Origin of the sequence: Rhizobium sp. WYCCWR 11128 (genome assembly GCF_013416305.1) — a bacterium.
In the GTDB taxonomy this organism is placed as follows: Bacteria; Pseudomonadota; Alphaproteobacteria; order Rhizobiales; family Rhizobiaceae; genus Rhizobium; species Rhizobium indicum.
This window is the reverse complement of record NZ_JACCEZ010000014.1, coordinates 55,222-112,018: the sequence shown is the minus strand read 5'-3', so window position 1 is coordinate 112,018 and position 56,797 is coordinate 55,222. Positions and strand designations below refer to the sequence as shown.

Genomic DNA, 56,797 nt, shown 5'->3' with positions numbered 1-56,797 from the left:
GCGCTCGCCCCGACCCTGACGATGGGCGCCATCGAGGCGGTCAGCGCCCATGGTAGTGCTGCGCTGAAAGACACATATCTGGAGAAGATGGTCTCCGGCGAATGGACCGGCACCATGAACCTGACGGAGCCGCATGCCGGCTCCGATCTCGGTGTGCTGAAAGCCCGCGCCGAGCGCCGCGATGACGGCAGCTACCGCCTGTTCGGCCAGAAGATCTTCATCACCTGGGGCGAACATGACGCCGCCGACAACATCATCCATCTGGTGCTGGCCCGTCTGCCGGATGCGCCGGCCGGCACACGCGGCATCTCGCTCTTCCTGGTGCCGAAATTCCTGGTGAACGACGATGGCTCGCTTGGGCCCCGCAACGATCTGTTCTGCCATTCGCTGGAGCACAAGCTCGGCATCCATGGTTCGCCGACCTGCACGATGATCTACGGCGACGGAAAATTCGGTGGTGAAAAGGGCGCCGTGGGATGGCTGGTCGGCGAGGAGAACAAGGGACTGGCCTGCATGTTCACGATGATGAACAATGCCCGCCTTGCCGTCGGCATGCAGGGCGTGGCGATCGCGGAAGCCGCCACCCAGAAGGCGCTCGCCTATGCCAGGGAACGCACGCAGGGCAGGGCGCCGGGCGCAAGCGGCGCCGGTATGAGCCCGATCGTCGAACATCCCGATGTCGCCCGCATGCTCCTCACCATGAAGGCGCTGACTCAAGGCGCGCGCGCCATCTCCTATGCCTGCGCCCATGCGATCGACATGTCGCACCGGGCAGGGGAGACCAGTCGCCACTGGCAGGAGCGCGCCGCTTTGCTGACGCCGATTGCCAAATCCTTTTCGACCGATGCCGGCGTCGACGTCGCCTCGCTCGGCATTCAGGTGCATGGCGGCATGGGTTTCATCGAGGAGACGGGTGCGGCGCGTTATCTTCGCGATGCCCGCATCGCCCCGATCTACGAGGGCACCAACGGCATCCAGGCGATCGACCTCGTCACCCGCAAACTGCCGCTCTCCGGCGGCGATCAGGTGAAAGGTTTCATCGCCGAGCTCAGAGAGATCGCCGACGACGTCCGCCGCTCCAATCTTAATGGTTTCGGCGAGACCGCTGTGAGGCTCGACGCTGGTATCGCCGATCTCGAGCAGGCGACCGCCTGGCTGATAAAGACGCTTGCCGATGACAAGACCGCCGAAGCGCTCTCCGGTGCCACCCCCTATCAGCGCCTGTTCGGGCTGGTGCTCACCGGCTGTTATCTTGCCAAGGGCGGTCTCGCCGAGAGTGCCGATGGTGTGGCCGAAAACCGCATCGCGCTCTGCCGCTTCACCGCCGAGAACCTGCTCGCCGAGACCGCAGCCCTGCGCGACCGGGTCGTCAATGGTGCGGCAAGCCTTGCCGCCGCCCGTATCCTGCTTGCCTGAGGAGACCTTATGACCGATCACATCATCGTCGAGCAGCCTTCCGCCCATCCCGGCGTCCAGTCTATCCGCTTCAATCGGCCGGAGAAGAAGAACGCCATCACCCGCGCCATGTATCGCACCATGGCCGATGCGCTGAATGCGGCCAACACAAATCCCGGCATCCGCGCCACCGCTTTGCTCGGCACCGAAGGCTGCTTCTCGGCCGGCAACGACCTGAACGATTTTCTGGCTGCCGCAATGGGCGGCCGCGGCCTGGAGCAGGAGATCCTCGATTTCCTCTATGCGCTGGTGAATGCCGAAAAACCCGTTGTCTCCGGCGTCGACGGTCTGGCGGTCGGCATCGGCACGACGATCCATCTCCATTGCGACCTGACCATCGCCTCTAGCCGCAGCCAGTTCCGCACACCCTTCGTCGATCTGGCGCTGGTCCCGGAGGCCGGCTCCAGCCTCGTCGCGCCGCGCCTGATGGGGCATCAGCGCGCCTTCGCCCTGCTGGCGGCCGGCGAAGCATTCTCGGCCGAGGAAGCGAGGGAAGCCGGTCTGGTCTGGAAGGTCGTCGAGCCAGGCGAGGTCGATTCACTGACGCTTGGCGTCGCGGCAAAGCTCGCGGCCAAGCCGCCGGAAGCGCTACGCATCGCCCGCGACCTCATTCGCGGCGATCGTGGCGAGATCATCGCCCGCATCGACGAGGAGGCCCGCTATTTCTCCGCGCGGCTGAAAAGTGCCGAGGCGCGGGCGGCCTTCGAAGCCTTCATGCGTCGCTGAGCGCCGCCTGGCATCGCTTCGCGGCGATCGACACCAACACCGGGAGCAAACGGATAGCGATTAGACAGCTGGCACATTAAATACCTCGCCGGCCCTGAGCGGCCGGAACCGTTCCGGGGGAATATCATGCTCGCTCATTGCGTCTTGCAACGCTCTTGCCGGCGCGTCGACCGCTTCATTTGTCAGTTGGAACGTGGCGAAGTGATGCCCGGCCACATAGGCCGCATTTGCCAACTTCATCCCGATCACCGCTTCCTGTGGATTCTGGTGCTGCCCTTTCATGAACCAGCGCGGCTCATAGGCGCCGAAGGGTAAAATGGCCAAGCGAAAGCCGCCATGCTTCTGCTGTGCCGCTTTGTAATTGATGCCGTTGTGAAAGCCCGTATCTCCGACGTGATAAATTTTTCCGGCTGGAGTCGACAAAACGAACGACGCCCAGAGCGCCATCCGGCGATCGGCGGTTCCGCGGGCGGACCAATGGTGTGCAGGCTCCGCATCAATGCTTATTCCGGCGTGCGAAATGTGCTGGCCCCAGTCCATCGATGTCGTCTGTATATCGGGCACGGCACGGCGAATGATCGTGTCATTGCCGAGTGGCGTCACGACACGCGGCCGATGCTTCGCACCCAACCGCCTGAGCGTTGCGATATCGAGATGATCATAATGATTGTGCGACACCAGCACGAGATCAATCGGGGGCAAATCATCGAACGCGATACCCGGTGGGACGACGCGCCTGGGTCCGGCAAAAGCGAGGGGACTCGCGCGCTCTGACCATACCGGGTCGGTGAGGATATTGAGCCCAGCGACCTGCACGAGCATTGTTGCATGACCAACCATGGTCACCCTCAGATCCTCGCCGTCGACGCATGGATCCGGCTTGGCCGCCGGGTATGGACTTGGGACCGACTGAGGCCAGCGCTCACGGCCACCGCCGAATTGCCACCGCAGCAGATCGCGGAAGCCAAGGGGCTCAATACCTTCGGGATTGAAGAAATGTGTGCCGTCGAAGTGATCGGACACTGGGCCGTTATAGTATGGGTTGCGTCTTTTCGTCTTTCCGACAGGCACGCCTATTTCTCCAGCGTCGCCACCACCTCGACATGCGAGGTCCAGAGGAACTGGTCGATCGGCGTCACTTGCGTGATCCGGTAGCCGCCCTCGACGAGGATCGCGAGATCCCGCGCCAGCGTCAGCGGATTGCAGCTAACGGCCACGATCTTCTTCACACCTGAGCGGGCAAGCTCCTGGCACTGGAACTCGGCACCGGCGCGCGGCGGATCGAAGACGACGACGTCATAGGGCTTGAACTCCTGCGTCATCAGCGGGCGGCGGAAGAGATCGCGCTTTTCGACGGTGACCGGTTTCAGCCCCTGTGTGTTGCGGGCGGCATGATCGAGAGCTGCGAGCGCCTTTGCTTCGGCTTCGACGGCGTGCACGCGGCCGATCCGCGCCAGCCGCAGCGAAAACGTGCCGGAGCCGGCAAAGAGATCGGCGATCCGCTTCGACTTGCCGGCATGAGCCGTGACCAGCTCCGCCATCGCCTCTTCCGCCGGCTTCGTCGCCTGGGTAAAGCCGCCCGGCGGTGGTGAAACCTGGACGCCGCCGAATTCGACCATCGGCTTAGACGGCTCGACGAGGATTTCGCCGTTCAGCGAAACACGGGCGATGCCGCGCAGGCTGAGCGCGGTCTCGATTGCCTTGCGCCGCTGCGGGTCGGAGAGTTTCTTCACGTCGTCGACGGAGATGTCGAGGCCGGAAAGCGTTTCGAGGACGGCGACGCGGAAGGGTTCGGCGCTGGTCGCCAGCGAAGCAGCAATCGCCCTGATCGCCGGCAGCCGGGCAATGATCCCTGCCGACGAGATCGGACATTCCTCGATGGCGACGATATGGTGGCTTTCGGCCTGGTTGAAACCGATCAGCATGTCCTTCTCGGTCTTGCGTGCCGCAAAGACGACACGCCGGCGTTCGCCCGGCCGGGCCGGAACGATCTCGCCGACCTCCGGCGTCAGCCCCTTGGATTTCAGCGCGTCGATGACCAGCTGGCGCTTGAAGGCGCGGTAGGGCGCATCTGCCATATGCTGCAGCGTGCAGCCGCCGCAGGTGCCGTTGACGCCATCCGGGCCGAAATGCCGGCAGGGCGGCTCCTGCCGGTCGGGCGAGGGTGTCGTGATCGACATGATCGTGCCCTGGCTCTTGACGCGGGCAATCGCCACGGTTTCGCCGGGCAGGGAAAAGGGCACATAGACAGGCCCGCCGGCGCTGCTGGCGATGCCGTCGCCCTGGGCGCCGAGCTTCTCGATCGTGACGGTTTCGGTGCTCACGGCTTCAATCCTGCCAGAAGGAATTCCTGATTGCCGTCGCCGCCGGAAATCGGGGAGGGGATGAGGCCAAGGCTTTTCCAGCCCATGTCCTCGACGAACCAGCGCGCCAGTTCTGCAGCAACGGCGGGAGCAGACGAGGGGTCCTTCAGCATCCCGCCCTTGCCGATCGCATCGCGCCCGGCCTCGAACTGCGGCTTGACCAGCAGCACGGCGACAGCGCCGGGTTCGGCGATCTCAAGGGCCGGCGCGAGCGCCAGCTTCAGCGTGATGAAGGAGACGTCGGAAACGATGAAGGTGGCGGGATGGTCGATATCGTCTGCCGTCAGGTTACGGGCGTTGAGGCCCTCCCTGTTGGTCACCCGCGGATCGCCTGATATGCGCGGATGCATCTGCCCATGGCCGACATCGATCGCAGTGACATGCGCGGCACCGCGCTGCAGCAGCACCTCGGTGAAGCCGCCGGTGGAAGCGCCGACATCAAGACAGTGATGGCCGGCGGGATCGAGCCGGAAATGCTCAAGTGCTGCGGCAAGCTTCAGCGCGGCGCGCGAGACATAGTCTTGCGCCGGATCGTCGATCTCGATTTCCGCGTCTGCGCCAAACAGCGCGCCGGCCTTCGTGACCACCTGGCCGCCGATCCTGACGGTGCCGCGCTGCACGGCGTCGCGGGCGCGTGAACGGCTGGCAAAGAGGCCGAGGGAGACGAGAAGCTGGTCGAGGCGTTGGGTGTTTTGATCTGACATCGGCTGTGCATGACCGGCAAAGCCGCCGGTTGCAAGCATTTTGTTCCCAAGACCGTCATTGACCCTCAAAAGCTTTCGGCGATAATCCTGCCGCGGCGATCGCGGGGCGTGCCGCAGACACGGGGGTGTTCTATGCTGAAGCTCTTCACTCTGATTGTCGCGGCAGTGATCGCGTCGCCCGCGCTCGCGAACGACACTATGGCCGAGGTCAAGACCGGCGGGCTGATCTTTGCCCAATCCGACGATGTCAGCATGGCGGAAGAGGATCTTTTCATCTCCGCTTCGGAAGTGCGTGTCGACTACGTCTTCGAGAACAGCTCCGACAAGGATGTCGAAAGCCTGGTCGCCTTTCCGATGCCTGACATATCAGGCCAGGTCGACAACAATTCCGCCATCTCCGATTATGACAGCGATAATTTCCTGCATTTCTCCACCGTGCAGGATGGAAGGCCGATCACCGCCAAGCTGCAGCAGCGCGTCGTCTCGCTCGGCATCGACGTGACCGACGAGTTCGCCAAGCAGGGCATTCCCGTCTTGCCCTACAGCCAGAAGACGACTGAGGCGCTCGCCAAACTTCCCGAAACCGTCCGCAAGGACTGGATCGCCCGCGGCCTCGTCTATCCCATGGGCGCCGGCGATGCCAAGGTCGATCTCGTGCCGCTCTGGACGCTGCGCTCGACCTATTGGTGGCGCACCACCTTCCCGGCGAAGAAAAAGGTCAGCGTCGAGCATCGTTACAAGCCGGCCGTCGGAGGCACCGTCGCCATCAGCTTTCTCGAAGGTGGTGAGCCGAAGGGTGAGCGCTTCGAGGAATATTCCCGCAAATACTGCCTCGACGGAGATTTCGTCAGGGTTGCCCAGCAGCGTGCGCGGGAAGCCGAGGCCGGAGGCGCCAACTATACCGAAAGCTGGATCTCCTATGTGCTGTCGACCGGCGCCAACTGGGCGGGACCGATCAAGCGCTTCCAGCTGACGATCGACAAGGGCAAGCCCGGCAGCCTCATCAGCTTCTGCGGCAGCAATGTTCAGAAGATCGGTCCTACGACCTTCCGGATGACGGCCGAGGATTTCGATCCTGCGAAGGATTTCGACATCCTGATCCTCAATCCTCCAGAAACGGCACAATAATCCTCAGGCTTGGCCGCTGTTGCGCCGCACAAATTTAAACAAATTTAAAGCCTGGCCGGATAGGTTCGGCGTGATTGTAGCGGTTCATCCAAGCCGCTCGGCGCCATGACGGCGCAAGCGTTTCCACGCCGATCATGTTCTCAGCTTCAAACATCCCGGCGGTTGCGTCTCGTGCGACCTGCCTCGCCGCGTCGACTGTCGTCAGGAGAAATCACCGATGTCCGCCAAAAACATATCCTTGAACGGTAAGCTTGCGGCCACGTTCGCAGCCCTCATTCTCATTTTCGTCGCCGTTTCCGCTTTCGTCTATTCCAAGGCGACGGCGTCTGCGGCCGCGTCTGCCGAGCAGGAAAAGTCCGAGCTGCTCGTCAACCAGATCGACGATGCGCTGCAGGCGATGCTCGAGCAGGCCGTCAACCTGCGCGGCTTCATCCTCTTCCGCAGCGACAGCACCTATGGCGATGTCTTCGCCAACCGCGAGCGCATGCTGAAGGCGATTGCCGCCGCCAAGCAGACGGCGGCCGGCGAGCCGCAGCTGGTCGAGATGATCGACGGCATGCAGAAGGCTGCCGATCTCTATTTCCATGAACTTGCCGAGCCGCAGACCAAGGCGCGCAAGGAAACCGACATGCCGATCGAAGAGGTCGTCAAGATCGGCGTCAACGCCACCAAGGGCCAGCTCGACGGGTTCCGCCAGGCCTCGGCCAAGATCAAGGCCACCGCGCGTGAAAAGTCGGAAGCGCTGGCCGCGATCCGCGCCGATGCCAACAGCCATCTGAAGACGACGCTGCTTGCCGGCGGCATCGTCGCCTCGCTTGCCGCCGCCATGCTTGCTTGGCTTATGTCGCGCACGATCGTCCGCCCGGTCGTCGGCATGACGAGCGCCATGGATCGCCTCGCCGGCGGTCAGAACGATATCGAGGTTCCGGCGACCGACCGCGGCGACGAAATCGGCCGCATGGCTCAGTCCGTCCTGGTCTTCAAGCAGGCGGCGATCGAGAAGCTGCGCCTTGCCGGCGAAACAGACCGCATGCGCGACGACGCCGAGCGCCAGCGCCGGGCAGGCGACGAGCAGAAGGCGCGCGAGGAAGGCGAGATCCGCTATGCCATCGACGCCTTGGCAGGCGGCCTTGCCGAGCTTGCCAACGGCGATATGGCCGGTCGTATCCAGACGCCGTTCGCCTCGCAATATGACAGCCTGCGCAACGACTTCAACCATGCCGTCGAAAAGCTGCAGGCGGCACTGCAATCGGTCGGCCGCAACGCCTCGGCGATCAATGCCGGCGCTGGCGAAATCCGCTCGGCCGCCGACGATCTTGCCCACCGCACCGAGCAGCAGGCTGCCGCCGTCGAACAGACCGCAGCAGCGCTTGAAGAAGTGACGACCACCGTCCGCGACAGCGCCAAGCGCGCCGAGGATGTCGGCAATCTCGTCGAGCGAGCTCGCCTCGGCGCCGAAAAGTCAGGCGAAGTCGTCCGCAAGGCCGTCTCCGCCATGCAGCAGATCGAGAAGTCCTCGGGTGAAATCTCCAACATCATCGGCGTCATCGACGACATCGCCTTCCAGACCAATCTCTTGGCTCTGAACGCCGGCGTCGAAGCCGCCCGCGCCGGCGATGCCGGCAAGGGCTTTGCGGTCGTCGCCCAGGAAGTGCGCGAGCTCGCCCAACGCTCGGCCAAGGCGGCCAAGGAGATCAAGGCGCTGATCACCACCTCGGGCGAACAAGTCGTTGCCGGCGTCGGCCTCGTCGGCGAGACCGGCAAGGCGCTGGAGGTCATCGTCTCCGAGGTGCAGGAGATCAACCACCACGTCAGCGCCATCGTCACCGCCACGCGCGAACAGTCGATCGGCCTGCAGGAGATCAACACCGCCGTCAACAACATGGACCAGGGCACGCAGCAGAACGCTGCCATGGTCGAGGAGCAGACCGCGGCCAGCCATGCGCTCGCCCAGGAGGCAAACGCCCTCGAAGAACTGCTGCGCCAGTTCAAGCTCGGCCAGGTGGCCCCGGCGCCGCGCGCAAGCGTTGCCGGCACCAACGCCCGCCCGGTCGCCTCCCCGGCCCACGCTTTGACCCGCACCGTCGCCAAGGCTTTCGGCGGAAGACAGGCGAGTGCTGCGGCGGTGAAGGAAGACTGGACGGAGTTCTGAGAGTACGCCTTTCCTAGGGAAGGGACGTTAAATGAAGAGGGCGGTGCAGTGATGCGCCGCCTTTTTTATTGAGAGGACCTGCCGGGCAGCCCCCTCATCCGCCTGCCGGCACCTTCTCCCCGGGGGGAGAAGAGATTTGCGGCGACGTTTCGATTCCCTCTTCTCCCCCTCGGGGAGAAGGTGCCCGTAGGGCGGATGAGGGGGCCACACGGCATGCCCTCACCCAAATCACTTATCCCGCAACCCCAACCGCAACACCACGTCCCAGCGCCCTGAACACCGTCGAGACGATGCCGGCGCGGTCGAGCCCGGCATGGGCGTTCATCGCTTCGGGTTTGGCTTGCTCCATCCAGATGTCGGGCATCACCAGCGAGCGCAGCTTCAGACCGTTGTCGAGCAGGCCTTCGCTGGCGAGGAAGTGCATCACATGGCTGCCGAAGCCGCCGATCGAGCCTTCCTCGACGGTGATCACGATCTCATGGTGGCGGGCAAGCTGGCGGATCAGGTCGCGGTCGAGCGGCTTGGCGAAACGCGCATCGGCGACTGTCGTCGAAAGCCCCGCGGCATCGAGATCCTCGGCGGCCAGCAGACAATCGGCAAGCCGGGTGCCGAACGAGAGCAGGGCAACCTTGGTGCCTTCCTTGACGATGCGGCCCTTGCCGATCTGCAGGATTTCGCCGCGCGCCGGCATGTCGACGCCGACACCTTCGCCGCGCGGATAGCGGAACGAGATCGGCCCGCCATCATAGGCGACAGCCGTGCGCACCATGTGCTTGAGTTCGGCCTCGTCGGCCGCCGCCATCACCACGAAGCCGGGCAGGGTGGTGAGGAAGGCCGTGTCGAAGGAGCCGGCATGCGTCGGCCCGTCGGCGCCGACGAAGCCGGCACGGTCGATCGGGAAACGCACCGGCAGTCCCTGGATCGCCACGTCGTGCACGACCTGGTCGTAGGCGCGCTGCAGGAAGGTGGAATAGAGGGCGGCGAACGGCTTGTAGCCTTCCGCTGCCAGGCCGGCGGCGAAGGTCACGGCATGCTGTTCGGCAATACCGACGTCGAAGCAGCGCGACGGAAAGGCTTCGGCGAGCTTGTCGAGGCCGGTACCATTCGGCATGGCGGCGGTGATGCCGACGATCTTGTCGTCGAGTGTGGCTTCCTGCACCAGCGCTTCGGCAAAGACGCTGGTATAGCTCGGCGCATTCGGCTTGACCCTTGCCTGGGCCCCGGTGATGACGTCGAACTTGTTGACGCCGTGATATTTGTCGGCTGCGGCTTCCGCCGGCGGATAGCCCTTGCCCTTCTGCGTGACGACATGGATCAGCACCGGACCGCGTCCATTGTCGCGCACGTTGCGCAACACGGGCAGCAGGTGGTCGAAGGAGTGCCCGTCGATCGGCCCGATATGATAGAAGCCCATCTCCTCGAACATCGTGCCGCCGGTGACATAGCCGCGCGCATGCTCGACGGCGCGAGTGATCGCCCGGTCGATGTTCTTGCCGAGATAGGCCGTCAGCTTCTTGCCGAAGTCACGGAAGCCCATATAGGTGCGACCCGAGGCAAGGCGCGCGAGATAGGCGCTCATGGCGCCCGTCGGCGGCGCGATCGACATATCGTTGTCGTTGAGGATGACGATGAGGCGCGCATCGAGTGCGCCGGCATTGTTCAGCGCCTCATAGGCCATGCCGGCCGACATCGCCCCGTCGCCGATGACGGCGATGACGCGGCGGTCTGATTTGTCGAGGTCGGCGGCAATCGCCATGCCGAGGCCGGCCGAGATCGAGGTCGAGGAATGCGCTGCACCAAAGGGATCGTATTCGCTCTCCGCCCGGCGGGTGAAGCCGGACAGCCCGTCTTCCTGGCGCAGCGTCCGGATGCGGTCGCGCCGGCCGGTGAGAATCTTGTGCGGATAACATTGATGGCCGACGTCGAAGATCAGCCGATCATCAGGTGTGTCGAAGACGCTGTGGATGGCGATCGTCAACTCGACGACGCCGAGACCGGCGCCGAGATGGCCGCCGGTGCGCGACACCGCATCGATCATTTCGTCCCGGACTTCGCGGGCAAGCTGCGGCAGGTCGCGATCCTCGAGCTTGCGCAGGTCGGCGGGATAGATGACCTGGTCGAGCAGGGGGGTCTTCGGCAGTTGTGTCACGGGCGGGCGCTCTTTCTTGCTTTTCCTTGTTCCGCTTTATTCGATTAGATTGCGGCAAAACAAGTGCATTTCAGGAACCGAAGGTTTTCACCTTAGAGCATGATGCCGAAAAGTGTGAGCGGTTTTCGGGCAACATCATGCTCCCACTATTAAAGCATGATGCCGAAAAGTGTGAGCGGTTTTCGGCGGATATCACCCTCTATTTCTTCAGTTTAGCCTTCCGGCAACGGCACGAATTCCTCTTCATCGCCCGGAACGATATCGAAGCGGCCGGTGCGCCATTCCTCCTTGGCCTGTTCGATCCGCTCCTTCGAGGAGGAGACGAAATTCCACCAGATATAACGTTTCGAATTGAGCGCCGCCCCTCCGAAGAGCATCAGGTGGCAGCCATCGCGGCCGGCTTCCAGCGTGATCGCATCGCCTGGCCGGAAGACCAGCAGCTGGTCGGCGGCAAAACGGTCGCCTGATATGACGACCTCGCCCGACAGCACATAGACGGCGCGCTCTTCATGGCCCGCGCCGAAGGGAAATTTGGCGCCCGCCTGCAGGTCGAGATCGACATAGAGCGTGTCAGAGAAAACACCGACCGGCGATGTCATGCCTTCGAACGAGCCGATGACCACCCGCCCGCGCACGCCGCTCGTCTCGATCAGCGGCATGGCGGATTTTTCCGTATGGGCGAAGGAAGGATCGATCTCCTCCTTGTCGTCAGGCAGCGCCAGCCAGGTTTGCAGCCCCGACATCAGCAGCGGATGGCCGCGCAGATTGTCGGGCGTGCGTTCGGAATGGACGATGCCGCGGCCGGCCGTCATCAGGTTGATATCGCCGGGACGGATGACCTTTTCGGTGCCGAGGCTGTCGCGATGGCGGATCTCGCCGTCGAAGAGATAGGTGACCGTCGACAATCCGATATGTGGATGCGGCTTGACGTCGAGCGCCTCGTCCGGCTTCAGGATCGCCGGCCCCATGCGGTCGAAGAAGATGAACGGCCCGACCAGCCGCCGCTGCCGGCTGGGCAGCGCGCGGCGCACCTGGAAACCGCCGATATCGCTGGTGCGCGGGATGATCAGGTTCTCGATCGCATCGCAGGCGAAGGCATCGCCGGGCAGGGGGTCTTTACCGGGAAAGAAGGACATTGGGATCTCCGATCGCTACAGTGCCGAGCGTCATCGCCCACAGATAGCGCCTGGAGCGCCGCGCGTCCAATCGGACGCGCTAAGGACGCTCCAACACTTGAAAGCGCGCCGCGCGTCCAATCAGACGCGTAAGGACGCTCAGCCCTGAAAGTTCGCCGTGCGTCCAATCGGACACGCGTCGGGGCTCAGATTGCGGTAAAACCATTGTCGACGAAGAGATGGGCGCCATTGACGAAGCTCGATTCGTCGCTGGCGAGGTAAAGCGCGGCCCGCGCAACGTCTTCGGGCTCGCCGATCCGTCCCTGCTGCGCGGCAATGGCGGCATCCGAAACATCGACGCCGAGCGCCTGCAGGTCGGCCACCTCGCGCAGACCGTGCGGCGTGCGGATGAAACCCGGGCAGACGGCGTTGCAGCGGATGTTGCGATCGCGGAATTCCACTGCGATGGCGCGGGCAAACATATGCACCGCCCCCTTGGTCGTGTCGTAAAGCACTTCCATCGGCGTGGCGGCGACCGCCGAGATCGACGAGGTGCAGACGATCGACCCGCCGCCGCTCGCGATCATCTTCGGCAGCACCGCCTTGGTCATCAGGAACATCGAGCGCACATTGACGGCGTGCAGCCAGTCCCATTCCTCGACGGTCGTTTCGAGAAAAGGTTTGATGACGATCGTGCCGGCATGATTGAAGAGCACGGTGACTGCGCCGTAGCGTTCTTCGACGCCTGCAACGGCGGCATTGACGGCGGCTTCGTCCGAGACATCGGCCGTCCAGCAGTCGGCCTCGCCGCCGGTATCACGGATCTGCTTCACAGTCTCGGCGGCTGCATCGCCATTGCGGTCGATGATCGCAACACGCGCGCCTTCCGCCGCAAAAAGCTTCGAGGCGGCACCGCCCATGCCGGTCGCGCCGCCCGAGATAATGGCGACCTTGCCCTTCAATCTGTCCGACATTTCCTTGTCCCCTCATCGTTTTGGATGGGGATCATAGATCGGTCTGAAGCCGATAGCCAAGCGTCTTCGAAAGGGAGTTTGCTGTCTCAGGCGCCGTCCAGCGGCTCGACGCCCTGCGGCTTGCCGGCGCGGTCGAGCCGGATCTTCTCGATGCGGTTTTCGGCAGCCGAAAGCAGCGTCTCGCAATGTTTCTTCAGCGCTTCGCCGCGCTCGTAGATCTCGATCGATTCATCCAACGCCACATCGCCGCGTTCCAGCCGGGCGACGATGCTTTCGAGTTCGGCAACCGCCTTTTCGAAGGAAAGGCCGGACACCTCCGGCTTGGCGCTGTCAGTCATTCTCAACCCTTCATCATTCTCAGAATATGCATGCCCGCCGATTCGGCGAGTCCCTCGAGATCATAACCGCCTTCGAGCAGGCTGACGACCCGGTTCTTCGCGTGCCGGTCCGCGAGTTCCAGCACACGCCCGGTCGCCCAGTCGAAATCCTCACCCGTCAGATTGATCTGCGCTAAGGGATCGCGGTGATGCGCGTCGAAGCCGGCGGAGATGATGATGAGATCCGGCCGGAAATCGTCAAGGGCGGGCAGGACGCGCGATTTGAACGCCTCGCGGAAATGGTCGCTGCCGACATTCGGCGACAGCGGCGCATTGACGATGGTGTTGTGCTTGCCCTTTTCATCCTTGGCCCCGGTGCCGGGATAGAGCGGCATCTGATGCGTCGAGCAGAACAGCACCGAAGGATCGTCCCAGAAGATATCCTGCGTGCCGTTGCCGTGATGCACGTCCCAGTCGACGATGGCGATGCGCTCGGCGCCGTGCGTCTTCTGCGCATGGCGGGCGGCGATCGCCGCATTGTTGAAGAAACAGAAGCCCATCGCCGTCATCTTCTCGGCATGGTGCCCCGGCGGCCGGGCTGCGACGAAGACATTGTCGGCCCGGCCGGTAAAGACGTCGTCCACCGCCGCCATCGCCCCGCCAATGCCGGTCAGCGCCGCCTGCAGGCTTTTGCTGCTGGCATAGGTATCGGCTTCGATCTGATTGATCTCCCCCTCTTCCTCGGGGATCTCCCGCATGACGGCGGTCAGATGCTCCTCCGGATGGGCAAGCAGCACCGCATCCTCGTTCGCCTGCGGCGCCTGCCGGCGCTCCAGTCGCTCGAAATTCGGATGTTCCAGCGCGACATTGATGGCGCGGATCCTGTCCGATCGCTCCGGATGGCCGGCGGGGGTCACATGTTCCAGGAAGATCGGGTGTTCATAAAGACGGGTGCTCATGAAGACACTCTATCGGTCGCTTATGTCATGTGCCACAGCAGATGGGGCATCGCCTGACGATTTCAACAAGTGCTCTTGCCGCGCGCCTTCCGACCGTTGGCCTACTACACTGCTTCATTTCGCCGTTTCCGTCGAGCCGGTCCATTGCAGCGGCGCCGCATCTTTTAAGACGTACAAAGGATACTGTAACACTTTGAACTATTGCGTAATTTTATCCTTAAGCCGGTTCCGGTATAAGCAATTATGCGGTAATGTTGTCATGGGGAACTCAGTAGGGCAGATCTGTTGATGAGTCAGTCGAAACGCCCGGATGTGGCGGAAATACGCGTGCCGTTTCGCGATGTCGATATGAACGGCCAGATGTTTCTGGCCTCCTATATTTCCTATGCCGAGTCCGTCCTGGCAGGCTTCTGGTCGTCACGGCCCGATGTCGATGACGAACCCGTCTATAGCCCCAGCAAGGTTTCCTGCATGCTCCACCGTCCGCTGCACTATGACGAGCCGGCAACCTTCACCGCCACCATCGACAAGATCGGCATGCATTCCATCGGCTTCCTCATTTCGATCGACACCGGGGAGGAGCGTGCCGCCGAGGTCGAGATCATCTGGCAGGCCCGCACCCGCGAGGACCAGTCGCCGGCCTCGCTGCCGGAGGAAACGCGCGACTGGCTTTATCGGTTTTTGGATTAGGATGCCGTGCGGACGGCGGGATGCGCTTTTGTTTTCCTGCCGCCCCATTGATCTGCAGATGTCAGCAATCCAAAATCGCTCAATGACAAAATCCGATGTTTTACCCCCCGATCTACAGGAACTGCTGGTTGCCATTGGGGAGCGCCTGAATAGCGGCCAAAGTGTCGAAGCGCAGCTGCCTTCCGCTGTAGCTGGCATATCCGCTCTCCCGGCTACAACGATCAGCCAATCTGCCCCGGCGATTGCAACAGCAGCAAAGCTATATCGCTGGCGTCCGGAGCCCGCGTGGCCTGGCAGACTGTTCCGGCCTCATCTTTCTGATAAGCAGCAGTTATTGAAATTTCCCGACCTTCGTTATCTCTTCCTGTTTCATTGCAATGGACGGATGAGGGAAGTTGCCCTCAAGAGGATAACCGGCGGGCTGCAAAGTTCTTTTCTGTTCGCGGCAATCGCCATACGTCTGAATGACTGGGCGGAGCCAGTCCGCGCTGCTGCGTTTGATTGTGCGAAGCGGTGCTTCCCGCTCACCTCGGCTGAGGTAATCGCCAATGCCGTGACCTCCCTGCTTCTGCACCAAGAAAGTTGGGGAAGATGGGGCGTCGAACGCGAGGCTATGGAGACGACGCTTGCAAGGCCTGATGTGGCTGAACAGCTCAGCGGAATCCTCTGTGAAGCGCAAACCGGGCCTACTTCACGGACTTTTCGTCTCGTGCTGAAGAATAGTTCGATAGATCCTCATTTGTCTCGACTGGCGGCAAGCGCGAAACAACCATGGATTCGAGCCATGGCGGTCAAAGCCATTGCGGACGAGCGTGCTGGCTGGCAAGTTGGCTGGGAGTGGAAGTGGATAGACAAATCTATGGGAAAACGGGCGCGAGAGCCTAAGTTCGACTTCCGTGACGTCCAAATCTCCTTCGATAAAGCGGCTGTCATCAGAGCTGCCGCGTCAGATACATCTGCAATCGTCCGACGCGCCGCACTGACGGCAGTTATTCAGCAGTGGCGTGGAAGCCGCGAAGCTGAGGAGCTCGCGTTGAGGCTGAGAGCTGATCCCAATCCTTCCGTGAGAGAACGCGCCGCCTTCATCTTATCGAGGACAGGTGAATCTGTTACTCCCGCGTGACGCGGTTGGATGCGACCTTTACAATAGACGGGCAGAGATCCCTTTCCTGCCGATACCGTGGAGTTTTTAGTGAAAAACGAGCGAGAGAAAGGGCAGTGGGAGACCGATGACGCGGTGACGTTCATGTACGGAAAATACAACGGCGCGCTTCTTCTGGCGCTCCGGGATTTCTGGAAAACACTTCGTTCGGCGTGGCCCGACAAGCAAAAGCCTCCGATCTCTCCGCATCGTGGCGATCAACCCCAAGAATAGCGCAGCGACCTTTCTCCTGAGGTTACTCCCGCAATCCAATCACCTAGCCGCCATGCTGGCGACCAGATCGCTGAACCTCTCTCCCTGAATGCCGACATGCGTCCGCAGCAGGCGGCGGGCTTCGTCGCCGTCTCCGGCAAAGATCGCGTCGACGATGGCGCAATGTTCTGAGAAGGAGGTCGACAGGCGGTTGCGCACGCGCAGCTGGAGGCGGCGATAGGGCCGCAGGCGGCGGTGCAATTGCAGACATTGCTCCTCCAGGAATTCGCTTCGGCCGGCTGCGTAGATGGCCTTATGGAATTCCTCATTGTCGTAATAATAGGCGTCGCTGTCACCGGCCGCGGCAGATTTCTCACAGCGGCCGTGGGTGGCCGTGATCGCTTCCCGGGAGGCCTCGTCCAGCCGTCGGGCGGCGAGCGACCCGGCCAAGCCCTCCAATTCGGCCATCACCTCGAACATTTCATAGACACGGTGTGGCCCTGGATCGATGACGATGGCGCCTCTGCGCGGTCGGATTTCGATGAGGCCGATCGCATCGAGCTGCATCAGCGCCTCGCGCACCGGTGTGCGGGAGACCCCGAAACGCGTCGCAAGCACCGTTTCGTCGAGCCGCTCACCGGGGGAGAACTCGTTGGAAAGAATTGAGTTTTCAATCTCATCACGAAGCCATCGACCGACATTCTCGGACATTCGTCTCACTTCCCTCATACATAAACGCAATTCTTGTATACACGATCATTGACCTCGTGTACGAAGAATGGCATTCTACATACTACCGGTGAAACCCGACAATGGGAAGCAGCCGTCAAAGCAGCCCGCGAAACCAGCCGGCCCAACAGAAGAGACCAGCGAAAGAGAGGAGAATGGCATGTCTGAGGCTTCCTTCTTCACCGACATGCTGCAGAGCATCACGGATCGCGGACGCCAGCTTCTGTTTTCCGGCGCGCGCGCCACGCAGGTCGCAGCCAAGGCCGATCTCCAGACACTCTGTGAAATGCTGCTATCGAGCCGGGGCGAAGCCTCGGGCATGGCGCTTGCCGCCGAGATCCTCGATCGCTGGGGCGCGCTCGACAGCGAGGGCGCGCAGGCATTCCTCGATATGCTGCATGAAAAGTTCGGGCCCGACACGGTGAGGCTCGACCAGGCAATCGAAAACTACCGCACCGATAAAAGCTCTGCCGCGGTCATTGCCCTCCACCAGGCAGCCGAGCCGCGGCGACAGGAGCTTCTGCGCCGATTGAATCACGCGCCGAACGGCACCGCCAAGCTCGTCCGGATGCGTGAGCAGCTGCTGGCTTCCAAAGACCAATCCGAAGGTTATCACGCGCTTGACGCCGACTTCACGCATCTGTTCGGCTCCTGGTTCAATCGCGGCTTTCTGACGCTGCGGCCCATCGATTGGTCGACGCCGGCCTACATCCTTGAAAAGATTATCAAATACGAGGCCGTGCACGAGATCGCCGGCTGGGAGGAGTTGCGCCGTCGTTTGGCACCGGCCGACCGCCGATGCTTTGCCTTCTTCCACCCCCGACTGGCTGACGAGCCGCTGGTGTTCGTCGAGGTGGCGCTGACACGATCCGTGCCCAGTGCGATCGGCGATGTGCTCGTCGAGGGCAGGGAGCAGATCAATGCCGACGAGGCGACGACGGCCGTCTTCTATTCGATCTCCAACTGCCAGGATGGCTTGCGCGGAATTTCGTTCGGCAACTTCCTGATCAAGCAGGTCGTGGAAGACCTGCGCAGAGACCTGCCTGGCCTCAAGAATTTCGTTACGCTGTCGCCCGTTCCAGGTTTTGCCCGTTGGCTTGCCAAGGCGCGTGCCTCGGCCACCGACCGGTTGCTGCCGGAAGCGGCCCGCGAAACGCTGACGGCGCTGGACGATCCGAACTGGCCCGACGACGAGAAGACGGCGACGGAAGTGGAGCGTGTGTTGCTACCGCTTGCGGCGCGCTATTTCCTGACCGAACGGACACCGGAGAGCCGCCCCGTCGATCCTGTCGCCCGCTTCCATCTCGGCAACGGCGCTCGACTGGAAAGACTGAATTTTCTCGGTGACCGCTCGGCCAAGGCGATGCAGCAGGCCCATGGCCTGATGGTCAACTACCTCTACAAGCTCGACGATATCGTGGCCAACCACGAGGCCTTAGCGCAGCGCGGCGAAGTGATTGCCTCGCCTGCCGTCAAAAGCCTGCTCAGCCAGAACGACGAAAGCCGCCGCGGCGGCAATGGCCAGCAAGGCTCCCGGCCATTCCAACAAATAGTGAACTCAACGCTTGGAGGAGGGCGAAAGTGAGTAACCATCTTTTCGACGCCATGCGGGCGGCTGCGCCCGGTGACGCACCGTTCATCCGGATCGATGACACCCGCACATGGACTTATGACGATGCCTTCGCTCTTTCCGGCCGCATTGCCAGCGCGATGGACGCGCTCGGCATTCGCCCCGGCGACCGGGTGGCGGTGCAAGTCGAGAAAAGCGCCGAGGCAGTGATCCTCTATCTCGCCTGTCTTCGAACCGGCGCGGTCTACCTGCCGCTCAACACCGCCTATACGCTGGCTGAGCTCGATTACTTTATCGGCGATGCGGAGCCGCGTTTGGTGGTGGTTGCGTCGGCCGCTCGAGGCGGTGTGGAGACGATCGCCAAGCCCCAGGGCGCCATCGTCGAAACGCTCGATGCCGACGGCAGCGGCTCGTTGCTGGATCTCGCGCGCGATGAGCCGGCCGACTTTGTCGACGCCTCGCGTTCCGCCGATGATCTGGCTGCGATCCTCTACACGTCGGGAACGACGGGACGTTCCAAGGGGGCGATGCTCACACATGGGAACCTGCTCTCGAACGCCCTGACCTTGCGGGATTATTGGCGCGTCACATCAGGCGACCGGCTGATCCATGCCTTGCCGATCTTCCACACGCATGGGCTGTTCGTCGCCACGAATGTCACGCTGCTCGCCGGCGCCTCGATGTTTCTGCTGTCGAAATTCGACGCCGACGAGGTCGTTTCGCTGATGCCGCAGGCAACGATGCTGATGGGCGTGCCGACCTTCTACGTGCGCCTGCTGCAAAGTCCGCGCCTCGACGAGCAAGCGGTAGCCAGCATCCGCCTGTTCATTTCCGGTTCGGCTCCGCTGCTTGCCGAAACCCATACCGAGTTCCACGCGCGTACCGGTCACGCCATTCTCGAGCGCTACGGCATGACGGAAACCAATATGAACACGTCCAACCCCTATGAGGGCAAACGCATTGCCGGAACCGTCGGCTTCCCGCTGCCTGATGTGACGGTGCGCGTCACCGACCCCGCCACCGGGCTCGTGCTGCCGCCTGAAGAAACGGGGATGATCGAGATCAAGGGGCCGAACGTCTTCAAGGGCTATTGGCGCATGCCGGAAAAGACGGCGGCGGAGTTCACGGCAGATGGATTCTTCATCAGCGGCGATCTCGGCAAGATCGACCGGGACGGCTACATCCACATCGTCGGACGCGGCAAGGACCTGGTGATTTCGGGCGGATACAACATCTATCCGAAAGAGGTCGAAGGCGAGATCGACCAGATCGAGGGTGTGGTTGAGAGTGCTGTGATCGGCGTGCCGCATCCCGATTTCGGAGAAGGCGTAACGGCTGTCGTCGTGCGCAAACCCGGCGCCGTCCTCGATGAAAAGACCATCGTCAGCGCCCTCCAGCAACGTCTCGCGCGCTACAAACAGCCCAAACGGGTCATCTTCGCCGACGACCTGCCACGCAACACGATGGGCAAGGTTCAGAAAAACATTCTGCGGCAGCAATACGCCGATCTTTATACCAGGAAGTAAGACGGCTGCGCCCTCTGGGAGGAGGGTGCGTCGACATCCCGCATCAATCTTGAACACAACAACTACGGCGCTGGAGGCGTCGGAGGGAGGGGAATCATGGGTATTGAATTACTGGCCATAGGCCTGCTTGTCGCGATGTTCATCATTGCGACGATCCAGCCGATCAACATGGGTGCGCTCGCCTTTGCCGGCGCCTTCGTGCTCGGCTCGATGGTCATCGGGATGAAAACCACCGACATTTTCGCCGGCTTTCCGAGTGACCTGTTCCTGACGCTCGTCGCCGTCACCTACCTCTTCGCCATAGCGCAGATCAACGGCACGATCGACTGGCTCGTCGAATGTGCCGTCCGCCTGGTGCGCGGGCGGATCGGCTTGATTCCCTGGGTGATGTTCCTGGTCGCCGCCATCATTACCGGTTTCGGTGCACTTGGGCCTGCTGCCGTCGCCATTCTCGCACCTGTCGCCTTGAGCTTTGCCGTGCAGTACCGCATTCACCCGGTCATGATGGGCCTGATGGTGATCCACGGCGCGCAGGCGGGCGGCTTTTCGCCGATCAGCATCTATGGCGGTATCACCAACCAGATCGTTGCGAAGGCCGGCCTGCCTTTCGCGCCGACCTCGCTGTTTCTCTCCAGCTTCTTCTTCAACCTGGCGATCGCGGTGCTGGTCTTCTTCGTTTTCGGCGGCGCCAGGGTGATGAAGCAGGAACCCACATCATTTGGCCCCTTGCCCGAACTCCATCCCGAGGGCGTATCGGAGTCGATCAGAGGTCACGGCGGCACGCCGGCAAAACCGATCAGGGAGCATGCCTATGGCACGGCGGCCGATACCGCGACGACGTTGCGCCTGAACAATGAGAGAATTACCACCTTGATCGGCCTGACGGCGCTCGGTATCGGCGCCCTGGTCTTCAAGTTCAACGTTGGCCTCGTCGCCATGACCGTGGCTGTCGCCCTGGCGCTGCTGTCACCGAAAACTCAGAAGGCGGCAATCGACAAGGTCAGCTGGTCGACCGTGCTGCTGATATCAGGCATCATCACCTATGTCGGCGTCATGGAGAAGGCCGGGACGGTCGACTACGTGGCGAACGGTATATCCAGTCTCGGCATGCCGCTCCTGGTAGCACTCCTGCTTTGCTTTACCGGCGCTATCGTCTCGGCCTTTGCATCCTCGACCGCGCTGCTCGGCGCGATCATCCCGCTCGCCGTCCCATTCCTCCTGCAAGGACATGTCAGCGCCATCGGTGTGGTCTCGGCGATCGCGATCTCGACGACGATCGTCGATACCAGCCCATTTTCCACCAACGGCGCGCTTGTCGTCGCCAATGCACCGGACGACAGGCGGGAGCAGGTGCTGCGACAGTTGCTGATCTACAGCGCCCTGATCGCGATCATCGGCCCGATCGTCGCCTGGTTGGTGTTCGTCGTGCCCGGGCTGGTGTGACGGGCTGGCAACGAGCGCGCTTGTTCGAAGCCGCCCTTGATGGTAAGAAATTTGTATGGACAACACCGTGATCAGCACTGTCGTGATGATGATGCCGCGCTCATAGCGTGGCGGGTTTCGTGCGTCCATAATGCACCAGAGACCGCCCTCGAGGCGGTCTTTTCATGGGTCGATCCGTCTCGCGGGCAATAACAGCCTTCGAAAGGAAATACCGATGAACAAGATCTACATCACCACCTCGATCCCCTATGTGAATGCCGCGCCGCATGTGGGCTTTGCCCTCGAACTGGTCCAGGCCGATGCCTATGCTCGCCATTTCCGCCTTCTCGGCCACGACATCAGGTTCCAGTGCGGAACCGACGACAACAGCCTGAAGAATGTCCGGTCGGCGGAAGCCGCGGGAGTGCAGGTCAAGGACTTCGTGAACGCGAACGCCGACAGGTTCGAGCGCCTCGGCGGCCTGCTCGATATCTCCAACGAGGAATTCGTCCGCACCTCCCGCGATCCAAGGCATATCGCCTGCGTCCATGCCTTGTGGAGGGCATGCGCCGGCAATGGCGAACTCTATCGCAAGGCATATGAGGGTCTCTATTGCGTCGGTTGCGAGCAATTCTACGAGCCGTCGGAACTCGATGATGGGCGCTGCCCGGAACATGGGCTTGCCCTTGAGACCATCCGCGAGGAGAACTGGTTCTTCCGTCTCTCGCGATATGGCGACCGGCTGCTTGAGCTCGTCGAGACCGGCGAGCTTCGGATCGTCCCGGCTCATCGGCGAAATGAAATCCTTGCCCTGCTTCGGCGTGGCCTGACCGACATCAGCGTGTCGCGCAGTGCGGAGCGGGCGCGAGGCTGGGGCGTTCCCGTGCCCGATGGGGATGAGGTCGTCTATGTCTGGTTCGATGCCCTGGCGAACTATCTCACTGGTCTCGGCCACGGGTCCGATCCGACCCTGCTGCAGCACTATTGGAACGGCGGCCAACGCATCCATGTCGTCGGCAAGGGCATCTCCAAGTTCCACGCCATCTACTGGCCGGCCATCCTCTTGTCCGCAGGTCTGCCGCCGCCATCGTCGATCCTCGTGCACGGCTACGTCACGGTAGACGGCCGGAAGATCGGCAAGTCGGCCGGCAACGGCATCGATCCGGAACGCATCATCCAATCCTACGCAACGCCGGACGCACTGCGATATTACCTGCTCCGGCATATACGCTCGGGAGACGATGGCGACTTCTCCGGCGAACGTCTCGAAGCCGCGTGGTCGGGCGAGCTCGCCGGGCAGCTCGGAAATCTCGCCAACCGGGTGCTTGCGCTTCTGTCCACGTCATTCGGCGGCATCGTTCCGCCCGTGCCGGACAGCGCGTTCGTGGACCAGGCTGCCCGCCTTCCGGGGAAGGTGGCTGAAGCCTTTGATGCCTACGAGCTCCATCTCGGCCTCGCCGATATTTTTGTGTTTATCGGCGAGGCGAACAGGCGGTTTACAAAATGCGCGCCGTGGGCGGATGCGAAAGCCCTGCTTGCCGATCTCACGCCGGAGGATCGGCAGGCGACCACTGCTCGCCTTGGCGCTTGCCTGGCCGAGCAGGTCTACGGCCTTGCGATCATTGCCCGCTGCCTCCTGCCGTTCCTGCCAAGTTCGGCCGCAAAGCTCCATTCGAGGCTGGGAATACCGTCTCCTCGCCTCTATCGGGACCCCTTGATCGTGGGCGGAGTCAAAACCGCCCCGCAAGCCGTCCTCTTTCCGCAACGCACGGCAGCTTGAAGGGGAACCAGCCCGAGATCCTCTGTGCTGCACCTTAGGCAGCGCAGAGTTTTGACGTGATCCAGTATGTCATGAAAGTTTCATATTCAGGCTATTTTCGGGAGCGGGAAAATAATCTACTATTTTAATCAGGAAACAAGATTTCCTGAAACAAACGAAGGAGACTGATTGAGTATATTTCTTATAACTATCATGCTCATCGCAGGCTTTGTCCTGTTTGCCATGATCACCGGGGCAGCACGAGGGCGCACTGCCCAGACCACCGCAAACACCAAGCGCAGGTCGGGCAGTTCAGGAAGCTCCGGCGATGGAGGTGGAGGCTGGTTCGACGCCTCAGGCGACTGTGACGGCGGTGGCGGAGATGGTGGAGGAGGAGACTAAATCAAACTGAAATCGATAGAATGCCCGACCGCCTCAAGGCGGTTTTTTGTTGCCCGGATTCCTGGCTGCCCGGCTGCCGAGGCGGCAATCAACCGGACAGTCGGCCCATACCGGCGCGGCTGCGTTCCCGATCAATCCAACGGCATCACAAAGGTGAAGCGCGTCTCCTTGTCATCGGAACTGACCGTGATCGTCCCGCCATGGGCGCGGGCAATTTCCGAGGCGATGTGCAGACCCAGCCCCAATCCTCTTTGACCTGTGCCGGCTTCGCCTGTGAAGAAAGGCTGAAAAAGCCGTGTCATCGCGTCGCTGGAAATCGGAGCGCCGCCGTTGGCGATCCAAAGCTCCAACCTTCCGTCGACAGTTGCCGCCGATAGCCGCACCGGTTCGTCCGGTGTCCCATGGGTCAGGGCATTCGCCAGAAGATTGGACACCAGCTGGCCGATCCGGCCGCTGTCGCAGTTTATCGGCCCATCGAATTCGATCGTCACCTCAATTGCGCGGTCGAGATGACTGAAGCGGAGTTCTTCGATGACCTGCCGCAAGAGCGGCTCGAGATGCTCCGCCCGCCTCTCGAGCGTAATGCCGCCACCCAATCGTCCGCGCGCGAAGTCGAGGACGTTGTCGATCAGGGCAGACATGCGAACGACGCTGCCCTGCATCAAATCGAGAACTTTAATCGCGCGATCGGTCTGCTTCTCTTTTCGGAGCATGCGCGCCGCGGCTGCAATCGAGGCAAGCGGGTTGCGCAGGTCGTGGCCGAGAACAGCAATGAACTCTTCCCGCAACTCGGCGGTTTGCTGTTCGAAGGCGAGTTTGGATTTGATCGTGGCGCCGGCAGCATCGGCGGCTGTGCGCGCGTCGACCAGCTCCCGTTCATAACGGCGACGCTCGGCAGCCTGAAACATCGTCACGCGGGTGAAAAGCAGGGCACCGTCTTCTGCACGTCTTTCCATGGCATTGGCGAGCACAGGCAGTTTTCTGCCGTCCGCCGTCACGAGATCGAGGGCAACCTCATTGAAAAACCCTTGCATGCGCAGCAGAGGCGCAAAATGGGTTTCGTAGAATATACGGCCCGACGTGTTGAGCAGGTCGTGAAGTCGTTTGCCGAGGAGCTGCTCGACAGGGATGCCGATCCAGGTCGACAGCGTTCTGTTGACCTTGACGATGCGCCCGTCCGGCCGCAGCGAAAGATAGCCGCATGGCGCGTTTTCGTACAAGTCCTCAAGGTCTTCCGCCGGCATGAAGATCTGCGTGTCGCTACCGGTCATCGGACGAACCGCCGGATTGCAGATATGACCTCGTCGGGAGCGCTGAGGTTAGGGCAGTGGCCACTCGCGTTCAGCACGACCAATTGACTATTCGGGACCTGCTGATGGACGAATTCGCCGACCTCTTCAGAGGCGATGATATCATCGCGGCATTGAAGGATCAGCGTTCTGGCGGTGACGTTCGGAAGGTCGCTGCGATTGTCTGAGGTGAATGTCACCCGTGCAAACGCCTTGGCGATCTCAGGATCGGTGCGGCAGAAGCTATTGGTCAGCTCTTCGCTAAGTTCTGGTCGATCGGGATTGCCCATGATGACGGGCGCCATAGCGGCAGACCACCCCATGTGGTTGTCGTCCAACGACGTCAGCAGTTCGTCTATGTCTGCCGCGCTGAACCCGCCGATATAGTCATCGTCATTGATATAGCGCGGCGACGGCCCGACAAGGATCAGGCTGTCAAACAGTTCCGGTGCCTGCAGCGAGGCGATGACGCCGATCATTGCGCTGACGGAGTGCCCAACGAACACCGTTTGCGTCAGGCCGAGCGCGCGGCAAATTTCCACGAGGTCATCCGCATAGCCCGCTAATGATGCATATTTCCGGGCATCATAGGCCGTGAGATCGGATCGCCCCGCGCCGACGTGATCGAACAGCACCGTCTTGAAGTCGCCTTCAAAAGCCGGCGCCACGAAACGCCACATATTCTGGTCGCAGCCAAATCCATGCGAAAAGATCATCGCACGCTGGCCATCGCCCCGGACTTGAACATGATTTCGATCGATGACGGTCATCTCGCCCTCTTCCCTGCTTTCATAACATGTTCCGCCTGTTTTGGATCGGGGAAAGATCAGCCCGGCAACGGTTCGATGGCTCTATGCCGCGATGTTCCCGAGGCCGCCGCCCGGCCATTTGCGGCATGCCTAGTCCATCACTTTCCGGAGCTCGAAGAAGAATCGCCGAGGATCGTCGCGCACGCACATCATCCCGGCAATCCCGTCATCGTCAATCCTCCGGAAGTAGTCCACGATCGGCTGTTTGTCGTAGATCATCGCAGCCGTTTCGATGCCGTCGAGCGCCTGAAGCCGCAACGAAGCGGTCGTGCCTCTCGCTCGAAGCACCTTCTGCAGGTACGAGAACCCGTGGCGGGCGACGAACGTCCGGCCAAGGGGCGCCATCTTGATCGCCAGCCCAATGGGTAAGAAATTTGGCTCGATCGCCACGAGCCGGCCCGGTCTCCAGTTGAAGAGCAGGGCGTCCGCCCGCATGTCGGAATGGAAGCGCTTGCCAAACCAGTTGAGATTCTCGAGCACGCCGTCTAGTGGATGGCCCGACGGAATACCGACGCCGCTCCAAAGGCCGACCATGTCCTTCGGCTGGACGGGCTCCAGCGAGCGGAACCAGGCAGCCATCTCCTCCTGCTGGTCGCCTCGCATGGTTTCTCCTTCAAGGACGTTCATTGCGGAAAAATGAAAAGAAGGTTTGGAAAGTTCCCGTTCATGCGGACCGGTCGGAAGCGCAACGGCCCCCGAAGGGGCCGTTGGGGTATTCGCCAGACAAGACCGGCCTATGCGTCAGGCGCGCGACGGCAGCAGGGGATAGCCGACCATGACGGCGCGGCCAAGCAGGGCTGCGACGAAAGCCTTGATCACATCGCCGGGAATGAAGGCCATCGAGCCGACGAAGGCCTTCGTGAAGCCGAGGCCGGCGACGGTGGCGAGATAGGTGATGCCGAAGGCGTAGAGCACGACGATGCCGCCGGCCATGGCGGTGAGGAAGAAGCTCACCGTCTGCACCAGGCCGGATTGCTGATGGTTGACCAGCCGCTCGCTGAGATAGCCGGTGACGAAGGCGGCAAAGATCCAGCCGATCAGGAAGCCGGCCGTCGGCGACGCGAAGATGGCAAGCCCGCCGCGGCCGCCGGAAAGCACCGGCAGGCCGATCGCGACCAGCACCAGCACGATCAACACGGCAATCGCGCCGCGCCGCGCGCCGAGCACGACGCCGGCCATCATGACGCCGAGGGATTGGGCGGTGATCGGCACCGGAATGAAGCCGAGCGAGATCGGCGGCAGCAGGCCAAGCGCCACGATGATCGCGGCAAAGAGGGCGGTAAGAACGAGGTCGCGAGTGCTCATCATGAATTCCGTGTTTATCAATCGTTAACTCACATGCCGCCGAATGCCGCGCGCGTCAATCGCCGCGGCGATATTATCCGCATCCTTAAGGGTCAGGATGATCAGCGGCGCAAGTAGCGTCGTCGGCCGCACCTTCAGCCCGCGTGCCTTATGCGCCTCGCGGATCGCCTGATAACGCCCGACGATCTCCGGCACGAAACGCAGCACCAGCCCGAGCGCCAGGCCGATATCGTCGGCCTGCACCCAGCCGGTGCGTTCGAGCGGGCGGGCAAGCGCCGTCACCTCGTCGATGAACTCGGTGATCGACGTCGTCGCCGTCACGGTGGCGGCCAGCAGCATCAGCGCCGTCAGCCGCAGCAGGGGCACGAGCGCCTCCTGCCAGGGATTGAAGATGAGGTTGAAGAGTGCGACGACCGCGATCGTCAGGAAGATCGGCCGCAGCCGCCTGAGCCCATCGGCAAACGGCAGGCCGACCATCCGGTAGAGAACCGCCGTCAGCAGCACGGCGATCGACAGCAGGATCAGGTTCCCGCTGATGAACAGCACCACGCCGAAGATCGTCAGCGACAACAGTTTTAGCCGCGGCGAAAGCCGGTGCATCACGCTGTTGCCTTCGACATAGAGCGACTGCATCAGGCGGCGATCTCCTTGTAGCGGGCGATCGCTTCGGCAGCCGGCGCATCGGCGGCAAGCCGCCCTTCATGAAACAGCAGCACCCGCTCGAAATCGGCGATCAGCTCCAGATCATGCGTGATGATGATGGCGCTTTCCGGCAGTCCGGCGATAATCCCTTCGACCAGCGCCCGGTTCTTGAGGTCGAGCTGGTTGGTCGGTTCGTCGAGAATGAGAATGCCCGGCCCCGTCGCCAGCACCGAGCAGAGGGCCGCCACCTGCAATTCGCCGCCGGAAAGCTCGTGCGCGCGGCGATCGGCCAGTGCCTCGGCGCCGAAGCGGGCCAGCACGCCCTCGACCTTCGCCTCGATCTCCGCCTTGGTGAAGCCGCGCCGCTTCAGCCCGAAGGCGATGTCGTCCTTGACGATCGGCAGGATGATCTGGTTCTGCGGCGACTGGAAGATGAAACCGACATCGGCCACAGCCGTCTTTTCGTCGCTCGTGTCGCGGCCGTTGACGGTAACGCGGCCGACCGACGGTTTGGCCAATCCATTGATCAACCGCGCGAAAGTCGTCTTGCCCGAACCGTTCAGCCCGATGACGCCGATGCGTTTTCCGCTGATGCCAAGCGTCAGCGGCTGCAGCGCCACCCGTGCCCCGAAACTAACCCCGGCGCCTTCGAAACGAATATCCAAACCAATCCCTCGCATCCATGCGATCCCGCTTCTATACGGGTAATCGAGGGTGATGAAAGAGCAAATTGCGCTGTCGATATCGGGTGGCTAGGAAGATTTTCCGGATTATGATGTGGTCATGACGAATCTGCTTTCCAATTCCGACGCCCGCCGTGTCTTTCTTGCCAAGCAGGGCCTCAGCGCCCCGCCAAACCGCGCCTTGACCAAGGCCGGCCTGCTGCAGCTCATCCATGAACTGGGTTTCGTCCAGGTGGACAGCATCCAGACGGTGGAGCGGGCGCATCATCAGATCCTGTTTTCCCGCAACCAGACCTACAGGCGCGAGCATCTGACGGCGCTGCTCGAAAAGGACGGCGCGCTTTTCGAGCACTGGACGCACGACGCTTCCATCCTGCCGAGCGCCTTCTTCGTCTATTGGAAACACAAGTTCCGCCATCAGGAGAAGGTGATCGTCGAACGCTGGCGCAAATGGCGGGGCGAGGGCTTCGAGGCGGCATTCGAGGAGACCTATGAGCGCGTTGAGCGCGACGGCGCGATCCTGGCGCGCGATATCAAGGCCGATGGACACGTTTCCGGCGGCTGGTGGAACTGGCATCCGAACAAGACGGCGCTCGAATATTTTTGGCACACCGGCAAGTTCGCCATCGCCGGCCGCTCGAACTTCCAGAAGATCTATGATCTGGCGGAACGCGTCATCCCGGCCGAATTCCGCGAGCCGGAGGTGAGCCGCGAGGAATTCGTCGATTGGGCCTGCCGCAGCGCGCTTACCCGGCTCGGCTTCGCCACCCATGGCGAGATATCGGCCTTCTGGAACCTGGTCTCGCCCGACGAAGCCAAGGCCTGGGTTTCAGCCCATCGCGACGAACTGATCGAAGTGCTGATCGAACCGGCGCTCGGTGGCAAGGCGCGCCCATCCTGGGCTTTTGCCGATTTCCTCTCGACGCTCGATACTTACCCCGGTGCTCCGCCGCGCATCCGCGTGCTCAGCCCCTTCGACCCGATGATCCGCGACCGCAACCGCACCGAACGCCTGTTCGGCTTCTTCTACCGCATCGAGATCTTCGTGCCCGAGCCGAAGCGTGAATATGGCTATTATGTCTTCCCGCTGCTCGAAGGCGACCGGCTGATCGGCCGCATCGACATGAAGGCGGATCGGAAGAGGTCGACGCTCGATGTCAAGCGGCTGTGGCTGGAGCCGGGTGTGAAACCTTCGGCCGGGCGGCTGGAGAGGCTGGAAGCCGAGCTGGACCGGGTCGCTCGGTTTGCCGGCGTGGAGAAGGTCGTGTTTCTGGAGGGGTGGAGAGGGTAGTCGAACTTCGTCCGATATATCCTGCTCCTACCGAAGAGAAAGGGACCGAGACGTTGCCACGTATCCCTTCTCCCCAGCGGGGAGAAGATGCCGGCAGGCAGATGAGGGGGTGAGCGGCAAAGCCGCGAATGCGCTGAGCGCAAGCGAAGGGCAGCATGAAGGATGTGCCGTGTGGCCCCCTCATCCGACCCTTCGGGCCACCTTCTCCCCGCTGGGGAGAAGAGGAGGAGCCCTCAGCAGATCTCCGTCGTGCTGATCTTGATGCCGAAACCTTCGAGGCCGACATAGTGGCGCTCGCGGCTGGTCAGCAGCTTGATCGAGCTGACGCCGAGATCCTTGAGGATCTGTGCGCCGAGGCCGATTTCCAGCCATTCGCTGTCGCGGGTCTGGGCTTCGGCATGGGCTTCGCGGCCCTGGTTGCGGGCCTTGCGGCCGTTGTCGTGATGTCCGACGCCGACGGAGCCTTCGCGCAGATAGACGATGACGCCGCGGCCTTGCTCGGCAATCTTCTGCATGTAGAAATCGACCGGGCTGTTCTTGCCGAAGAGATCCTCGGCGACATTCTCCGGATGCAGGCGCACCGGGATGTCGACGCCGTCGCGGATGTCGCCGAAGACGACGGCGAGATGCTGCATCGGGTCCCAGGGCAGGGAATAGGTATGAGCCTTGGCCTTGCCGAACGGCGTGTCGATGTCGAAGCTGGCGCCGAGTTCGATCAGCGTTTCCTTGCGCTGGCGGTAGGCGATGAGATCGGCGACGGAGACGAGCTTCAGCCCGTGCTGTTCGGCAAAGTCGACCACCTGCGGTCCGCGCGTGACGGTACCGTCATCGTTGACCAGCTCGGAGATGACGCCGATCAGCGGCAGGCCGGCAAGCTTGCAGAGGTCGACGGCGGCTTCCGTATGGCCCGAGCGCATCAGCACCCCGCCTTCGCGGGAAACCAGCGGGAAGATGTGGCCGGGACGGACGAAATCGGAAGCGCCGACATTCGGATTGGCGAGGTTGCGCACTGTCAGCGTCCGGTCGTCTGCGGAGATGCCGGTCGACGTGCCGTGCTTGAAATCGACCGAGACCGTGAAGGCCGTCGTATGGGCCGAATCGTTTTCTGCCACCATGGCGTTGAGGTTGAGGCGCTTGGCCTCTTCCTTCGGCATCGGTGCGCAGACGATGCCGGAGGTATGGCGCACGATGAAGGCCATCTTCTCCGGTGTGCAATGCACGGCGGCGACGATCAGGTCGCCTTCGTTCTCACGGTCATTATCGTCCATGACGACGACGATCTCGCCGGCCTCGAAGGCCCGGATGGCGTCGACGACGCGCTTCTGGTCATAAGACATGGGCGAGCGCTCCTATTTCAGACGGCCGGTCTGGCCGCGGTCGCGAAGATAATGGTCGGCGACGACGCAGGCGACCATCGCCTCGCCGATCGGCACGGCGCGGATGCCGACGCAGGGGTCGTGCCGGCCCTTGGTGCGGATATCGACATTCTTGCCCTCCGCATCGATCGACTGGCGCTCGGTCAGGATCGACGAGGTCGGCTTGACGGCGAAACGCGCCACCACCGGCTGCCCGGTGGAGATGCCGCCGAGAATACCGCCGGCATTGTTGGAAAGGAAGATCGGCGTGCCGTCATTGCCCATGCGCATCTCGTCGGCATTGTCTTCGCCTGACGTTTCGGCGGCGGCAAAACCATTGCCGATCTCGACGCCCTTGACGGCGTTGATCGACATCAGCAGCGAGGCGATGTCCTGGTCGAGCTTGGCATAGATCGGCGCGCCGAGGCCGGCCGGCACACCTTCGGCGATCACTTCGATGACCGCGCCGATCGAGGAGCCGTTCTTGCGGATGCCGTCGAGATACTCCTCCCAGACCGGCACGATTGCGGCATCGGGCGAGAAGAACGGGTTCTGCCCGACCTGGTCCCAGTCCCAGTTGCGGCGGTCGATCTTGTGTTTGCCGATCTGCACCAGCGCGCCGCGCACGGTGACGCCAGGCACGACAAGGCGGGCGATGCCGCCGGCGGCAACCCGGGCGGCGGTTTCGCGCGCCGAGGAGCGGCCGCCACCGCGATAGTCGCGAATGCCGTATTTGAGGTCATAGGTGTAATCGGCATGGCCGGGGCGGTATTGCTTGGCGATCTCGCCATAATCCTTGGAGCGCTGGTCGGTGTTTTCGATCAGCATGGAGATCGGCGTGCCGGTGGTCGTCATCGTCTCGCCGTCGGCGTCGAGCATGACGCCTGACAGTACCTTCACCAGATCGTCCTCGCGCCGCTGCGTCACGAAGCGGGATTGCCCGGGTTTGCGCTTGTCGAGCCAGACCTGCAGGTCCTCGAGCTTGAAGCTGAGCCCCGGAGGGCAGCCGTCGACGACGCAGCCGAGCGCTGGACCATGGCTTTCGCCCCAGGTGGTTACGCGGAAAAGGTGACCGAATGTATTGTGCGACATGTGTTCCGACCGGTGGCGCGCCAAAGCCGATCGCTGCCGGCCGCGCCATTGCTTGAAAAGGCGCGACACTCATAGGCCAAAAAACCGCCGAGGCAAAAGCCTTTCTTTGCGCCAAACCGGCAGCTCAGGAAATGCTGTTTCCGTTCGTTGCCAGGGATGGACGCACATCTTGCCGCCATTCTCTCTGCGCAGGCGGGGAGGGGTGAGGGCGAGGCCGATCGGCAGGCGGCGATCAGGACGCCAGCCGCCACCCCGTCCCGGTCGCCTCGTTGGTGAAATCGTCGAAGGAGAGCGGCCGCGAGAAGGCGTAGCCCTGCAGGATGTCGCAGCCGAGATCACGCAGCAGTGCGGCATGCGCCGCCGTCTCCACCCCTTCGGCCACCGTCTCGACGCCGAGCGAGCGGGCGATCTCGATGATCGAGCTGACGAGCGCCCGCTCCTGCGAGGCATTGACGATCGGCTGCACCAGCTGGCGGTCGATCTTCAGCCGCTTCGGCTTCAGCTTCAGCAGGCTGACGATCGAGGTATGGCCGGTGCCGAAATCGTCGATCTCGATGTCGATGCCGAGCGCCTTGATGCGTTCGAGATTCTGCGAGACAACGTCCTCACTCTCGTCGAGGAAGATCGATTCCACCAGTTCGAAGGAAATCTCACCCGGACGGATATGCAGGTCGGCGAGCGATTCCAACAGGCTGCCGTCATGCAGCCGCCGCGCCGATACATTGACCGAGACCTTGGGCACGGCAATGCCGCGCGCCGTCCAGCGCATCTTGTCGCGCAGCGCCGTTTCAAGCACGATCCGATCGAGCATCTGCACGACATTGATCTCGTCGGCGATGCGCAGGAACTTGTCGGGGGTGAGCAGCCCCTTGGACGGGTGCTGCCAGCGGACCAGCGCCTCGACACCGGTCAGCTCCATCGTCCGGGCGCAGAATTGCGGCTGATACCAGGCGGTGAATTCGCCATTGTCGATGCCGGCGAGGATCTCGTCGGCGGTGCGCTTGGTGTTGATAATATCGGCCTGGAGATTGTGATTGAAGAATTCGAAGCGGTTGCGGCCGGTGCTCTTGGCGCGGTAGAGCGCGATGTCGGCATTGATCAGCACCTTGCGCGCATCGACATGGATGCCATTGGCGAGCGCGATACCGATCGACACGCCGCAGCGGCAGGAGAAGCCCTGGAAATCGATCGGCTGGCGCATCTCCTCGATGATCCGCGTCGAAAGCTGCGCCATCTCCTTGTCGCCGACGTCGAGGGCGAGGATGACGAATTCGTCGCCGCCGATGCGGGCGACGATGTCGCTGCCGCGGACGTTCTTGGCGAGCACCTTCGAGGCGTGCACCAGCATCGCATCGCCGGCGGCATGGCCGAGCGTGTCGTTGATGTCCTTGAAGCGGTCGAGATCGATATGCAGGATCGAGAATTTCTGCCGCTGCTGACGGCCGTCCTGGGTGAGCTTTTCAAGCGCGATGTCGAGCTTGCGGCGGTTGGCGAGTGCGGTCAGCGGGTCATGCAGCGAATTGTGCTCGATCCTGTTCTTGACAAGCTCGAGCTCGATATTCTTGGCGACTGCCTCGTCCTTGGCCGCCTTCAGCCGGATCGTCATCAGCACGTCTTCGGTGGCGTCGAAGGCGATGCCCATGATCTTCATCTCGCCGGTCCCCGTCTGGTGGACCTTGCCGACCGAGCGCACATAGCGCACCGAGCCGTCGTCGACGATCACCCGGCAGACGAGGGTGTGCGTGTCGCCATTGCGCTTGAAGTGGCGCGCGCTTTCGAGCGCTAAGGCCCGATCCTCGGGGTGGATGCAGCCAAGCCAGGTCTCTTCGGTCATGAAGCCGTTGCGCGGCGCAAGGCCATAGAGCTCGTGCATCCGCTCGTTCCAGATCGAGCCGCCTCGGCCCGGCCGCGCCTCCCATATGCCGCACTGATAGGAATTGAGCGCCAGGTCGAGCCGGCTGGAAAGTTCGGCGAGCTGCCCCTCGCGGCTCGACAGCTCTTCAAGCGCCAGCTCCAGCTCGGCATTCTTGACCTCGCTCGTATCCTTGGCCTTGCGCAGCGTGTCGGTGGTCTCCGCATCGGCGGTCACGTCCCAGACGATGCCGATCGTCTTGCTGACGCCGCCGGCATCCGTATAGAAGGCGCCGACCGAGCGCAGGTGACGGATGCGGCCGTCGCCAAGCAGGATCCGGTACTGCGCCGTGCAGGCGGCACCCGCAATGCTGCAGCTGAAGAAATGCACTTCGGCGGTTTCACGATCCTCGGGCAGGACCGCCGCCAGCCATTCGTCGAGCGCCCGGCTGCCTTCCTGCGCCGGCTTGCCGTGCAGGGCCGCGGCGCGTGCGTCCCAGAGCAGGCTGCTCGAATCATCCTGCAGCTCCCAGATGCCGATATTCGAAGATTCTAGCGCCAGGTTCAGCCGCTGCGACAGTTCCAGCAGTTTTGCCTCGCGCGTCTCCAGCGCGGTGATGTTGCGATTGCGCTCGCCGAGCAGCAGGGTCGCGAAGAAGATCGGCACGATGATGATGAAGCCGGCGGCAACGATGATCAGGCGCAGCTCGGTGCGGTTTTCGGGTATCGCGTTCCAGCCGCTGTTCGGCACGGCGGAAAGCTCCCACTTGCCGCCGGCAAAACCGATCTTCTGGCGCATCGGATCCTTGCCGTCGATATCGGAGGACCCGAAGAACGGCGCCGGGGGAGGAGCTTTGGCGGCGGCCGGCGAGCCGATATCGCGAATGGCGATCGAAAGATGGCCGAGATGCGGATAGCGCTCCTGGTTTTCGCGGTCGCGCGCCGGCATCAGCCCGGTCGCCTGGTAGAACATCGTCTGGTCGATGGCGACTTCGACCGCCCCCCAGATCCGCCGCTGGCCATTCTCCTTGACGTAAACCGGGAAGAAGATGGCAAAGGCGTCCCGGCCTTCGGTGCTGATCGGGCCGTAGAAGCGCGCCGACTGATTGCCGGTTGCGCCGGTCATCGCCTGGCGAAAGAAGAGAGCCTCGCGCACGTCGCGGCCGATCCGCTCATTGCCGGATTGCGCCGGGTGGATGTCACGGATGATGAAATCAGGCGCGACGGCGATATGAATGAAAGACGGGTTCTGGATCAGCAGCCAGTTGATCTGGCGCTCCATCTCCTTTCCGTTTGCCGCGCTGACGGAGATCAGGTTCGTCAGGTCGCGCACGACGCTGAGGTCCATATTGATCTCGGCCATGACGCGGGCACGGATGAGGTTGGTCTCGTTTTCGGTGCGGATATGAAGTTCGCGCACATGAGACGCAGTATTGGCCTGGTCGAGCCCGAAGCCGACCATGATGACGACGAGGGCGACAAGCGACGAAACCAGAAACGAGACGCGGCTATTCTTCAACACGCGCCGCAACTGCTTGCTGTCGCTGAGCCTGGATAACAAAATGAAACCCCCATGTTGACGAGCAACTGTAGGGCGCGCGGGTTAATTTACGATTGCCCGCCGGCGATGCCGAAAGATCGCGGGAAGGGAAAAACCGCGGATAAACGCACCATCTTGATTATATTTAAAATCCTATTCATCAATTGGGCGGGAAAAGCCATTCTTACGGGCAATTTTCGCCATATTCAGGAGCTTATCTGTGGCCAGTCATGTTCTCGTGCAGCGTCTTAAAAGGATTGTCGCCATGCGTTTCGTCGTCGCCACGCTTTTGGCAACAGCAAGCTTCCTGTCACCGATGAGCGGTTTTGCCGAGAGCGCCGATGTCGAAGCGACGATCAAGAAGGTCGACACGGCCAACCTTGTCCTGACGCTCGACGACGGCAAGACCTATCAGGCACCCGAGGAATTCAATTTCGACGGCCTCGAAGCCGGCGTGAAGGTGATCGTCTTCTATACCGAGGTCGACGGCAAGCGCGTCATCAACGATCTCGATATCGTCAAATAGGCAGCAGATGGCTGCCTCTCACCTTACCGGGGTCGAGCCACTCGTCTCGACCCAGGCAAAGGTGCCGGCAGGCGGATGAGGGGCGGGCTTGGCAATCCCTACAGCCAGGCGATCGTCCGCTCAGTGGTTTCGATCCGGATAATCCGGTCCTGCGGGATCGCACCTTCCGCAGCAGTGCTTTTCGGCAGGTCGGCGATCGTCTGGAACAATGTGCGGATGACGCCGCCATGGGTCACGCAGACCGTCGGACGATCGACGGAGTTTAGCCATGAGCCGGTGCGCCAGGAGAGGATTTCGTAGCTTTCCGCGTCATCGCCGGGCGGGATGAAATCCCATTTCGAAGCGTTGCGTTCCGCCACCCGCTCGCGCTGCGTCGCCTTCAACTCCTTGATCGTCGAACCCTCCCAGTCGCCGAAGGAAATTTCCACCAGCCTCGGATCGGTGCGATAGGCAAGCGGCGGCAGGCCCATGGCGGTGCGCATGATTTCCATCGTCGCGCGCGTGCGCTGGAGCGGGCTTGCGACAAAATCGAATTCGTCGACCGTGTCGCCGAGAATCTCCGCCAGCGCGACGCCGTTCTGCCGGGCCTGTTCCAGGCCCGTGGCATTCATCGGGATATCCTTCTGACCCTGCAGACGGCGCTCCGCATTCCAGTCAGTCTGGCCGTGTCTGATCACGTAGATAAGCACGGTCTCGCATCCCTATGGAGAAATCAGTCCTTGACGACGGAAATGTCGGGCGCGTCGACCGCCTTCATGCCGATGACATGATAGCCGCTGTCGGCATGGTGCACTTCGCCGGTGACGGAGCGCGACAGATCCGACAGGAGATAGAGGCCGACATCGCCGACCTCTTCGATGGTGACGGTGCGGCGCAGCGGCGCGTTATATTCGTTCCACTTCAGAATGTAGCGGAAATCGCCGATGCCGGAGGCGGCAAGCGTCTTGATCGGTCCGGCCGAAACCGCGTTGACGCGGATGTTCTGCGGCCCGAGGTCGACGGCCAGATACTTGACGCTCGCTTCGAGCGCGGCCTTGGCGACGCCCATGACGTTATAGTTCGGCATCACCTTTTCGGCGCCGTAATAGGTCAGCGTCAGCATGGCGCCGCCATCCGTCATCAGCTTCTCGGCGCGGCGTGCGACCGAGGTGAAGGAATAGACGGAGATCTGCATCGTCTTGGTGAAATTGTCGGCCGAGGTATCGACGTAGCGGCCGGTCAGCTCGTCCTTGTCGGAAAAGCCGATCGCATGCACGAGGAAATCGATCTTGCCCCACAGCTTTTCGACGTTCCCGAAAACCTCATCGATGGTGGCTTCGTCGGCGACGTCACAGTGGCCGACGAGCGTCGCGCCGATTTCGGCGGCGAGCGGCTCGACGCGCTTCTTCAGCGCATCGCCCTGATAGGTGAACGCAACTTCTCCGCCCTGCGCATGAATGGCCTTGGCAATACCCCACGCAATCGAACGATTGTTGGCGACACCCATGATGACGCCGCGTTTGCCTGCCATGAGGCCGGATGCTTGAGCCATATTTCGCTCCCTAGGATTCTAATCGATCCTGCCTATGGCATAGGCCGTTAATCGGTTCAAGCTTGGCCTGGATCATCAACTGTTAGGGATCGTAATAAAGGGTGCGAATGTCATAAAAATTTCACAGGAACAGGCCTTCGCGCATGCTCCGCATGAGATCGGTGATTTTGTCGTCGGGTTTTTCCCACAGGATAATGCGCAATTCGACGACCAGATCGCCTCTGCCGCCCTCTTCGCGGGGCAATCCCTGGCCGGGAATCCTAATCGTCTTGTCCGAGCCGGACCATGCGGGGATCGTCACGTTCAGCGGCCCGCTCGGTCCTTCGATACGCGCCTCGGTGCCGAGCACGGCATTTTCGATGCTGAGCGGCAGCACGGCGTGCAGATCGAAACCATCGACCGTGAAGCGCGGATCGGGTGCGATGCGAATGTTGATGACAGCGTCGCCGCGCTGCATGCCAGGCAGCTTGAAGCCCTGTCCCTTGAGCCTGATCTCGTGACCGTCGGTTGTGCCTGCGGGCAAGGCGAAGCCGATTTCGCGGCCCTCCGGCAACGACGCGGTGATCCAGCCGCTCTTCAACACGTCGTCGATCGTGACCGTCGCCGTCGTCACCTCGTCCGGTGCTTTATCGAGGCCGGTATCCTTGGCGCCGGTGAAGCGGCGCACCAGGTTTGTCAGGATGCTGAGCGGCAGCGACAGGTTGGCGGCATTTTGCCCAGCTTCGCCCGCTTCTTCGTCGCCCTTGGTGTCGGGCTCGGCGGCATCGCCATCCATGCGCCTGCCGGCGTCGCCCTGTGCGTTTTGTGCCTGCTGATATTGCGCCTGCTGGGCGCGACCCTGCGCCTGGCCGCCGCCGGCCGCGCGCGCCTGGGCGCCAAAAATGCGATCCACCATCTCGTCGGCGGCCTCAGCGGAGCCTGTCTGTTGCCTGGAGCCGTCGGCGGCAGCCTTCTGGGCGGCGCGCGCCAGCTCTTCCATCACGCGCTCGGCATTGGCCTGCGCCGCCTTGGCGCGCACGGCCGCCTCGCGGGCGGCCTGGCGCTGCTGCATGATCGTCTGTTCGTGCTTCTTGGCTTCGGCCATCCGCAGGGCATTGTCGAACAGGCTGCGTTTGCGCGGATCCTTCAGCGTTTCATAGGCGCGGCCGATCTCGGCGAACCGAGCCGTCGCTGTCGGATCGTCCTGATTGTGGTCGGGATGGGCTGATTTGGCCATGTTGCGCCAAGCCGCCTTGATCTCGTCTACTGCCGCGTCGCGCTTGACGCCCAGAATTTTATAAGGATCGCGCATGTCAAAACCGCCGGTGTTGCGATGCGGCAAGCCTCGTCCTTGCCCGGCATCCCCGTCTAATAAAACGTGTGTGCGCCACCCGCCACGAAGGCAGGAAGAACCACTCTCAACGCCGATCCTGCGGCGGAGTTGCTAATCACTTGTTATTTCTGTGGAGAGATGTGGGGTGTTTCGCGGCGAATGGTTAGCTCTTCGCTAATCATTGGGCAGAAAGCCGTCGCACATTAACCTGTTGGCGACGGCCCCGCGTCTTTTCGAACGCGCAAAGGGACGCTGTATACTTTGAGTTCAGCTCAGGAGGCTCAGCTTTCCCACTGGATCAGCTTTCCGGCTGGAAGCTCAGAAGCTGCCAGTTGCCGCCGCCGACGAGGCAGGTCTTGCCGAAGAATTTGGCGATGCCGACATAGGAATGCCGGGTCGTGCGGAACTGGCGGCAGACCTGGCCGGACTCGTTATTCTCGACGATCGTATCGATGACGCCGGCACTGCCGGTCGATGCGTTCGCCCAGGGAAGCGGCTGGCCCTCGAGCCTTTGCACATCGGCCGAGGTCACGGCGTTGCGCACGGTCATTTCGTCGGAAAGCGTGTCGGTGCTCGGCGGCGTCTGCGGCACGGTGCCGGTTGCCACCGACCGGTCGACCTTGGCTTCACTCAGGAAATCCATGCCGCCGCCGACGCAGCCGGAGAGCGACAACATCGCGACGCCGATGACGAAGAACGCGCGGCTGCGTCGCCGCAGGCCCTTTGTATGGCGAGATGACTTTGCTATGACTTCCACCCTGCATCCTGTCCAGTTATCAAAAGCTGGGCGAGTTTTGAATAATCCGGGGCATTTGAACCAATATGTCGGCAAACGAGTTAACAAGCGGTGACTTTACCGAAAGTGGCGAGCCCTTCAAGCTCTTTGCCGAATGGCTGAAAGAAGCCGAGGTTTCCGAGCCCAACGACCCCAATGCGGTGGCGCTGGCAACGGTCGATGAGGATGGTCTTCCCAATGTCCGCATGGTTCTCCTGAAGGGATTCGACGACGACGGTTTCGTCTTTTACACCAATTTCGAGAGCCAGAAAGGCCGCGAAATTCTGGGCCAGAAAAAGGCGGCCATGTGCTTTCACTGGAAAAGCCTGCGTCGTCAGGTAAGGCTGCGCGGCCCCGTCGAGATCGTCACCGATGCCGAAGCGGACGACTATTTCAAGACGCGGGCGCGCGGCAGCCGTATCGGAGCCTGGGCCTCCAGACAATCCCGTCCGCTCGAAAGCCGTTTCGCGCTGGAAAAGGCGGTGGCCGAATATACCGCGCGCTATGCCATCGGCGAGATTCCGCGCCCCGCCCACTGGTCGGGCTTCCGCATCCGGCCGACCTCTATCGAATTCTGGAAGGACCAGAAATTCCGCCTGCATGATCGGGTCGAATTCCGCCGCCCGTCACCGGAAGGCGAATGGGACAAGGTGCGGATGTATCCGTAACGGGCTTTACCTGCCCATCAGCTTCAGCGGTATGCCGGAGGCAAGCGCCGAGACGTAGCGTCGCTTCTGGTAAAAGCCGTTAAGCGAAATGCGTGGGAGATAGCCGGTCAATTGCGCTGACGGCAGCCCGGGCTGCGTGGTGACGGCGAGGGTAAAGCCGAGATTGCGAGCGATGCGCGCCTCGCGGGCGGTCGCGGCCGCAGGTGTGCCATAGGGATAGGCGATCGTCTCGGGACGGATGCCGGTCACCGCCACGAGGTAATCCGCCGAAGCCTGCATTTCGATTCGCGCTTCGGCTTCCGGCAGCCGGGCGAGCGCCCGATGGCTGATCGTATGGGCGCCGAGCGTTGCGAGCGGATGTGCCGCCAGCCATTGCAATTCGCCAGGCCCCATCACCAGCTCGCGGACGATATCCGTCGGCTCGATGCCGTTTTCGCGCGCCAGCAGATCAATGGCGGCAACGGCGCGCGCCTCGTCGGAGCCGTGGATGTAGGCGGCAAAGCGGTCAAAGGCATGCCATTGCTGCTGCGGGCTGTCGAGCACCAGCCGCTCCCTGCCGCGGCCGAAATCGAAGTAGATTTCGCTTGGTCGGCGCAGGAGAATGGCGAGCGTTTCCCACCAGATGCTGTGAGAGCCTTCGGCAAAACCCTTGGCGACGAATACCGTGAACGGCGCCTGATGCCGCTCGAACACCGGCAGCGCATGTTCCAGATTGTTGCTGTATCCGTCGTCGAGCGTGAAGGCCGCGAAGGGCTTTGCGCCTTCCGGCTCCGCCAGCAGCGCCGGCACCTGATCGAGCGGCACGAAGCGGTAGCCCTCCCGCCGCAGCCGCCGCAGCGCCGCGTCGAGAAAACGGGGGGTGATTTCGAGATGCGCATTCGGCTCGAAGGCTTCGGCCACGTGCGGACGGACATGATGCAGCGTGAAGACGACGCCGCGCCCGCGTGCTTGCCGCATCAGTCCGACAGACGCGAGCAGCCAGGAAAATTCGAGCCCGGCGCCGATCGCCAGTCGCTTGCCCAATCGCTTGAATTGTCCCGTCATGCGGCGCTTTTCCCTTGCCTTTTCCGGAAACTAGCAAGTGCGACTTAAGCCTTGCTGAATCCCGATCCGGCACGGGTCTTTCATTTCCTGTTTACCAAGACGATGAAAAGACTAGAAAAATGATAGGCGTTGCCTCAAAGTCGCGCCAAACTTGCGGCTTCTGTCACATTACGGCACAAATGCCGGTCTGACCGACAGCCCGCATCAAGGGCTGCGCATCAGGGGCCAGCGTATGAGGGGCCAGGGTATGAGGGGAAAGTGCATGAGAAAGCTTTTGGCGGCTGTTTTGACCGTAACGCTTGCCGTTTCGGCGCCGCTTGCGGCCCTTGCCGGCAGCGCTTCGCTGATCCTCGATGCCCGGACCGGCAAGGTTCTCGCCGCCGAAAACGCCGATACGCTGAACCATCCGGCCTCGCTGACGAAGATGATGACCCTCTATCTCACCTTCGAGGCATTGAAGCGCGGCAAGATAACCTGGGACACCCCGATCAAGATGTCGAAATACGCCGCTGCACGGCCGCCGACCAAGCTTGGCGTCAAGGCGGGCGGCACGATCACCGTGCGCGAGGCGGTCTATGGCATGATCGTCAAATCCGCCAATGATGCCGCCTCCGCCATGGGCGAGAAGCTCGCCGGCTCGGAAAGCGGCTTTGCCCGGGTGATGACGGCCAAAGCCCGCCAGCTCGGCATGAGCCGCACCGTCTTCGTCAACGCCTCCGGCCTGCCGGACGGCCGTCAGGTCACGACGGCGCGTGACATGTCGACGCTCGCCATCGCGCTGATGAAGAATTATCCGAACGAATACCGGCTGTTTTCGACGGCCAGTTTCAATTTCCGCGGCCGAACGGTGCGCGGCCACAACAATCTCATGTACCGCTACCAGGGCATGGACGGCATCAAGACCGGTTATACCAACGCTTCCGGCTTCAACCTCGTCAGCGCGGTCAGAGACGGCAACCGCCGCGTGGTCGGCGTCGTGCTCGGTGGCCGCACCGCCCGCAGCCGCGACGCCAAGATGGCTGGTTTGCTCGACCGTTATCTCGGCCGCGCCTCGTCTTCCGGCGGCGCAAAGCTGGTGGCGAGCGTCGGCGCGAGGGAACCCGTCGAAGTCGCGTCCGCCGCCGAGGCTTCCGATGTTCCGGTGCCGCTCAACGCACGGCGGCAAGTCGACGATCTCGCAGCAAAGAGCCTTGCCTATGCCGATGACGCCGTCGTGCCGCTGGAGCGTCCCGTCGCGATGGACGAGATCCTCAACGCCGGCAAGACGCCGAAGACATCGGCAGAGAAGACTAATGGCGACTGGCAGATCCAGATCTCGGCCGCACCGAGTGCCGATGCGGCGCGTGCACTTCTCGCCCAGGCGAAGTCGGAAGGCGGCGCACCGCTGGTGTCCGCCTCGCCCTATACCGAGGCGGTCGGGCAGGGGGCCAACAAGATCTATCGCGCCCGCTTCATCGGTTTCGCCAGCAGGGATGACGCTGTCTCGGCCTGCGATGCGCTGAAGCAGCGCTCCTATGACTGCATGTTGCTGCCGGACCACGGCTGATCGCCGCCCCGGCACTGCGGCAATTCACTCTGGACAAGCATCGGGAATCAGCGTCTCCTCCATAAACAAAAGGAGAACGCCCATGTTGCGTCGTCTTGCCGACCAGTTCGAAATCTCATCCTCTGTTCACGTCGCTGCCAACAACATCGAGCGTGATGCCGACTGGTTCCTGCTGAAGCTGCAGGAGGAAATGGGTGAACTGACCCAGGCATGGAACCGGCTGACCGGCCGCGGCCGTGCGAAGGGCCGCTCGCCTGAAGACATGCAGCGCGATCTCGCCGACGAGACCGCCGACGTTCTCGGTCATCTTCTGCTGTTTGCCCGTCACAACGATCTCGATCTTGCTGCCGCGATCGAACGGAAGTGGCTGTTTCGGCCGGCGGAGGTGCCGAAGAGCTGATGCATGTCGGCCGATTAAGTCAGTCAACCTTATAACGGTAGAATTTGCTGTCCACAGCCATCAGCGGGAAGGGGCGGGGCAGCGCGCTCTTGGCAATCTCGGTAAAGCCATTCTTCTCGTAGAAGCGATGCGCGGCGACGAACTTGTCGGTTGTGCCGAGGAAGATATCGGTGAGGCCGGCATCCCTGGCATGGGCAAACAGCCGATCGAGAAGCAGCGCTGCCACGCCATGCTCGGAGCCGCGAACCGCAGCGGCAACGAACATCTTGCGCAGCGCCGCCTGGTTGTTGCCGATATCCTTGAGCCCGACCGTGCCGACGATGGCGCCGTCTTTGACGGCGACCCAGAACTGCCCCTTGCCGGACTGATAGAAATCCGGGATGACCCGGAGATCCGGTTGCGCATCCACGGTGATATCGATGCCGAATTCCTCTCGCTGGATCGGCAGGATCACCGAAAGCACGGCATCGGCGTCATCGGCGGTGAAGGTTCTGATTTCGACGTCCGCCATGACGGGTCCTTTCGCCTCAGGTCTGCGTGCCGCCGACCGTCACCTGATCCATGCGCAGATGCGGTTGGCCGACGCCGACTGGAACCCATTGGCCGGCCTTGCCGCAATTGCCGATGCCGGTATCGAGCTTCATGTCGTTGCCGATCATCGACACCCGCTTCATCGCATCCGGGCCGTTGCCGATCAGCATCGCGCCCTTGATCGGCGCGCCGACCTTGCCGTTCTCGATCAGATAGGCCTCGGTGCAGCCGAAGACGAACTTGCCGGAGGTGATGTCCACCTGGCCGCCGCCGAAGGAGACGGCATAGATGCCCTTCTTCACCGAGGCGATAATCTCCTCGGGCGTCTTGTCGCCGCCGAGCATGTAGGTGTTGGTCATGCGCGGCATCGGCACATGGGAATAGCCCTGGCGGCGGCCGTTGCCGGTCGGCGCCATGCCCATCAGCCGGGCATTCTGCCGATCCTGCATATAGCCGACGAGCTTGCCGTTTTCGATCAGCACGTTGTAGGCGGACGGCGTGCCCTCGTCATCGATGGTGATCGAGCCGCGGCGATTGTCGATCGTGCCGTCGTCGACGACGGTGACGCCGGGAGCGGCGACCATCTGGCCGAGAAGGCCTGAAAAGGCCGAGGTTTTCTTGCGGTTGAAATCGCCTTCCAGCCCGTGACCAACAGCCTCGTGCAGCATCACGCCCGGCCAGCCGGAGCCGAGCACCACGTCCATCGTGCCCGCCGGCGCATCGATCGCCTCGAGATTGACGAGCGCCTGGCGCAGCGCCTCGTCGGCGCCGTATTGCCAGCTGCCCTCGGCGATGAAATCGCCGAAGCCGATGCGCCCGCCGTGGCCATAGGAGCCGCTCTCCTGCCGATCGCCTTCGCCGACCATCACCGAAATGTTGATGCGCGTCATCGGCCTGATGTCGCGCACACGGTGTCCGTCGGCGCGCAGGATATCGACGACCTGCCAGCTTGCGGCGACCGAGGCCGTCACCTGGCGCACCTTGTCATCCTTGCCTCTGAGATAGGCGTCGATGTCCTGCAGGACCTTGACCTTCTCCTCGAAGCTCGGCTGGCCGATCGGGTTCTCGTCGCTGTAGAATTTCTTGTTGGTGCCCTGGGGTGCGGCCGCATAGGAGCCGGAATAGCCGCGCGTCACCGCGCCGACGGCATCGGCCGCCCGCTTCAGCGCCGCCACCGAGAGATCGCCGGCATGGGCATAACCGACCGCTTCGCCGGCAACGGCGCGCAGGCCGAAACCCTGTTCGGTGTTGAAGCTGCCGCCCTTCAGCCGGCCATTGTCGAAGGTCAGCGCTTCTGCCTGCGCATGCTCGATGAACAGTTCGCCGTCATCGGCCCCGGACAGCGCCTCGGCCACGTGCTTGCGCATCGTCGCTTCGTCGGCATCGAAAAGCGTCAGGAGATCGGTGGTCATGATATGGCTCCAATGGGCATGCGTTCAGGAGTGCACTTACTCCCTAGATAGGACTCTACCTTATAAGGAGTGAAGCCCTGTCTTCGAATTATTCTTCTCGAAGGAGATGTAAGCTTTTCTACCGTCTTGCTCTGGGTGGTCGCGAGACGCTTTTACATAATCAGTTTGGCGGCTGATTTGTTCGAAATGACGAGCAAGTGGCTGCCCCTCACCCTAACCCTCTCCCCGTAAAAACGGGGCGAGGGGACGTGCCTTGCGAGAGCGAGGTGGGAATGGAGAGGTCGCGGCTATCCCCCCTTCGCCCCGCGAGCGGGGAGAAGGTGCCGGCAGGCGGATGAGGGGCAGACACACGGCAGACGGCTGCACTCACGGCAGAGCGTCAAAACCTTCAGCGAAGCCCTTGAGGTCGACGGGGATGCCGATGCCTTCTTCCGGCGTTTGGAAGACGATGAAGGTTGCCTGGGCGCCGCTGCGGAAGGTCTTGAGCAGTTCATCCTCGAGCACGACTTCTGCGTAACAGCCGTCGGCGAAGCAGCGGACGAAATAGGCGCGGCCGATATCCTTGCCGTCGACATTGAGCCCGAGGCCGTTCGGCAGCAGCACGCCAAGTGGTGCCAGCACGCGCAGGATCTTCGACTTGCGGTCGGCCGTTTTCAACACGACCACGGAAAGCCCGACTTCCGGCCGATCCTCGGCGATGACATTCTGCATCAGCGCGCATTGTTCGGTCGAAGCACCGGCCGGCTTGTCGCAGACGACGGACCATGCGCCATGATTGGACTTTACCGTGCCCGGCGCCGGCGGCTGCGTCTGGCCAGGTGTCACCGGTTCGACATTCGGTTTGGCGGCACTCGGCTGTTGCTGCGCCGGGGCGGGAGCAGGTGCCGGTGCGGCAGCCGGAGGCTTGGCCTGCGAGGGGGCGGGTTGCTGCTGTGCGAAAACGGGCGTCGTCGCTGCGGCCGCGATGCTGGCAGTCAGGAGAAGCGACTGCGCGAGGGAACGGAAACCCATGGAAACCTCTGGATATCGAATCATTGCGGCTATTGTTGAAGCTGCCCACCAAAAATGAAAAGCCCCACCCCGTGAAAACCGGGGGACTGCGGCGGAAATTGGACCTTTGTGAAATAATGTGTCGCGCGCGGATTGGCCGGAAAGCCGATTTTTCATATGCTGATGAAAAACTTGGGATGTTTTGCCGTTCTGACCTGCCTATGCTTTGAGCAAAAATGCCGCATAGACAATTGCTCTGACCTGTTGCGGCGAATGCCAAACTGTGGTTTGAAGCGCTGAAGATGGCAAGGATTCTGCGTTGTATTTTGCAGGTCAAGCGCTCGAGGGAGATAATAAGGTGATGAAGAAGGCTTATGCAGCCCTGACCACGCTGGTCTGTCTGCTTTTTGCTTCCGGCACATATGCCGACCAGCCCACGCCGTGGCAGGCGACGCTGCAGCCGGCGGCAACGCCGATCATGCGGGAAATCCACTGGTTCGAACAATATACCCTGTGGTTTATCGTTCCGATCACGCTCTTCGTGCTGGTCCTGCTCATCGTCGTCTGTTTCAAGTTCCGCGCCAGCGCGAACCCGGTTCCCTCGAAGACGAGCCATAACACGCTGATCGAGATTGCCTGGACCGTGGGGCCGGTCCTGGTGCTTCTTCTTCTCGCCATTCCTTCGTTCAACCTGCTGACGGCGCAGCTGACGCTGCCCGAAAACCCCGACGTCACGATCAAGGCGACCGCCACCCAGTGGCAGTGGAACTACGAATATGAAGGTTCGGGCGAAAGCCCGCTCGCTTTCGATTCCTTCCTGCTGAAAGATCAGGACCGCGCGGCCGCCGGCAAGGAAGACAAGTCGATCTATCCGCGTCTTCTCGCCGTCGATAACGAACTGGTCCTGCCGGTCAACAAGACGGTCCGCGTTCTCGTGACCTCCGCGCCGACCGACGTCATCCACGCTTTCGCCATGCCGTCCTTCGGCGTTAAGATCGATGCCGTGCCGGGTCGCCTGAACGAGACCTGGTTCAAGGCCGAGCGCGAAGGCCTGTTCTACGGCCAGTGTTCCGAGCTCTGCGGCAAGGACCATGCGTTCATGCCGATCGCCATCCGCGTCGTCTCCGAGGACAAGTATAAGCAGTGGCTGACCGCAGCCGCCAGCGACCTGCCCGGCGCCTACAAGTCACTCATGGCCGCAACCGATGGTCCCGCAAAGACCGTCAACGTCGCCGAAGCACAGTAATAAAGGGGATCGGGACAATGGCTGGACCTTCCGCTCACGACGATCATTCTCATGATCACGCCGCCCATCATGACCACGCGCATGACGATCACGATCACGGGCACAAGCCGAGCTTTGCCAATCGCTGGCTGTTCTCTACCAACCACAAGGACATCGGCACGCTCTACCTGATCTTCGCGATCATTGCCGGCATCATCGGCGGCGCGCTGTCGGTTGCCATGCGCATGGAGTTGCAGGAGCCTGGGATCCAGATCTTCCACGGCCTGGCCTCGATGGTCTACGGCTATGAGGGCGATGCCGCGATCGACGGCGCCAAGCAGATGTTCAACATGTTCACGACAGCGCACGCGCTGATCATGATCTTCTTCATGGTCATGCCGGCGATGATCGGCGGTTTCGCCAACTGGATGGTGCCGATCATGATCGGCGCGCCGGACATGGCCTTCCCGCGCCTCAACAACATCTCCTTCTGGCTGATCGTTCCGGCCTTCGCGCTGCTGCTGCTGTCGATGTTCGTCGAAGGCCCGGCAGGCGCCTATGGCACGGGTGGCGGCTGGACGATGTATCCGCCGCTGGCGACAAGCGGCACGCCGGGACCGGCGGTCGACCTTGCGATCTTCGCGCTCCACATTGCCGGCGCCTCGTCGATCCTCGGTGCGATCAACTTCATCACGACGATCCTCAACATGCGCGCTCCCGGCATGACGCTGCACAAGATGCCGCTATTTGCATGGTCCGTGCTGATCACCGCCTTCCTGCTGCTGCTGTCGCTGCCGGTTCTGGCAGGCGGCATCACCATGCTGCTCACCGACCGCAACTTCGGCACTGCGTTCTTCTCTCCGGAAGGCGGCGGCGATCCGATCCTCTACCAGCACCTGTTCTGGTTCTTCGGTCACCCCGAGGTCTACATCCTCATCCTGCCGGGCTTCGGCATGGTCAGCCACATCATCTCGACCTTCTCGAAGAAGCCGATCTTCGGTTACCTCGGCATGGCCTACGCCATGGTCGCGATCGGCGCCGTCGGCTTCGTCGTCTGGGCCCACCACATGTACACGGTCGGCCTGTCGCTCGACGCGCAGCGCTACTTCGTCTTCGCGACGATGGTCATCGCCGTTCCGACGGGCGTGAAGATCTTCTCCTGGATCGCGACGATGTGGGGCGGCTCGATCTCGTTCCGCACGCCGATGCTCTGGGCGATCGGCTTCATCTTCCTGTTCACGGTCGGCGGCGTCACCGGCGTCCAGCTCGCCAATGCCGGTCTCGACCGCTCGCTGCATGACACCTATTACGTCGTGGCCCACTTCCACTACGTTCTGTCGCTCGGCGCCGTCTTTGCGATCTTCGCCGGCTGGTACTACTGGTTCCCGAAAATGACCGGCTACATGTACAACGAGTTGGTCGGCAAGCTGCATTTCTGGATCATGTTCATCGGCGTCAACCTGGTGTTCTTCCCGCAGCACTTCCTCGGCCTCGCCGGCATGCCGCGCCGCTACATCGATTATCCGGATGCCTTTGCCGGCTGGAACTATGTTTCCTCGATCGGCTCCTACATCTCGGCCTTCGGTGTGCTGATCTTCCTCTACGGCGTCTTCGAAGCCTTCGCCAGGAAGCGTGTCGCCGGCGACAATCCGTGGGGTGAGGGTGCAACGACGCTCGAATGGCAGCTGCCTTCGCCGCCGCCCTATCACCAGTGGGAACAGCTTCCGCGCATCAAGTAAATTGCGCGGGCATCAGGACGCCGCACTCGATACGGCGTCCTGATGGTAAGACATTCAGGACGGAATGATGACGGTTATCGACAATCACGAGGTGCTTGCAAAGGACGGCGAATTGTCGGAAGCGAGTGCGCGCGATTATTTCGAATTGCTGAAGCCACGGGTCATGTCGCTCGTGGTCTTCACTGCCTTTGCCGGTCTCGTGCTGGCGCCGGGCCATATCCATCCGGTCCTCGGCATGATCGCCATCCTCTGCATCGCCGTCGGCGCCGGCGCCTCCGGCGCGCTGAACATGTGGTATGACGCCGATATCGACGCCATCATGACCCGCACCGCCAACCGTCCGATCCCGGCCGGCCGCATCGCGCCGTCGGAGGCTCTCGCCTTCGGCCTGGTACTGTCGGGCTTTTCGGTGGTGATTCTCGGCCTGGCCGTCAATTGGCTGTCGGCCGGCATCCTCGCCTTCACCATTTTCTTCTATGCCGTCGTCTACACCATGTGGCTGAAGCGCTCGACGCCGCAGAACATCGTCATCGGCGGTGCTGCCGGCGCCTTCCCGCCGATGATCGGCTGGGCCTGCGTGACCAACAGCGTGACGATCGAGAGCACCGTTCTCTTCCTCATCATCTTCCTGTGGACGCCGGCGCATTTCTGGGCGCTTGCCCTCTTCAAGATGCGCGACTACGAGGCCGTCGGGGTGCCGATGCTGCCGAACGTTGCCGGCGAACGGGTGACCAAGCATCAGATCGTCGCCTATGCGGTGCTGACCGCCGTCTGCGCGGTATTGCCGTCCTTCCTCGGTTTCGCAAGCCTCGGCTATGGCCTCGTCGCTGCCGCCCTCGGCGCGATCTTCATATACTGTTCCATCGCCGTCTGGCGCATGCCCGACGGCGATTTGAAGATGATCCCGGCGAAGAAGCTTTTCGGCTTCTCGATCTTTTATCTCTTCGCCGTGTTCTCCGCCTTGATGATCGACCGGCTGGCGTCGGTGCTGGTCTCGCATGCGGGAGGTTGGTTCTGATGGAATTGGTCAAGCTCACGGAAAAGCAGCTCAAGTCGCGCCGCAACCGCAACATCGCGCTGGGGCTGGTGCTTGCCGGCCTCGTCGTTCTCTTCTACGTGATGGCAATCGTGAAGATCGGCGGGGGAACGGCCGGATGAGCGATAACCCCGCCGCACCGAAAAAGCCCGGCCGCAACAACGGCGCCGTCGTCATGATGTGCCTGAGCTTCGTCTTCGGCATGGGCGCGATGAGCTATGCCGCCGTGCCGCTCTACCGCATCTTCTGCCAGGTGACCGGCTATAACGGCACGACGCAGCGCGTCGACCAGGTGTCGAGCGTCGTGCTCGACCGCACGATGCGCGTCACCTTCGACGCCAATGTCGCCCCCGGCCTGCAGTGGGACTTCAAGCCGGTCGAGCGCGAGGTCAACCCGAAGATCGGCGAGACCATCCAGGTCAATTTCACCGCCGAGAATCGTTCGAACGAGACCCAGCGCGGCCAGGCGGTTTTCAACGTCACGCCGGGCGAAGCCGGCGTCTATTTCAACAAGGTGCAATGTTTCTGCTTTACGGAAACGGACCTGAAGCCGGGCGAGAAGCTCGACATGCCTGTCGTGTTCTACATCGATCCTGAAATCGTCAAGGCGGTGGAATCGAAGAATATCCATACGATCACGCTGTCATATACGTTCTACCCGAAAGAGGGTCCGAAGCCGGTGGCTTCGAATGAGGGTGGAGCGGAGAAGATTGAAAAGAAACTTTGATCAAGGCTCGTTTCCGGCTATGCCGGGAGCGGAGTGAAGGAAGACATCCGGGGATAACGACATGGCCGATGCTCACCAGAAGAATCACGACTATCACATCATCGATCCGAGCCCCTGGCCGATTCTAGCCTCGCTCGGCGCCTTCATCATGGCGCTCGGCGGCGTCTGCTACATGCGTTATATCAATGGCGGCTCCTTCAAGGTCGCCGGCTTCGAGCTTGCCAATCCCTGGGTTTTCTATATCGGCTTCGCGCTGGTGCTCTACGTCATGTATGGCTGGTGGGCCGATACGGTGAAGGAAGCCCATGAGGGCGCCCACACCCGTGTCGTCTCGCTGCACCTGCGCTACGGCATGATCATGTTCATTGCTTCGGAAGTGATGTTCTTCGTCGCCTGGTTCTGGGCCTATTTCGACGTTAGCCTCTATCCGAACGAAGCGATTCAGGCCTCGCGCGTGCTCTATACCGGCGGCACCTGGCCGCCGAAGGGTATCGAGGTTCTCGACCCCTGGCACCTGCCGATCTACAACACCGTCATCCTGCTCCTGTCCGGCACCACGGTCACCTGGGCGCACCATGCGCTGCTGCATAACGACCGCAAGGGCCTGATCCAAGGCCTGACGCTGACCGTGCTGCTCGGCATGTTCTTCTCTGCCGTTCAGGCCTACGAATATGCTCACGCCCCGTTCGCCTTCAAGAGCTCGATTTACGGCGCGACCTTCTTCATGGCGACCGGCTTCCACGGCTTCCACGTCCTCGTCGGCACGATCTTCCTGGCTGTCTGCCTGATCCGTGCGCTGCGCGGCGACTTCACCCCGAAGCAGCATTTCGGTTTCGAGGCGGCCGCCTGGTACTGGCACTTCGTCGACGTCGTCTGGCTGTTCCTGTTCTTCTGCATCTACGTCTGGGGCGGCTGGGGCGCACCCGTCGCAGCCGGCTGATCGGAACAAAATTTGAGAAAAGGCGGGCCTCGTGCCCGCCTTTTTTGTTGGTAAATCTCGTTTTGCTTGGCCTCGTGCCACTGATGTCCGGTTTGCGCAGACAGCCGCCCCTCACCCTAACCCTCTCCCCGTAAAAACGGGGAGAGGGGACGTGCCATACGAGACGCGAGAGAGGGACGGAGAGGTCGCGGCATGTCCCTTCGTCCCGTTTTCGGGGGTCCGAAGGACGGGTCGAGACCCGTGGCTCGACCCCGGTTGGTGGCGGCAGCCGGATGAGGGGCAGGTGCGGCAATCTCCGGGGCCGAGGTGGCCTCATACCCGCTTTTCATCGCCTCAGCGCGCCCCGGCGATCCGTTCGAAGGCCGAAGGTTCGGGAATGCCGAGATCCAACTGATGGCGGATCGCCTCGGCGCATTCGAGTGGTGTCAGCACTGACGTATCGACCTCCATGTCGTAGATGCCGGGACGATGCACCTCGTCCTGCCAGCGCTGCACCGGTTCTGGAATGGGCACGTCCTCCGTGGCGCTGAGATAAAGCGTCTCGCGCCCTTCTTGGACAATGTCGCGCCGCTGCATGATCGTCTCGATCGGACAGCGCACGCCGACGAACAGCACGGGAAAGTCTTCCAGTCGCCGGGCGCAATCGGCGAGGATGCCGAGCGGCTGCGAATAACTGTCATGGTGGCCGAGATCGGCGATGACATTAAGCCCCAGGCTGGCATGGATGGCGATCGATTCGTAGAGCGCCGCATAAAAGAACGGCACCAGTTCCTCCAGGTCCGGCCGTTCGCCGCCCGGCCGCAATCCGATGCCCGGAAGGTAGCGTTTCGGTGTCATGGCATTGTAGCTGTCGACGCCGAGGTTGATCCACGGCCCCTCGAAGTGTTCCTGTACCGCGCGCGCGATGCTTGATTTGCCGCTCCGCGGCGCGCCGTTCAGGATAATGATCTGCACGGAATGGCTATCGTTGGTCATCAGTCTTCTTCTTCTGTTGGCGCGAATCACACCAGCGCCGCGCGACTTTTCAGACGTGGCAAGAACGCTGTAACACTTTGAATTGCCGATAGTTCCTCACATCGATTCCGATGTGAGGAACTATCGGCGGGACGAAATCACGCAGGCATTTCCCTTCGTCCTGCGAATACTTTATGGGAGAGTTAAGGCGGCATCGCGCCGCGACCACCAAGGCTGCCGGAAGGAATGGCCAGAAGGAGTGGCCAGAAGGAGTGGAATGAACGAGGACAACGCCCATTTTCCGCCCGTCAATCCGGTGAAAACCGGCATCAAGGGCTGCTGCCCACGCTGCGGCCAAGGCAAACTGTTCGATGGCCTGCTCGGCGTAAAGCCGCGTTGCGCCGCCTGCGGCCTCGATTATTCCTTTGCCGATTCCGGTGACGGCCCGGCCGTCTTCGTCATCCTCATCGTCGGCTTCATCGTCATCGGCATGGTGCTGTGGCTGCAGGTGAATTACGGGCCGCCGATCTGGGTGCATATCCTGCTCTTCGCTCCGTTGACGATTATCCTGTCGCTGCTGACGCTGCGCTGGTTCAAAGGCATCCTGATCGCCATGCAATACCGCCATAATGCCCGCGAAGGACGCCTGAGTGACTGATATCGACCATGCCGCGCCGCGCCGCCGGCTGCCGGTTTTCACCGGCATCCTGGTGCTGATCGCTCTTGCCATCCTGATTTCGCTCGGCACCTGGCAGGTGGAGCGCCTGCACTGGAAGGAGGGCCTGATCGCCGATATCGCCGCGCGGCAGGCAGCAAGCCCCGTGCCGCTCGCCGACATCGAGGCGATGGCGGCGACGGGCGGGGACATCGAATACCGCAAGGTGACCGCCACCGGCCGCTACATCAATAACAAGGAGCGGCACTTCTTCGCCACCTGGCGCGGCCAGACCGGCTATTACATCTATACCCCGCTGGAGGTTGCCGACGGGCGCCTTCTCTTCGTCAATCGCGGCTTCGTTCCCTTTGACAATAAGGAGCCGGAAATGCGCATGCAGGGCCAGCTGACGGATCAGCAGACCGTCACCGGCCTGGCGCGCGAAAAGCTTCCCGGCAAGCCCTCCTGGGTGGTGCCCGACAACGACGTCGCCAAGAACATCTTCTACTGGAAGGATCTCGACGTCATGGCCGAGAGCGTCGGGCTGGAGAAAGCGAGCGTCATTCCCTTTTTCGTCGATGCCGATTCCACCCCCAATCCGGCCGGCCTGCCGATCGGCGGCGTCACCCAGATGGACCTGCCGAACAACCATCTGCAATATGCCTTTACCTGGTACGGGCTTGCCGCCGTGCTTATCGTCGTGGTGGCGATCTCCTGGTTCCGCAAGGCACCTCAGCAATAGTATCGCTTCAATTCTCGACCATATTGGGCTAGAGGTCCCTAAATCTCTCAACCCGGAACAGACATGAATATTGCGGCGAAACCTCCTTTGACGATCAGGCTCTGCGGCCCGCGCGGCTTCTGTGCCGGCGTCGACCGCGCCATCCAGATCGTCGTGCTGGCGCTGAAATCCTATGGCGCGCCGGTCTATGTGCGCCACGAGATTGTCCATAATCGCTATGTCGTCGAAGGGCTGGAAGCCAAGGGCGCCGTCTTCGTCGAGGAACTGGACGAGATCCCGGCCGAACATCGCGCCCAGCCGGTGGTTTTTTCCGCTCACGGCGTGCCGAAATCCGTGCCGGAGGATGCGGCAAGCCGCAACCTCTTCTATCTCGACGCCACCTGCCCGCTGGTCTCAAAGGTCCACAAGCAGGCGATGCGCCACAATCGCCTCGGCCGCCATGTCGTCCTTATCGGCCATGCCGGCCATCCTGAGGTGATCGGCACGATGGGTCAGCTGCCGGAGGGTTCGGTCTCGCTGATCGAGACGATCGAGGATGCCGACGCTTATGTCCCCGTCGATCCCGACAATCTCGGCTATGTCACCCAGACGACGCTGTCGGTCGACGATACGGCCGGCGTCATCACCCGCCTGCACGAGCGCTTCCCGAACCTGACGGCGCCGGCAGCGGACTCGATCTGTTATGCGACGACCAACCGCCAGGAAGTGGTGAAGCAGGCAGCCCCCGGCTGCGATCTCTTCATCATCGTCGGCGCGCCGAATTCGTCCAATTCCAAGCGTCTCGTCGAAGTGGCGCTCAGGGCAGGGGCGAAGAAATCGATCCTCGTGCAGCGCGCCGCCGAGCTCGACTGGGACGAGATCGGCGCGATTTCGACGCTCGGCCTTTCCGCCGGCGCCTCGGCCCCCGAGGTCATCGTCAACGAGATCATCGAGGCCTTCCGCGCCCGCTTCGACGCTCGCGTCGAGCTGGCCGAAACGGTGCAGGAAACTGAAAACTTCCTCGTCAACCGCGAACTGCGCAATATCGAGCTGACGGCGGCCGACATGGCCTTCGTCAACGGCTAGATCGGCCTTTCGGCCTGGCGTCCACTCCGGCAAATCCAATATCAACAAGGCATGAAGGGCGAGACCTCACTTGGCAGTCTATACCGATATCGCCGAAGACGATCTGAAGTGGTTCCTGACGGAATATGACGCAGGCACGCTGCTCTCCTACAAGGGCATTGCCGAAGGCGTCGAAAATTCCAACTTCCTGCTTCACACCTCCAAGGATCCGCTGATCCTGACGCTCTATGAGAAGCGGGTGGAAAAGAGCGACCTGCCTTTCTTCCTCGGCCTGATGCAGCATCTTTCCGCCCGCGGTCTGTCCTGCCCGCTGCCGCTGCCGCGCCGCGATGGCGCGCTACTCGGCTCGCTGTCCGGCCGTCCGGCGGCGCTGATCTCCTTCCTCGAAGGCATGTGGCTGAGAAAGCCGGAGGCGAAACATTGCCGCGAGGTCGGCAGGGCGCTGGCCGAGATGCATGTGGCCGGTGACGGGTTTGAGCTGAAGCGGCCGAATGCCCTGTCGATCGACGGCTGGCGGGGGCTGTGGGAAAAATCCGAAGCGCGCGCCGGCGAGGTCGAGCCCGGCCTGCAGACCGAAATCCGCAACGAACTTGACTTCCTCTCCACCGCCTGGCCGAGTGGCCTGCCGGCCGGCGTCATCCACGCCGACCTCTTCCCCGACAACGTCTTCTTCCTCGGCGACCAGCTCTCCGGCCTGATCGACTTCTATTTCGCCTGCAACGACCTGCTCGCCTATGACGTCTCGATCTGCCTGAATGCCTGGTGCTTCGAGAAGGACGGCGCCTACAACATCACCAAGGGCACGGCGATGCTCGAGGGGTACCAGAGCGTCAGGCCGTTGAGCGATGCGGAAATCGCGGCCTTGCCGGTGCTGTCGCGCGGATCCGCGCTGCGCTTCTTCCTGACCCGGCTCTATGACTGGCTGACGACGCCGGAAGGTGCCATGGTCACCAAGAAGGACCCGCTCGAATATCTCCGCAAGCTGCGGTTCCACCGCCAGATCAAAACGCCGGCCGAATACGGATTGAGCCTATGAAACACGTCGATATCTTCACCGACGGCGCATGCTCCGGCAATCCCGGCCCGGGTGGCTGGGGCGCCGTGCTGCGTTATGGCGATGTCGAAAAGGAGCTTTGCGGCGGCGAGGCGGATACGACCAACAATCGCATGGAGCTGCTGGCGGCGATCTCGGCGCTATCGGCCTTGAAGAGCCCTTGCGAGGTCGATCTCTATACCGACAGCGCCTATGTCAAGGACGGCATCTCCAAGTGGATTTTCGGCTGGAAGAAAAACGGCTGGAAAACCGCCGACAAGAAGCCGGTGAAGAATGCCGAACTCTGGCAGGCGCTGGAGGCGGCCCGTGACCGCCACAAGGTGACGCTGCACTGGGTGAAGGGCCATGCCGGCCACCCGGAAAACGAACGCGCCGACGAACTCGCCCGCCGGGGCATGGAGCCTTTCAAGAAGGGCAAGGCGGTTTCGTTTTAAGTCCCGCACATTTGCCTTTGCGCGTCTCGGCGACATTGAGCGCCGTGCGTCCTTTCCGTCCCGGGCGAAATCAACTGCGATAACGCAATGCATTCACCAGAAGCGAGAATGCGGGGGAAGCAAGCCGTCTGCTCGGATAG

Annotated in this window: 55 protein-coding genes (2 of these 55 running past the window's edge); 27 read left to right on the top strand and 28 right to left on the bottom strand. The window is 62.1% G+C overall.

What is annotated here, in order from left to right; all coding sequences use genetic code 11:
* Positions 1-1,416, top strand: partial view of an acyl-CoA dehydrogenase gene (locus HX898_RS29710; protein WP_180196498.1) — the 3' portion only. Its footprint begins 363 nt before the window's first position; only the last 1,416 of its 1,779 coding nucleotides appear in the window; its start codon lies beyond the left edge, outside the window; its stop codon occupies positions 1,414-1,416.
* Positions 1,417-1,425: 9 nt separating this feature from the next.
* Complete coding sequence (locus tag HX898_RS29705) at positions 1,426-2,181, top strand: crotonase/enoyl-CoA hydratase family protein (RefSeq protein ID WP_180196497.1); 756 nt, start codon at positions 1,426-1,428, stop codon at positions 2,179-2,181.
* A 60-nt stretch (positions 2,182-2,241) separates the two neighbouring features.
* Here the strand turns inward: HX898_RS29705 and HX898_RS29700 are convergent, their stop codons facing one another.
* The 3 genes from HX898_RS29700 to HX898_RS29690 are packed head-to-tail and all read right to left on the bottom strand — an operon-like array spanning position 2,242 to position 5,248.
* Complete coding sequence (locus tag HX898_RS29700; RefSeq protein WP_171599125.1) at positions 2,242-3,252, bottom strand: MBL fold metallo-hydrolase; 1,011 nt, start codon at positions 3,250-3,252, stop codon at positions 2,242-2,244.
* Positions 3,253-3,254: 2 nt separating this feature from the next.
* Complete coding sequence (locus tag HX898_RS29695) at positions 3,255-4,505, bottom strand: class I SAM-dependent RNA methyltransferase (RefSeq protein WP_171599126.1); 1,251 nt, start codon at positions 4,503-4,505, stop codon at positions 3,255-3,257.
* Positions 4,502-5,248 carry a TlyA family RNA methyltransferase gene (locus HX898_RS29690; protein WP_171599127.1) on the bottom strand — a complete coding sequence of 249 codons (747 nt, stop codon included), beginning with the start codon at positions 5,246-5,248 and terminating at the stop codon, positions 4,502-4,504. Before HX898_RS29690 ends, HX898_RS29695 begins: the two co-directional genes overlap by 4 nt.
* A 132-nt stretch (positions 5,249-5,380) precedes the next feature.
* On the opposite strand from HX898_RS29690, the gene HX898_RS29685 reads away from it, so the two are divergent.
* A complete protein-coding gene (locus HX898_RS29685) occupies positions 5,381-6,376 on the top strand; it encodes a DUF4424 domain-containing protein (protein ID WP_180196496.1) in 996 nt (331 codons plus the stop codon).
* A gap of 217 nt (positions 6,377-6,593) precedes the next feature.
* Complete coding sequence (locus HX898_RS29680) at positions 6,594-8,528, top strand: methyl-accepting chemotaxis protein (RefSeq protein ID WP_171599129.1); 1,935 nt, start codon at positions 6,594-6,596, stop codon at positions 8,526-8,528.
* A 232-nt stretch (positions 8,529-8,760) separates the two neighbouring features.
* Here HX898_RS29680 and dxs read toward each other — a convergent pair whose 3' ends face one another.
* The 5 genes from dxs to HX898_RS29655 form a co-directional block, all read right to left on the bottom strand.
* Entirely contained in the window at positions 8,761-10,677 is a 1,917-nt protein-coding gene (gene dxs, locus HX898_RS29675; RefSeq protein WP_138328844.1) for a 1-deoxy-D-xylulose-5-phosphate synthase, read from the bottom strand.
* Between the two features lie 212 nt (positions 10,678-10,889).
* On the bottom strand, positions 10,890-11,813 hold the full coding sequence (locus HX898_RS29670) for a pirin family protein (RefSeq protein WP_180196495.1): 924 nt from the start codon (positions 11,811-11,813) through the stop codon (positions 10,890-10,892).
* A gap of 185 nt (positions 11,814-11,998) precedes the next feature.
* Positions 11,999-12,766: an SDR family oxidoreductase gene (locus tag HX898_RS29665; RefSeq protein ID WP_180196494.1), complete on the bottom strand. Its 768-nt coding sequence runs from the start codon at positions 12,764-12,766 to the stop codon at positions 11,999-12,001.
* An 86-nt stretch (positions 12,767-12,852) separates the two neighbouring features.
* Positions 12,853-13,104 (bottom strand): exodeoxyribonuclease VII small subunit, encoded by a 252-nt coding sequence (locus HX898_RS29660; protein ID WP_003545921.1) that lies wholly within the window; start codon positions 13,102-13,104, stop codon positions 12,853-12,855.
* Between the two features lie 2 nt (positions 13,105-13,106).
* The gene (locus tag HX898_RS29655) at positions 13,107-14,042 is read right to left on the bottom strand and encodes a histone deacetylase family protein (RefSeq protein ID WP_017959231.1); all 936 of its coding nucleotides are present in this window, start codon (positions 14,040-14,042) and stop codon (positions 13,107-13,109) included.
* A 288-nt stretch (positions 14,043-14,330) separates the two neighbouring features.
* Here HX898_RS29655 and HX898_RS29650 point away from each other — a divergent pair, with 288 nt between their 5' ends.
* From HX898_RS29650 to HX898_RS29640, 3 genes are all read left to right on the top strand, one after another.
* Complete coding sequence (locus HX898_RS29650) at positions 14,331-14,732, top strand: acyl-CoA thioesterase (RefSeq protein WP_138387985.1); 402 nt, start codon at positions 14,331-14,333, stop codon at positions 14,730-14,732.
* 82 nt (positions 14,733-14,814) lie between these two features.
* A complete protein-coding gene (locus tag HX898_RS29645) occupies positions 14,815-15,855 on the top strand; it encodes a hypothetical protein (RefSeq protein WP_171599135.1) in 1,041 nt (346 codons plus the stop codon).
* 69 nt (positions 15,856-15,924) lie between these two features.
* The gene (locus tag HX898_RS29640; RefSeq protein ID WP_171599136.1) at positions 15,925-16,107 is read left to right on the top strand and encodes a hypothetical protein; all 183 of its coding nucleotides are present in this window, start codon (positions 15,925-15,927) and stop codon (positions 16,105-16,107) included.
* A gap of 39 nt (positions 16,108-16,146) precedes the next feature.
* On the opposite strand, the gene HX898_RS29635 is transcribed toward HX898_RS29640, so the two are convergent.
* Positions 16,147-16,797: a GntR family transcriptional regulator gene (locus HX898_RS29635; protein WP_171599137.1), complete on the bottom strand. Its 651-nt coding sequence runs from the start codon at positions 16,795-16,797 to the stop codon at positions 16,147-16,149.
* Between the two features lie 178 nt (positions 16,798-16,975).
* Between HX898_RS29635 and HX898_RS29630 the strand changes: the two genes are divergently transcribed.
* The 4 genes from HX898_RS29630 (at position 16,976) to HX898_RS29615 (ending at position 23,113) form a co-directional block, all read left to right on the top strand.
* Positions 16,976-18,400, top strand: coding sequence for a malonyl-CoA decarboxylase (locus HX898_RS29630; protein ID WP_171599138.1), 1,425 nt, complete (start codon positions 16,976-16,978; stop codon positions 18,398-18,400).
* Positions 18,397-19,911 (top strand): malonyl-CoA synthase, encoded by a 1,515-nt coding sequence (locus tag HX898_RS29625; RefSeq protein ID WP_180196493.1) that lies wholly within the window; start codon positions 18,397-18,399, stop codon positions 19,909-19,911. Before HX898_RS29630 ends, HX898_RS29625 begins: the two co-directional genes overlap by 4 nt.
* Before the next feature lie 96 nt (positions 19,912-20,007).
* Positions 20,008-21,354 (top strand): SLC13 family permease, encoded by a 1,347-nt coding sequence (locus HX898_RS29620; RefSeq protein WP_171599140.1) that lies wholly within the window; start codon positions 20,008-20,010, stop codon positions 21,352-21,354.
* A 214-nt stretch (positions 21,355-21,568) separates the two neighbouring features.
* Complete coding sequence (locus HX898_RS29615; RefSeq protein ID WP_171599141.1) at positions 21,569-23,113, top strand: methionine--tRNA ligase; 1,545 nt, start codon at positions 21,569-21,571, stop codon at positions 23,111-23,113.
* Between the two features lie 512 nt (positions 23,114-23,625).
* Here HX898_RS29615 and HX898_RS29610 read toward each other — a convergent pair.
* The 6 genes from HX898_RS29610 to HX898_RS29585 form a co-directional block, all read right to left on the bottom strand.
* A complete protein-coding gene (locus HX898_RS29610) occupies positions 23,626-24,765 on the bottom strand; it encodes a PAS domain-containing sensor histidine kinase (RefSeq protein WP_138328832.1) in 1,140 nt (379 codons plus the stop codon).
* Positions 24,762-25,553, bottom strand: a complete 792-nt coding sequence (locus tag HX898_RS29605; RefSeq protein WP_138328831.1) for an alpha/beta hydrolase — start codon at positions 25,551-25,553, stop codon at positions 24,762-24,764. Before HX898_RS29605 ends, HX898_RS29610 begins: the two co-directional genes overlap by 4 nt.
* A gap of 129 nt (positions 25,554-25,682) precedes the next feature.
* On the bottom strand, positions 25,683-26,219 hold the full coding sequence (locus tag HX898_RS29600) for a GXWXG domain-containing protein (RefSeq protein WP_138328830.1): 537 nt from the start codon (positions 26,217-26,219) through the stop codon (positions 25,683-25,685).
* A 114-nt stretch (positions 26,220-26,333) separates the two neighbouring features.
* Positions 26,334-26,897, bottom strand: a complete 564-nt coding sequence (locus HX898_RS29595) for a biotin transporter BioY (protein ID WP_012756299.1) — start codon at positions 26,895-26,897, stop codon at positions 26,334-26,336.
* 24 nt (positions 26,898-26,921) lie between these two features.
* Positions 26,922-27,530, bottom strand: coding sequence for an energy-coupling factor transporter transmembrane protein EcfT (locus HX898_RS29590; RefSeq protein WP_166478054.1), 609 nt, complete (start codon positions 27,528-27,530; stop codon positions 26,922-26,924).
* Positions 27,530-28,204, bottom strand: coding sequence for an ABC transporter ATP-binding protein (locus HX898_RS29585; RefSeq protein WP_138328828.1), 675 nt, complete (start codon positions 28,202-28,204; stop codon positions 27,530-27,532). Before HX898_RS29585 ends, HX898_RS29590 begins: the two co-directional genes overlap by 1 nt.
* Positions 28,205-28,322: 118 nt before the next feature.
* Between HX898_RS29585 and HX898_RS29580 the strand changes: the two genes are divergently transcribed.
* Positions 28,323-29,513 carry a winged helix-turn-helix domain-containing protein gene (locus HX898_RS29580; protein ID WP_180196492.1) on the top strand — a complete coding sequence of 397 codons (1,191 nt, stop codon included), beginning with the start codon at positions 28,323-28,325 and terminating at the stop codon, positions 29,511-29,513.
* A 233-nt stretch (positions 29,514-29,746) separates the two neighbouring features.
* Here HX898_RS29580 and ribB read toward each other — a convergent pair whose 3' ends face one another.
* The 3 genes from ribB to HX898_RS29565 form a co-directional block, all read right to left on the bottom strand.
* Complete coding sequence (gene ribB, locus HX898_RS29575; protein ID WP_171599145.1) at positions 29,747-30,850, bottom strand: 3,4-dihydroxy-2-butanone-4-phosphate synthase; 1,104 nt, start codon at positions 30,848-30,850, stop codon at positions 29,747-29,749.
* 12 nt (positions 30,851-30,862) lie between these two features.
* Positions 30,863-31,960 carry a chorismate synthase gene (gene aroC / locus HX898_RS29570; RefSeq protein ID WP_180196491.1) on the bottom strand — a complete coding sequence of 366 codons (1,098 nt, stop codon included), beginning with the start codon at positions 31,958-31,960 and terminating at the stop codon, positions 30,863-30,865.
* Between the two features lie 232 nt (positions 31,961-32,192).
* Positions 32,193-35,372 carry an EAL domain-containing protein gene (locus HX898_RS29565; RefSeq protein ID WP_171599146.1) on the bottom strand — a complete coding sequence of 1,060 codons (3,180 nt, stop codon included), beginning with the start codon at positions 35,370-35,372 and terminating at the stop codon, positions 32,193-32,195.
* Between the two features lie 244 nt (positions 35,373-35,616).
* On the opposite strand from HX898_RS29565, the gene HX898_RS29560 reads away from it, so the two are divergent.
* A complete protein-coding gene (locus HX898_RS29560; protein WP_003569889.1) occupies positions 35,617-35,877 on the top strand; it encodes a DUF1344 domain-containing protein in 261 nt (86 codons plus the stop codon).
* A 98-nt stretch (positions 35,878-35,975) separates the two neighbouring features.
* On the opposite strand, the gene HX898_RS29555 is transcribed toward HX898_RS29560, so the two are convergent.
* The 4 genes from HX898_RS29555 to HX898_RS29540 all read right to left on the bottom strand — a co-directional run bounded on the left by HX898_RS29555 (position 35,976) and on the right by HX898_RS29540 (position 39,477).
* On the bottom strand, positions 35,976-36,566 hold the full coding sequence (locus tag HX898_RS29555; RefSeq protein ID WP_138328823.1) for a histidine phosphatase family protein: 591 nt from the start codon (positions 36,564-36,566) through the stop codon (positions 35,976-35,978).
* 23 nt (positions 36,567-36,589) lie between these two features.
* Positions 36,590-37,408, bottom strand: a complete 819-nt coding sequence (gene fabI / locus HX898_RS29550) for an enoyl-ACP reductase FabI (RefSeq protein WP_138328822.1) — start codon at positions 37,406-37,408, stop codon at positions 36,590-36,592.
* Positions 37,409-37,529: 121 nt separating this feature from the next.
* Positions 37,530-38,729 (bottom strand): DnaJ C-terminal domain-containing protein, encoded by a 1,200-nt coding sequence (locus tag HX898_RS29545; protein ID WP_180196490.1) that lies wholly within the window; start codon positions 38,727-38,729, stop codon positions 37,530-37,532.
* A gap of 289 nt (positions 38,730-39,018) precedes the next feature.
* Positions 39,019-39,477, bottom strand: a complete 459-nt coding sequence (locus HX898_RS29540) for an RT0821/Lpp0805 family surface protein (RefSeq protein ID WP_180196489.1) — start codon at positions 39,475-39,477, stop codon at positions 39,019-39,021.
* Between the two features lie 65 nt (positions 39,478-39,542).
* Here HX898_RS29540 and pdxH point away from each other — a divergent pair, with 65 nt between their 5' ends.
* Positions 39,543-40,163 carry a pyridoxamine 5'-phosphate oxidase gene (pdxH, locus tag HX898_RS29535; RefSeq protein ID WP_180196488.1) on the top strand — a complete coding sequence of 207 codons (621 nt, stop codon included), beginning with the start codon at positions 39,543-39,545 and terminating at the stop codon, positions 40,161-40,163.
* Positions 40,164-40,169: 6 nt separating this feature from the next.
* Here the strand turns inward: pdxH and HX898_RS29530 are convergent, their stop codons facing one another.
* Positions 40,170-41,207: a polysaccharide deacetylase family protein gene (locus HX898_RS29530; RefSeq protein WP_180196487.1), complete on the bottom strand. Its 1,038-nt coding sequence runs from the start codon at positions 41,205-41,207 to the stop codon at positions 40,170-40,172.
* 262 nt (positions 41,208-41,469) lie between these two features.
* Between HX898_RS29530 and HX898_RS29525 the strand changes: the two genes are divergently transcribed.
* Positions 41,470-42,753, top strand: a complete 1,284-nt coding sequence (locus HX898_RS29525) for a D-alanyl-D-alanine carboxypeptidase family protein (RefSeq protein WP_180196486.1) — start codon at positions 41,470-41,472, stop codon at positions 42,751-42,753.
* An 82-nt stretch (positions 42,754-42,835) separates the two neighbouring features.
* Positions 42,836-43,153, top strand: a complete 318-nt coding sequence (locus HX898_RS29520) for a hypothetical protein (protein WP_064650537.1) — start codon at positions 42,836-42,838, stop codon at positions 43,151-43,153.
* Positions 43,154-43,172: 19 nt separating this feature from the next.
* On the opposite strand, the gene HX898_RS29515 is transcribed toward HX898_RS29520, so the two are convergent.
* The 3 genes from HX898_RS29515 to HX898_RS29505 all read right to left on the bottom strand — a co-directional run bounded on the left by HX898_RS29515 (position 43,173) and on the right by HX898_RS29505 (position 46,131).
* Positions 43,173-43,664, bottom strand: coding sequence for a GNAT family N-acetyltransferase (locus HX898_RS29515; protein ID WP_138328817.1), 492 nt, complete (start codon positions 43,662-43,664; stop codon positions 43,173-43,175).
* A gap of 16 nt (positions 43,665-43,680) precedes the next feature.
* The gene (gene tldD, locus HX898_RS29510; protein ID WP_012756317.1) at positions 43,681-45,096 is read right to left on the bottom strand and encodes a metalloprotease TldD; all 1,416 of its coding nucleotides are present in this window, start codon (positions 45,094-45,096) and stop codon (positions 43,681-43,683) included.
* 366 nt (positions 45,097-45,462) lie between these two features.
* Positions 45,463-46,131, bottom strand: a complete 669-nt coding sequence (locus HX898_RS29505; protein WP_171599150.1) for an invasion associated locus B family protein — start codon at positions 46,129-46,131, stop codon at positions 45,463-45,465.
* A 316-nt stretch (positions 46,132-46,447) separates the two neighbouring features.
* Here HX898_RS29505 and coxB point away from each other — a divergent pair, with 316 nt between their 5' ends.
* From coxB to HX898_RS29475, 6 genes are all read left to right on the top strand, one after another.
* On the top strand, positions 46,448-47,332 hold the full coding sequence (gene coxB, locus HX898_RS29500) for a cytochrome c oxidase subunit II (RefSeq protein WP_138328815.1): 885 nt from the start codon (positions 46,448-46,450) through the stop codon (positions 47,330-47,332).
* Positions 47,333-47,349: 17 nt separating this feature from the next.
* Positions 47,350-49,050: a cytochrome c oxidase subunit I gene (gene ctaD / locus HX898_RS29495; RefSeq protein WP_138328814.1), complete on the top strand. Its 1,701-nt coding sequence runs from the start codon at positions 47,350-47,352 to the stop codon at positions 49,048-49,050.
* 67 nt (positions 49,051-49,117) lie between these two features.
* A complete protein-coding gene (locus HX898_RS29490) occupies positions 49,118-50,068 on the top strand; it encodes a heme o synthase (RefSeq protein ID WP_138328813.1) in 951 nt (316 codons plus the stop codon).
* The gene (locus HX898_RS29485) at positions 50,068-50,208 is read left to right on the top strand and encodes a hypothetical protein (protein WP_020048779.1); all 141 of its coding nucleotides are present in this window, start codon (positions 50,068-50,070) and stop codon (positions 50,206-50,208) included. Before HX898_RS29490 ends, HX898_RS29485 begins: the two co-directional genes overlap by 1 nt.
* Positions 50,205-50,813 carry a cytochrome c oxidase assembly protein gene (locus tag HX898_RS29480; protein ID WP_130788898.1) on the top strand — a complete coding sequence of 203 codons (609 nt, stop codon included), beginning with the start codon at positions 50,205-50,207 and terminating at the stop codon, positions 50,811-50,813. Before HX898_RS29485 ends, HX898_RS29480 begins: the two co-directional genes overlap by 4 nt.
* A 61-nt stretch (positions 50,814-50,874) precedes the next feature.
* The gene (locus HX898_RS29475; protein ID WP_138328812.1) at positions 50,875-51,753 is read left to right on the top strand and encodes a cytochrome c oxidase subunit 3; all 879 of its coding nucleotides are present in this window, start codon (positions 50,875-50,877) and stop codon (positions 51,751-51,753) included.
* 333 nt (positions 51,754-52,086) lie between these two features.
* Here the strand turns inward: HX898_RS29475 and HX898_RS29470 are convergent, their stop codons facing one another.
* Complete coding sequence (locus HX898_RS29470) at positions 52,087-52,728, bottom strand: chloramphenicol phosphotransferase (protein WP_138387964.1); 642 nt, start codon at positions 52,726-52,728, stop codon at positions 52,087-52,089.
* 256 nt (positions 52,729-52,984) lie between these two features.
* Here HX898_RS29470 and HX898_RS29465 point away from each other — a divergent pair, with 256 nt between their 5' ends.
* From HX898_RS29465 to rnhA, 5 genes are all read left to right on the top strand, one after another.
* Entirely contained in the window at positions 52,985-53,365 is a 381-nt protein-coding gene (locus tag HX898_RS29465) for a DUF983 domain-containing protein (RefSeq protein ID WP_180196485.1), read from the top strand.
* Complete coding sequence (locus HX898_RS29460) at positions 53,358-54,104, top strand: SURF1 family protein (RefSeq protein ID WP_180196484.1); 747 nt, start codon at positions 53,358-53,360, stop codon at positions 54,102-54,104. The genes HX898_RS29465 and HX898_RS29460 overlap by 8 nt, the downstream gene beginning before the upstream one ends.
* Before the next feature lie 63 nt (positions 54,105-54,167).
* Positions 54,168-55,169 (top strand): 4-hydroxy-3-methylbut-2-enyl diphosphate reductase, encoded by a 1,002-nt coding sequence (gene ispH / locus HX898_RS29455; RefSeq protein WP_011650764.1) that lies wholly within the window; start codon positions 54,168-54,170, stop codon positions 55,167-55,169.
* Positions 55,170-55,239: 70 nt separating this feature from the next.
* Positions 55,240-56,205, top strand: a complete 966-nt coding sequence (locus HX898_RS29450) for a homoserine kinase (protein ID WP_138328808.1) — start codon at positions 55,240-55,242, stop codon at positions 56,203-56,205.
* Positions 56,202-56,657 carry a ribonuclease HI gene (gene rnhA, locus HX898_RS29445; protein ID WP_003545999.1) on the top strand — a complete coding sequence of 152 codons (456 nt, stop codon included), beginning with the start codon at positions 56,202-56,204 and terminating at the stop codon, positions 56,655-56,657. The genes HX898_RS29450 and rnhA overlap by 4 nt, the downstream gene beginning before the upstream one ends.
* A 70-nt stretch (positions 56,658-56,727) precedes the next feature.
* Here the strand turns inward: rnhA and HX898_RS29440 are convergent, their stop codons facing one another.
* Positions 56,728-56,797: the end of a LysR family transcriptional regulator gene (locus HX898_RS29440; protein WP_180196483.1), read on the bottom strand. The gene runs 824 nt beyond the window's last position; only the last 70 of its 894 coding nucleotides appear in the window; the start codon falls outside the window, past its right edge; the stop codon is at positions 56,728-56,730.

Excerpts from the sequence above, each read along its gene's own strand:
- HX898_RS29665 (WP_180196494.1), bottom strand. The coding sequence starts at position 12,766 with ATGTCGGACAGATTGAAGGGCAAGGTCGCCATTATCTCGGGCGGCGCG.
- HX898_RS29650 (WP_138387985.1), top strand. The coding sequence starts at position 14,331 with ATGAGTCAGTCGAAACGCCCGGATGTGGCGGAAATACGCGTGCCGTTT.
- HX898_RS29635 (WP_171599137.1), bottom strand. The coding sequence starts at position 16,797 with ATGTCCGAGAATGTCGGTCGATGGCTTCGTGATGAGATTGAAAACTCA.
- HX898_RS29680 (WP_171599129.1), top strand. The coding sequence starts at position 6,594 with ATGTCCGCCAAAAACATATCCTTGAACGGTAAGCTTGCGGCCACGTTC.
- HX898_RS29705 (WP_180196497.1), top strand. The coding sequence starts at position 1,426 with ATGACCGATCACATCATCGTCGAGCAGCCTTCCGCCCATCCCGGCGTC.
- HX898_RS29670 (WP_180196495.1), bottom strand. The coding sequence starts at position 11,813 with ATGTCCTTCTTTCCCGGTAAAGACCCCCTGCCCGGCGATGCCTTCGCC.
- HX898_RS29615 (WP_171599141.1), top strand. The coding sequence starts at position 21,569 with ATGAACAAGATCTACATCACCACCTCGATCCCCTATGTGAATGCCGCG.
- coxB (WP_138328815.1), top strand. The coding sequence starts at position 46,448 with ATGAAGAAGGCTTATGCAGCCCTGACCACGCTGGTCTGTCTGCTTTTT.
- ribB (WP_171599145.1), bottom strand. The coding sequence starts at position 30,850 with ATGTCTTATGACCAGAAGCGCGTCGTCGACGCCATCCGGGCCTTCGAG.
- HX898_RS29590 (WP_166478054.1), bottom strand. The coding sequence starts at position 27,530 with ATGCAGTCGCTCTATGTCGAAGGCAACAGCGTGATGCACCGGCTTTCG.
- HX898_RS29515 (WP_138328817.1), bottom strand. The coding sequence starts at position 43,664 with ATGGCGGACGTCGAAATCAGAACCTTCACCGCCGATGACGCCGATGCC.
- HX898_RS29655 (WP_017959231.1), bottom strand. The coding sequence starts at position 14,042 with ATGAGCACCCGTCTTTATGAACACCCGATCTTCCTGGAACATGTGACC.
- HX898_RS29475 (WP_138328812.1), top strand. The coding sequence starts at position 50,875 with ATGGCCGATGCTCACCAGAAGAATCACGACTATCACATCATCGATCCG.
- HX898_RS29610 (WP_138328832.1), bottom strand. The coding sequence starts at position 24,765 with ATGACCGGTAGCGACACGCAGATCTTCATGCCGGCGGAAGACCTTGAG.
- HX898_RS29580 (WP_180196492.1), top strand. The coding sequence starts at position 28,323 with ATGACGAATCTGCTTTCCAATTCCGACGCCCGCCGTGTCTTTCTTGCC.
- HX898_RS29605 (WP_138328831.1), bottom strand. The coding sequence starts at position 25,553 with ATGACCGTCATCGATCGAAATCATGTTCAAGTCCGGGGCGATGGCCAG.
- HX898_RS29505 (WP_171599150.1), bottom strand. The coding sequence starts at position 46,131 with ATGATTCGATATCCAGAGGTTTCCATGGGTTTCCGTTCCCTCGCGCAG.
- HX898_RS29490 (WP_138328813.1), top strand. The coding sequence starts at position 49,118 with ATGACGGTTATCGACAATCACGAGGTGCTTGCAAAGGACGGCGAATTG.
- rnhA (WP_003545999.1), top strand. The coding sequence starts at position 56,202 with ATGAAACACGTCGATATCTTCACCGACGGCGCATGCTCCGGCAATCCC.
- HX898_RS29520 (WP_064650537.1), top strand. The coding sequence starts at position 42,836 with ATGTTGCGTCGTCTTGCCGACCAGTTCGAAATCTCATCCTCTGTTCAC.
- HX898_RS29560 (WP_003569889.1), top strand. The coding sequence starts at position 35,617 with ATGCGTTTCGTCGTCGCCACGCTTTTGGCAACAGCAAGCTTCCTGTCA.
- tldD (WP_012756317.1), bottom strand. The coding sequence starts at position 45,096 with ATGACCACCGATCTCCTGACGCTTTTCGATGCCGACGAAGCGACGATG.
- HX898_RS29480 (WP_130788898.1), top strand. The coding sequence starts at position 50,205 with ATGAGCGATAACCCCGCCGCACCGAAAAAGCCCGGCCGCAACAACGGC.
- HX898_RS29620 (WP_171599140.1), top strand. The coding sequence starts at position 20,008 with ATGGGTATTGAATTACTGGCCATAGGCCTGCTTGTCGCGATGTTCATC.
- HX898_RS29465 (WP_180196485.1), top strand. The coding sequence starts at position 52,985 with ATGAACGAGGACAACGCCCATTTTCCGCCCGTCAATCCGGTGAAAACC.
- HX898_RS29595 (WP_012756299.1), bottom strand. The coding sequence starts at position 26,897 with ATGAGCACTCGCGACCTCGTTCTTACCGCCCTCTTTGCCGCGATCATC.
- HX898_RS29525 (WP_180196486.1), top strand. The coding sequence starts at position 41,470 with ATGAGAAAGCTTTTGGCGGCTGTTTTGACCGTAACGCTTGCCGTTTCG.
- HX898_RS29690 (WP_171599127.1), bottom strand. The coding sequence starts at position 5,248 with ATGTCAGATCAAAACACCCAACGCCTCGACCAGCTTCTCGTCTCCCTC.
- HX898_RS29600 (WP_138328830.1), bottom strand. The coding sequence starts at position 26,219 with ATGAACGTCCTTGAAGGAGAAACCATGCGAGGCGACCAGCAGGAGGAG.
- HX898_RS29645 (WP_171599135.1), top strand. The coding sequence starts at position 14,815 with ATGACAAAATCCGATGTTTTACCCCCCGATCTACAGGAACTGCTGGTT.
- HX898_RS29470 (WP_138387964.1), bottom strand. The coding sequence starts at position 52,728 with ATGACCAACGATAGCCATTCCGTGCAGATCATTATCCTGAACGGCGCG.
- aroC (WP_180196491.1), bottom strand. The coding sequence starts at position 31,960 with ATGTCGCACAATACATTCGGTCACCTTTTCCGCGTAACCACCTGGGGC.
- ctaD (WP_138328814.1), top strand. The coding sequence starts at position 47,350 with ATGGCTGGACCTTCCGCTCACGACGATCATTCTCATGATCACGCCGCC.
- HX898_RS29485 (WP_020048779.1), top strand. The coding sequence starts at position 50,068 with ATGGAATTGGTCAAGCTCACGGAAAAGCAGCTCAAGTCGCGCCGCAAC.
- pdxH (WP_180196488.1), top strand. The coding sequence starts at position 39,543 with ATGTCGGCAAACGAGTTAACAAGCGGTGACTTTACCGAAAGTGGCGAG.
- fabI (WP_138328822.1), bottom strand. The coding sequence starts at position 37,408 with ATGGCTCAAGCATCCGGCCTCATGGCAGGCAAACGCGGCGTCATCATG.
- HX898_RS29685 (WP_180196496.1), top strand. The coding sequence starts at position 5,381 with ATGCTGAAGCTCTTCACTCTGATTGTCGCGGCAGTGATCGCGTCGCCC.
- HX898_RS29660 (WP_003545921.1), bottom strand. The coding sequence starts at position 13,104 with ATGACTGACAGCGCCAAGCCGGAGGTGTCCGGCCTTTCCTTCGAAAAG.
- HX898_RS29630 (WP_171599138.1), top strand. The coding sequence starts at position 16,976 with ATGTCTGAGGCTTCCTTCTTCACCGACATGCTGCAGAGCATCACGGAT.
- ispH (WP_011650764.1), top strand. The coding sequence starts at position 54,168 with ATGAATATTGCGGCGAAACCTCCTTTGACGATCAGGCTCTGCGGCCCG.
- HX898_RS29530 (WP_180196487.1), bottom strand. The coding sequence starts at position 41,207 with ATGACGGGACAATTCAAGCGATTGGGCAAGCGACTGGCGATCGGCGCC.